The 57,671-nt window shown below is 68.7% G+C and carries 53 protein-coding genes; 34 read left to right on the top strand and 19 right to left on the bottom strand.

The window, feature by feature from the left end; translation table 11 throughout:
- Positions 1-62: 62 nt before the first annotated feature.
- On the bottom strand, positions 63-1,397 hold the full coding sequence (locus tag EX20_RS26290; RefSeq protein WP_011882522.1) for a substrate-binding domain-containing protein: 1,335 nt from the start codon (positions 1,395-1,397) through the stop codon (positions 63-65).
- Between the two features lie 653 nt (positions 1,398-2,050).
- On the opposite strand from EX20_RS26290, the gene gspF reads away from it, so the two are divergent.
- Positions 2,051-3,268 (top strand): type II secretion system inner membrane protein GspF, encoded by a 1,218-nt coding sequence (gene gspF / locus EX20_RS26285; protein ID WP_034195244.1) that lies wholly within the window; start codon positions 2,051-2,053, stop codon positions 3,266-3,268.
- Positions 3,269-3,276: 8 nt separating this feature from the next.
- On the opposite strand, the gene EX20_RS26280 is transcribed toward gspF, so the two are convergent.
- Entirely contained in the window at positions 3,277-3,720 is a 444-nt protein-coding gene (locus EX20_RS26280) for a general secretion pathway protein GspC (RefSeq protein ID WP_034195243.1), read from the bottom strand.
- Positions 3,721-3,777: 57 nt separating this feature from the next.
- Here EX20_RS26280 and EX20_RS26275 point away from each other — a divergent pair, with 57 nt between their 5' ends.
- From EX20_RS26275 to EX20_RS26245, 6 genes are all read left to right on the top strand, one after another.
- Positions 3,778-4,290 (top strand): prepilin-type N-terminal cleavage/methylation domain-containing protein, encoded by a 513-nt coding sequence (locus EX20_RS26275; RefSeq protein ID WP_045577858.1) that lies wholly within the window; start codon positions 3,778-3,780, stop codon positions 4,288-4,290.
- Positions 4,291-4,449: 159 nt separating this feature from the next.
- Positions 4,450-5,187 (top strand): secretin and TonB N-terminal domain-containing protein, encoded by a 738-nt coding sequence (locus EX20_RS26270; RefSeq protein WP_034195242.1) that lies wholly within the window; start codon positions 4,450-4,452, stop codon positions 5,185-5,187.
- 6 nt (positions 5,188-5,193) lie between these two features.
- Entirely contained in the window at positions 5,194-5,760 is a 567-nt protein-coding gene (locus tag EX20_RS26265; RefSeq protein WP_011882516.1) for an RNA polymerase sigma factor, read from the top strand.
- Positions 5,761-5,768: 8 nt separating this feature from the next.
- Positions 5,769-6,767, top strand: coding sequence for a FecR family protein (locus EX20_RS26260; RefSeq protein WP_051974504.1), 999 nt, complete (start codon positions 5,769-5,771; stop codon positions 6,765-6,767).
- A gap of 261 nt (positions 6,768-7,028) precedes the next feature.
- Positions 7,029-7,283, top strand: coding sequence for a FecR/PupR family sigma factor regulator (locus tag EX20_RS26255; RefSeq protein ID WP_014725288.1), 255 nt, complete (start codon positions 7,029-7,031; stop codon positions 7,281-7,283).
- Positions 7,284-7,838: 555 nt separating this feature from the next.
- Complete coding sequence (locus EX20_RS26245) at positions 7,839-9,479, top strand: type II toxin-antitoxin system Phd/YefM family antitoxin (protein WP_034195240.1); 1,641 nt, start codon at positions 7,839-7,841, stop codon at positions 9,477-9,479.
- A gap of 34 nt (positions 9,480-9,513) precedes the next feature.
- On the opposite strand, the gene gspK is transcribed toward EX20_RS26245, so the two are convergent.
- Positions 9,514-10,509 carry a type II secretion system minor pseudopilin GspK gene (gene gspK, locus EX20_RS26240; protein ID WP_034195239.1) on the bottom strand — a complete coding sequence of 332 codons (996 nt, stop codon included), beginning with the start codon at positions 10,507-10,509 and terminating at the stop codon, positions 9,514-9,516.
- A gap of 45 nt (positions 10,510-10,554) precedes the next feature.
- Positions 10,555-11,127 carry a hypothetical protein gene (locus EX20_RS26235; protein WP_034195238.1) on the bottom strand — a complete coding sequence of 191 codons (573 nt, stop codon included), beginning with the start codon at positions 11,125-11,127 and terminating at the stop codon, positions 10,555-10,557.
- 830 nt (positions 11,128-11,957) lie between these two features.
- Here EX20_RS26235 and EX20_RS26230 point away from each other — a divergent pair.
- From EX20_RS26230 to EX20_RS26150, 17 genes are all read left to right on the top strand, one after another.
- On the top strand, positions 11,958-13,622 hold the full coding sequence (locus tag EX20_RS26230; RefSeq protein WP_224056195.1) for a ShlB/FhaC/HecB family hemolysin secretion/activation protein: 1,665 nt from the start codon (positions 11,958-11,960) through the stop codon (positions 13,620-13,622).
- A gap of 68 nt (positions 13,623-13,690) precedes the next feature.
- Positions 13,691-15,496 (top strand): DUF2341 domain-containing protein, encoded by a 1,806-nt coding sequence (locus tag EX20_RS26225; protein WP_034195286.1) that lies wholly within the window; start codon positions 13,691-13,693, stop codon positions 15,494-15,496.
- A 19-nt stretch (positions 15,497-15,515) separates the two neighbouring features.
- Positions 15,516-15,926 (top strand): ExbD/TolR family protein, encoded by a 411-nt coding sequence (locus EX20_RS26220; RefSeq protein WP_014725280.1) that lies wholly within the window; start codon positions 15,516-15,518, stop codon positions 15,924-15,926.
- Positions 15,927-15,930: 4 nt separating this feature from the next.
- The gene (locus tag EX20_RS26215; RefSeq protein ID WP_051974503.1) at positions 15,931-16,626 is read left to right on the top strand and encodes an energy transducer TonB family protein; all 696 of its coding nucleotides are present in this window, start codon (positions 15,931-15,933) and stop codon (positions 16,624-16,626) included.
- Positions 16,627-16,718: 92 nt separating this feature from the next.
- Entirely contained in the window at positions 16,719-18,533 is a 1,815-nt protein-coding gene (locus tag EX20_RS26210) for a putative porin (protein WP_034195237.1), read from the top strand.
- A 12-nt stretch (positions 18,534-18,545) separates the two neighbouring features.
- Positions 18,546-19,250 (top strand): hypothetical protein, encoded by a 705-nt coding sequence (locus EX20_RS26205; protein WP_034195236.1) that lies wholly within the window; start codon positions 18,546-18,548, stop codon positions 19,248-19,250.
- Positions 19,251-19,306: 56 nt separating this feature from the next.
- Entirely contained in the window at positions 19,307-19,882 is a 576-nt protein-coding gene (locus tag EX20_RS26200) for a YbjN domain-containing protein (protein ID WP_011882503.1), read from the top strand.
- 17 nt (positions 19,883-19,899) lie between these two features.
- The gene (locus EX20_RS26195) at positions 19,900-20,319 is read left to right on the top strand and encodes a hypothetical protein (RefSeq protein ID WP_224056194.1); all 420 of its coding nucleotides are present in this window, start codon (positions 19,900-19,902) and stop codon (positions 20,317-20,319) included.
- A gap of 87 nt (positions 20,320-20,406) precedes the next feature.
- Positions 20,407-21,297 carry a peptidylprolyl isomerase gene (locus tag EX20_RS26190; protein ID WP_034195234.1) on the top strand — a complete coding sequence of 297 codons (891 nt, stop codon included), beginning with the start codon at positions 20,407-20,409 and terminating at the stop codon, positions 21,295-21,297.
- A 6-nt stretch (positions 21,298-21,303) separates the two neighbouring features.
- Positions 21,304-22,254, top strand: coding sequence for a hypothetical protein (locus EX20_RS26185; RefSeq protein ID WP_034195233.1), 951 nt, complete (start codon positions 21,304-21,306; stop codon positions 22,252-22,254).
- 67 nt (positions 22,255-22,321) lie between these two features.
- The gene (locus tag EX20_RS26180) at positions 22,322-22,666 is read left to right on the top strand and encodes a hypothetical protein (protein ID WP_011882499.1); all 345 of its coding nucleotides are present in this window, start codon (positions 22,322-22,324) and stop codon (positions 22,664-22,666) included.
- Between the two features lie 47 nt (positions 22,667-22,713).
- The gene (locus EX20_RS26175) at positions 22,714-24,279 is read left to right on the top strand and encodes a Do family serine endopeptidase (RefSeq protein WP_374702165.1); all 1,566 of its coding nucleotides are present in this window, start codon (positions 22,714-22,716) and stop codon (positions 24,277-24,279) included.
- Between the two features lie 107 nt (positions 24,280-24,386).
- Positions 24,387-24,815, top strand: coding sequence for a YbaB/EbfC family DNA-binding protein (locus tag EX20_RS26170; RefSeq protein ID WP_226152849.1), 429 nt, complete (start codon positions 24,387-24,389; stop codon positions 24,813-24,815).
- Between the two features lie 172 nt (positions 24,816-24,987).
- Positions 24,988-25,215: a DUF3079 domain-containing protein gene (locus tag EX20_RS26165; RefSeq protein WP_011882496.1), complete on the top strand. Its 228-nt coding sequence runs from the start codon at positions 24,988-24,990 to the stop codon at positions 25,213-25,215.
- 185 nt (positions 25,216-25,400) lie between these two features.
- The gene (hcp, locus tag EX20_RS26160; RefSeq protein ID WP_034195232.1) at positions 25,401-27,068 is read left to right on the top strand and encodes a hydroxylamine reductase; all 1,668 of its coding nucleotides are present in this window, start codon (positions 25,401-25,403) and stop codon (positions 27,066-27,068) included.
- 13 nt (positions 27,069-27,081) lie between these two features.
- Positions 27,082-28,104 carry a 2Fe-2S iron-sulfur cluster-binding protein gene (locus tag EX20_RS26155; RefSeq protein ID WP_034195231.1) on the top strand — a complete coding sequence of 341 codons (1,023 nt, stop codon included), beginning with the start codon at positions 27,082-27,084 and terminating at the stop codon, positions 28,102-28,104.
- A 95-nt stretch (positions 28,105-28,199) separates the two neighbouring features.
- Positions 28,200-28,601, top strand: coding sequence for a PPC domain-containing DNA-binding protein (locus EX20_RS26150; RefSeq protein ID WP_011882493.1), 402 nt, complete (start codon positions 28,200-28,202; stop codon positions 28,599-28,601).
- 153 nt (positions 28,602-28,754) lie between these two features.
- Here EX20_RS26150 and EX20_RS26145 read toward each other — a convergent pair whose 3' ends face one another.
- From EX20_RS26145 to EX20_RS26130, 4 genes are all read right to left on the bottom strand, one after another.
- Entirely contained in the window at positions 28,755-29,990 is a 1,236-nt protein-coding gene (locus tag EX20_RS26145) for a DUF2252 family protein (RefSeq protein ID WP_034195230.1), read from the bottom strand.
- 94 nt (positions 29,991-30,084) lie between these two features.
- Entirely contained in the window at positions 30,085-31,371 is a 1,287-nt protein-coding gene (locus tag EX20_RS26140; RefSeq protein ID WP_034195229.1) for an Nramp family divalent metal transporter, read from the bottom strand.
- A 483-nt stretch (positions 31,372-31,854) separates the two neighbouring features.
- Positions 31,855-32,103 (bottom strand): hypothetical protein, encoded by a 249-nt coding sequence (locus EX20_RS26135; protein ID WP_014725266.1) that lies wholly within the window; start codon positions 32,101-32,103, stop codon positions 31,855-31,857.
- Positions 32,104-32,739: 636 nt separating this feature from the next.
- Positions 32,740-33,174 (bottom strand): universal stress protein, encoded by a 435-nt coding sequence (locus EX20_RS26130; RefSeq protein WP_014725264.1) that lies wholly within the window; start codon positions 33,172-33,174, stop codon positions 32,740-32,742.
- A gap of 823 nt (positions 33,175-33,997) precedes the next feature.
- On the opposite strand from EX20_RS26130, the gene katG reads away from it, so the two are divergent.
- The 8 genes from katG to EX20_RS26100 all read left to right on the top strand — a co-directional run bounded on the left by katG (position 33,998) and on the right by EX20_RS26100 (position 41,731).
- Positions 33,998-36,223, top strand: a complete 2,226-nt coding sequence (gene katG, locus EX20_RS26125; RefSeq protein ID WP_014725263.1) for a catalase/peroxidase HPI — start codon at positions 33,998-34,000, stop codon at positions 36,221-36,223.
- Between the two features lie 57 nt (positions 36,224-36,280).
- Positions 36,281-36,739, top strand: coding sequence for a pseudoazurin (locus EX20_RS26120; RefSeq protein ID WP_034195228.1), 459 nt, complete (start codon positions 36,281-36,283; stop codon positions 36,737-36,739).
- 377 nt (positions 36,740-37,116) lie between these two features.
- On the top strand, positions 37,117-38,598 hold the full coding sequence (locus EX20_RS26115) for an amidase (RefSeq protein ID WP_034195227.1): 1,482 nt from the start codon (positions 37,117-37,119) through the stop codon (positions 38,596-38,598).
- A gap of 258 nt (positions 38,599-38,856) precedes the next feature.
- Positions 38,857-39,549 (top strand): hypothetical protein, encoded by a 693-nt coding sequence (locus EX20_RS26110; RefSeq protein WP_034195282.1) that lies wholly within the window; start codon positions 38,857-38,859, stop codon positions 39,547-39,549.
- 85 nt (positions 39,550-39,634) lie between these two features.
- Entirely contained in the window at positions 39,635-40,468 is an 834-nt protein-coding gene (locus tag EX20_RS26105) for an arylamine N-acetyltransferase family protein (protein WP_034195226.1), read from the top strand.
- A 102-nt stretch (positions 40,469-40,570) separates the two neighbouring features.
- Positions 40,571-40,714 (top strand): hypothetical protein, encoded by a 144-nt coding sequence (locus EX20_RS32655; protein WP_011882481.1) that lies wholly within the window; start codon positions 40,571-40,573, stop codon positions 40,712-40,714.
- Position 40,715: 1 nt separating this feature from the next.
- A complete protein-coding gene (locus EX20_RS32650) occupies positions 40,716-40,877 on the top strand; it encodes a hypothetical protein (RefSeq protein WP_165927440.1) in 162 nt (53 codons plus the stop codon).
- On the top strand, positions 40,874-41,731 hold the full coding sequence (locus tag EX20_RS26100; RefSeq protein WP_034195225.1) for a class I SAM-dependent methyltransferase: 858 nt from the start codon (positions 40,874-40,876) through the stop codon (positions 41,729-41,731). Before EX20_RS32650 ends, EX20_RS26100 begins: the two co-directional genes overlap by 4 nt.
- A 21-nt stretch (positions 41,732-41,752) precedes the next feature.
- Here the strand turns inward: EX20_RS26100 and EX20_RS26095 are convergent, their stop codons facing one another.
- The 8 genes from EX20_RS26095 to EX20_RS26065 form a co-directional block, all read right to left on the bottom strand.
- On the bottom strand, positions 41,753-46,594 hold the full coding sequence (locus EX20_RS26095; protein WP_034195224.1) for an NAD-glutamate dehydrogenase: 4,842 nt from the start codon (positions 46,592-46,594) through the stop codon (positions 41,753-41,755).
- Between the two features lie 171 nt (positions 46,595-46,765).
- Entirely contained in the window at positions 46,766-46,888 is a 123-nt protein-coding gene (locus EX20_RS33225) for a tautomerase family protein (RefSeq protein WP_257785928.1), read from the bottom strand.
- Between the two features lie 11 nt (positions 46,889-46,899).
- A complete protein-coding gene (locus tag EX20_RS26090) occupies positions 46,900-47,793 on the bottom strand; it encodes an urea transporter (RefSeq protein WP_034195223.1) in 894 nt (297 codons plus the stop codon).
- A 175-nt stretch (positions 47,794-47,968) separates the two neighbouring features.
- Positions 47,969-48,832: an alpha/beta fold hydrolase gene (locus tag EX20_RS26085; RefSeq protein ID WP_051974502.1), complete on the bottom strand. Its 864-nt coding sequence runs from the start codon at positions 48,830-48,832 to the stop codon at positions 47,969-47,971.
- Between the two features lie 4 nt (positions 48,833-48,836).
- On the bottom strand, positions 48,837-49,742 hold the full coding sequence (locus EX20_RS26080) for a metal-dependent hydrolase (RefSeq protein ID WP_034195222.1): 906 nt from the start codon (positions 49,740-49,742) through the stop codon (positions 48,837-48,839).
- A complete protein-coding gene (locus EX20_RS26075) occupies positions 49,739-50,677 on the bottom strand; it encodes an SDR family NAD(P)-dependent oxidoreductase (RefSeq protein ID WP_034195221.1) in 939 nt (312 codons plus the stop codon). Before EX20_RS26075 ends, EX20_RS26080 begins: the two co-directional genes overlap by 4 nt.
- Before the next feature lie 21 nt (positions 50,678-50,698).
- Positions 50,699-52,291 carry a flavin-containing monooxygenase gene (locus EX20_RS26070; RefSeq protein WP_034195220.1) on the bottom strand — a complete coding sequence of 531 codons (1,593 nt, stop codon included), beginning with the start codon at positions 52,289-52,291 and terminating at the stop codon, positions 50,699-50,701.
- 249 nt (positions 52,292-52,540) lie between these two features.
- Entirely contained in the window at positions 52,541-53,212 is a 672-nt protein-coding gene (locus EX20_RS26065; RefSeq protein ID WP_011882473.1) for a lysoplasmalogenase, read from the bottom strand.
- Between the two features lie 348 nt (positions 53,213-53,560).
- Here EX20_RS26065 and speB point away from each other — a divergent pair, with 348 nt between their 5' ends.
- Entirely contained in the window at positions 53,561-54,523 is a 963-nt protein-coding gene (speB, locus tag EX20_RS26060; RefSeq protein WP_011882472.1) for an agmatinase, read from the top strand.
- A 193-nt stretch (positions 54,524-54,716) separates the two neighbouring features.
- Here speB and EX20_RS26055 read toward each other — a convergent pair whose 3' ends face one another.
- The 3 genes from EX20_RS26055 to EX20_RS26045 all read right to left on the bottom strand — a co-directional run bounded on the left by EX20_RS26055 (position 54,717) and on the right by EX20_RS26045 (position 57,257).
- Positions 54,717-55,697 carry a sulfonate ABC transporter substrate-binding protein gene (locus EX20_RS26055; protein WP_034195219.1) on the bottom strand — a complete coding sequence of 327 codons (981 nt, stop codon included), beginning with the start codon at positions 55,695-55,697 and terminating at the stop codon, positions 54,717-54,719.
- Positions 55,698-55,820: 123 nt separating this feature from the next.
- Positions 55,821-56,687, bottom strand: coding sequence for a MerR family transcriptional regulator (locus EX20_RS26050; protein WP_014725248.1), 867 nt, complete (start codon positions 56,685-56,687; stop codon positions 55,821-55,823).
- A gap of 9 nt (positions 56,688-56,696) precedes the next feature.
- Complete coding sequence (locus EX20_RS26045) at positions 56,697-57,257, bottom strand: GNAT family N-acetyltransferase (protein ID WP_011882469.1); 561 nt, start codon at positions 57,255-57,257, stop codon at positions 56,697-56,699.
- 102 nt (positions 57,258-57,359) lie between these two features.
- Between EX20_RS26045 and EX20_RS33365 the strand changes: the two genes are divergently transcribed.
- Positions 57,360-57,500, top strand: coding sequence for a hypothetical protein (locus tag EX20_RS33365; protein ID WP_175464239.1), 141 nt, complete (start codon positions 57,360-57,362; stop codon positions 57,498-57,500).
- Positions 57,501-57,671: the final 171 nt, after the last annotated feature.

Below are 57,671 nucleotides of genomic sequence, written 5' to 3'. Positions count from 1 at the left end.
TTTGGGGCTCCGTCCGTCACTCGACGCGCTTCATCCGCGCGCCGATTCGGAAGCGATCCGGCTTACCGGCCCGCGTAGCCACCCGAACCGCAGATGGTCGAGTCGTTGATGTCGAGGAAGTTGCCGCTCGAGTTGCTCAGGAAGTTCGCGGAAATCGCGGTCTGGAAGCTCGACGGAACGGTGTCGAAGCCGTTGCCGTGCACGACCGACGCGTAGCTCGCGTTCGTGTAGTGGTTGTTGAGGAAGTCGTGGATCGCCGTAGCCGCGGCGCCGTTCGCATAGCACTGGCTCAGGATGATCTGGCTCGTGCCGGAGACCGGATAACCGGATGCAGGGTTCGCCAATGCGGTATACGCCGAGCCCGACACCGGCACCCAGTTGGTCGGATCGCTGGCGGCAATGCCCGAAGGCGGAGCGATCGTGCCGAGCGCCGTCTTGGCGTTCGTATACGTCGGGGCGTAGTACGCCTTGGCCGCCGTGTTGTACAGGCTCGCGATCGGCAGTTGCAGCGCGCCCGACGACGTGACGACCGAGCTTTGCGACGCGAGGAACGTGTTCGTGTAGTCCGGACTCAGATACGCGACGGCGGCCGTACCGGCAGCCGACAACGACGCGAGCGAAGCGCGCACGCCGCCGCTGCCCGACGCCGCGACGAAGTTCGCCGGCACGCCGGACGGGAATGCGACCGTGTTCGCGAACGTCAGCGAATCGACGAACGACACGCCGGTCTTGGTATTGGCCGTCGTGCAAACCGCGTGCAGATGGCGGGTCAGCAGTTCGGTCGTGCCGCTGCCGTCCGCACGGTAGACGACCGAGATCGCCTTGTTCAGCGGATAGGCCGAGCCGGTTTCCGGGTTGGTGACCTGGTTCCAGTTCGTCAGCTTGCCCGAGAAGATGCCGCACAGGTCGTCGTCGTTCAGCGCGACGCTGTGCGCCTGACCCGGCGTCGTTTGCGGCGTCGTCGTGCTCGTCACGGCAGGGCCGTTGACGACCGGCACCGTGATGGCCGTCACGATGTACGGGATCTGGATCAGCGGGCCGTTGCTGGTGCCGAGGCCCGTGTTGTTGTACGCGCTGACCTGAGCGGTCGTGAGCGCGGCATCGCTGTTGGCGAAATGCACCGTGCCGGTCACGCCCGAGCCGAAGAAGGTCGGCTGGTTGTTCAGGAACGCGTTCTGGCCGGCGCCCGAGCCGACCGAGTAGTACGTGAACGTGCCTTCGGACGTGCCGAACAGGCCGATTTCACCGGACGCCGGCGACACGGCGCCGATCGTCGGTGCGACGAGCGACGAGCCGCCGCCCTGAATCACCGGGCCGGCGGCCATCGCCACCGATGCGCCCATGCCCGCGACGACGAGAGCCAGGACCTGGCAGATCTTGCGCTTGCTGGATTTCATGAGAAATTTCCTTGGACGAAGATAAACGGGAACCCCTGCTACTGCGGTTGGAATACTTGTGGACCGCCGGGTAAATGTAGGTGTAAATCGAAAATGTCCGTGTGAATTTTTCATAACGAATGATGCGTAACATTTTGAGCGAATACGGCATTGCGTTACTGGAATTGGCGATGCCGTTATTTCGCCTGCGTTCGCTGCGGACCGGCGTCCCGGATGTTGGGCATTCGCATCGACGCATCATCGCAATGCTCGCTCGGGCACCGCGCTTGCGCTGAGTCGGCGCGCTGCAAAGCGCTAACCCAATGCCAAGTCGGTTTCATGTCGAATGGTGCGTAACATTTCACGCGTCGTCGCTTGAACGACGTTTTCGTCGGCGTATTTAAATCGGCGAAACGTATTGAATCGAGTATTCGATCTGCATTATAAGAGCGAGTGATTTAAAGATTCGGAGATTAAGGTGCGTGTTCTGAAATCGTTTTTGTGTGAGGCGAGTTGAATCGTATCGGCAGATAATCGGCCGCGATCAAAAAGGTAGCCCAACATCGGTCACAAATTTGCGCCGGTTCGCGCCTTAGTCTTGCGCGGGCGACGCGATCCGCCTTGCCGTCTCAAGTCATCGCGGGCGGTCGCGTACGTGACAGGAGAATCCCGGCATGTCGGCATTCCGCTACGAAGCGATCGATCCCACCGGCCGCACGCTGAAGGGCGTGCTCGAAGCCGACAGCGCGCGCGCCGGCCGCAGCCAGTTGCGCACGCAAGGCCTCACCCCGCTCGTCGTCGAACTGGCCGCGCAACGTCTGAACGGTGCGCGTCAGCGGCGTCTGTCGCTCGGCCGCAAGCTGTCGCAGCGCGAACAGGCGATCATCACGCGCCAGCTCGCGAGCCTGCTCGTCGCGGGGCTGCCGCTCGACGAATCGCTGTCGGTGCTGAGCGAGCAGGCGGAGCGCGAATACGTGCGCGAACTGATGGCGTCGATCCGTGCGGAAGTGGTCGGCGGGCATTCGTTCGCGAATGCGTTGACGCAGCATCCGCGCGACTTCCCCGACATCTACCGCGCGCTGGTCGCGGCCGGCGAACACACCGGCAAGCTCGGCGTCGTGCTGGCGCGGCTCGCCGACTACATCGAGCAGAGCAACGCGCTGAAACAAAAGATCCTGCTGGCCTTCACTTATCCGGGCATCGTCACGCTGATCGCGTTCGGCATCGTCACGTTCCTGCTGAGCTACGTGGTGCCGCAGGTGGCGAACGTGTTCACCAGCACGAAGCAGCAGCTGCCGACGCTGACGGTCGTGATGATGGCGCTGTCCGGTTTCGTGCGGCACTGGTGGTGGGCGTCGCTCGCGGCGACGGTCGCGATCGTCTATGCGATCCGCAAGGTGCTGTCGCGCGATGCGCCGCGCCTCAGGTTCGACACGTGGGTGCTGACCGCGCCGCTCGCCGGCAAGCTCGTGCGCGGCTACAACACGGTGCGCTTCGCGAGCACGCTCGGCATTCTGACGGCGGCCGGTGTGCCGATCCTGCGCGCGTTGCAGGCGGCCGGCGAGACGCTGTCGAACCGCGCGATGCGCGCGAACGTCGACGATGCGATCGTGCGCGTGCGCGAAGGCTCGGCGCTGTCGCGCGCGCTGGCCCATACGAAGACGTTTCCGCCGGTGCTCGTGCACCTGATCCGCTCGGGCGAAGCGACCGGCGACGTGACGACGATGCTCGATCGCGCATCCGAAGGCGAGTCGCGCGAGCTGGAGCGCCGCACGATGTTTCTGACCAGCCTGCTCGAACCGCTGCTGATCCTCGCGATGGGCGGCGTGGTGCTCGTGATCGTGCTGGCGGTGATGATGCCGATCATCGAGCTGAACAACATGGTGCAGTGATGGGCGTGTCAGCGCGCGAACGCGTCGGCGTGCCCGGCCGCGGGCAGCGTGATCTCGCGGCGCAGCCCGTTGCGCTCGACGACGATCGAACGCGCGTGCACGTCGGCGAGCGTCGCGGTTGCGCCGATCGGCGCGCCGCGCGACACGACGCGGGCCGCGTCGCCGCCGACGCCGACGATCGCGGCCGCGCGGCGTGCGTCGAATGCGATCACGCCGAGCACCCGGACCGCATCGCGGCCGTCATCGGGCGGCGCGCCGAACAGCCGTGCGCCGGCCGCGACGTCGGGCGGTGCGGGCAGCATCGGCACGGCAACCGGCGCTGCGGTCGTGCCGAGCACGCGTACCGCATACAGCGATACGGCGACAAGCGCAGCCGCGGCGGCCAGCGTCGCGACGACGGCGACGGGATCCGCGCGGGACGCGACGGTGTGGAGCAGCGTGAGCGGTTTCATGGCGATCGGGCGGTTCGGGCGACGCTTTCCATTCTTTGACGCAACGGTGAATCCACGATGACGCGGCACGAAAACCCACGAACCACGGACGCGCGGCGGCCGCGCACAGGCACGCAACGCGGCTTCACGTTGCTCGAGATGCTGGTCGTGCTCGTGATCGTCGGGCTGCTGGTCGCGGTCGTCACGCTCACGCCGTCGCGCAATCGCCGTACCGATCTCGCCGAGGAAGCGCAGCGGCTCGCGAACCTGCTCGAATCGGCGGGCGACGACGCGCAGGTGCGCTCGATACCGATCGCATGGCAAGCGGTCGGCGGCGGCTACCGGTTCGTCCAGCGCACCGACGGCGGCGGCTGGGCGCCGATGACGGACGACCTGTATCGCGCGCGCCGCTGGGGCGCCGCGGTGACCGGCGTCACCGTACGCTACACCGGCGGCGGCGACGCACCGTCGCCGGTCGTGCTCGGCAACGAGGGCATCGACGTGCCCGTGACGATCACGCTGTGGTCCGGCGACGTGCGGATGGCGGTGGTCGGCACCGGTATCGGCAACTTCGTCGTGCGCCGGCCGTGAGCGATGCGGCGCATGAGGCGGGCCGGTTTCGCGCGACCGCACGCTTCACCTGACTGTCACAGTGCCCGCTCACAATCTGACGTTCGCTCGCGACGGTACGGCTGTCGGCGGGATGCGTTCCGGCACGCGGCGTGCAACTCCACTTCCGACCAGGGATTCATGACTCGTTCACGGGCGCCCACCGGTGTCGTGGCGCTCGTCGCGTGGCTCGTGTTCGTCGTGCCGTGCCTGCGCGGCGCGCTCGCGCAGGAGGCGGGTGTCGCGGGCCGCCCGCCGGGCAGCGTCGCGCACTTCGCGCTGCGCGCGCAGCCGCTCGCGAAGGCGCTGCAGGATTTCGCGCGCTTGACCGAGCTGCTCGTGCTCGCGCCGGCGCCGCTGCTCGACGGCCGCACGAGCGCACCGGTGCAGGGGGACTTCGCACCGCGCGACGCGCTCGAGCGGATGCTGGCAGGAACGGGGTTGCGCGCGGAATTCGCGCGCCCTGACGAAGCGATCATCGTCGCGCAGCCGGCCGCCGATGCGGCGCCGTCCGCGGCCGACGCATCGGACGCCGCGCTGCCGATCGACGGGATAGGCGAATCGGGCGAGCGGCGTGCGTTCGCGGGCATGCTGCAGGCGCATCTGATCGATGCGCTGTGCGCGCAGCCCGCGGCCGTGCCGGGCAGCTATCGACTCGTCGCGCAGGTGCGCATCGACAACAGGGGGACGGTGGTGGCAGTCAACATGGTGGCATCGAGCGGTTCGGCCGCCCGCGACGCGGCGGTGCTGCACGCGTTGCGCGCGCTGAAGCTGGACGATGCGCCGCCGGCCGACCTGCCGCAGCCGGTCACGATCCTGCTGCGGCCGGAGGGCAACGGCGTGCATTTTCGTTGTCCGCCGGCGGCGTCGCGAGGCTAGGGCGACATGTCCGATACGTCAGATACGTCCGACACCACGCGCGGCGGCCTCCGGAAGCTGCTGGCGGCGCGCTACGCGTACCTGGTCAGGCGTCTGGAGCGCGTGACCGGCTCGAAGGACGGCGCGACCGACGCGCTGCACGAGACCTGGCTGCGCCTCGAGAACGCCAACGTGTCGACGCAGGTGACGAACGCGGACGCCTACATCCTCGGGATGGCGAACAATGTCGCGATCGACCAGCATCGCCGCGAGCGCCGCCATCTGCACGACGACGACGTCGAAACGCTGCTCGAGACGCCCGACGAGCTGGCCGACCCGGAGCGCATCGTTGCGGCGCGCCGCAAGGTCGACACGCTGAAGGACGTGCTGCTCGGCCTGCCGCCGCGGCGCCGTGCGATCCTGCTGGCCGCGCGCGTGGACGGGCTGCTGAACCGCGAGATCGCCGAGCAGTTCGGCATCTCGTTGCGGCTCGTCGAAAGCGAACTGAGCGCGGCGATGAAGTACTGCCTGCAACGCATGCAGGAAGACGGCGATTCGTACACGGGCTCGCGAGGCGGGCCGCGTAAATTTTGAGTACCCGGATGATGACGAAAGCCCAGGCAGAACCCGCCCACGACGCCCTCGACGAAGCGAGCGCGTGGCTGCTGCGTCTGCGCTCGGGCGAAGCGAGCCAGGCCGACGCCGACGCGTTCGAGCGCTGGTGCGCGCAGCGTCCGCAGGCGGCCGCGCTGCTGCGCGACACGTGGGGATCGTTGCGCACGGCGGCCGCCGAACTCGCGCAGGAAGAACGCACGAGCGCCGCGTGGGCCAGCGTCGCGAAGCGCGAGCGCACGATGCGCACGGGCCGCCGCGCGTTCATCGGCTTCGCGGTGGCCGCGGGCGCGTCGTGGCTCGCGGTGCGCCCGCCGCTGCAGCTGTGGCCGTCGCTCGGCGACCTGACCGCCGATTACCACACGGGCACCGGCGAGCAGCGCAGCGTCGCGCTGTCGTCGCGCGTGACGGTCGCGCTCAACACGCAGACGCGCATCGACATGCTGCCGGCGAGCGATGCCGCGCACGGTGTCGAAGTCGTCGCGGGCGAGGCTGAGATCGACGCGGCCACGCCGCCCGCCGGCCGCGCGACGCCGCTGCAGCCGGTGACCGTGGTCGCCGGCGACGGCCGCATGCAGGCTACCGTCGCGCGCTTCAATGTGCGGCGCACCGGTGCGCAGGTGTGCGTGACGTGCCTGTCCGGCACGGTCGCGCTCGCGCATCCGCGCGGCGCGCGCACGCTGAAGGCCGACGATCAGGTGGTCTACAACGATCGCGGCGTGCAGCCCGTAACGCGCGCCGATCCGGGCGCGATCAGCGCGTGGCGGCGCGGCATGCTGGTGTTCAACGACGTGCCGCTGTCGAGCGTCATCGACGAAATCAACCGCTATCGTCCCGGCCGGGTCGTGCTGCGGCGCACCGCGCTCGGCGCCAATCGGATGCAGGCGCAGTTTCCGATCGCGCGGCTCGACGACGTGATCGACATGGTCGGCCGCCTGTACGGCGCGCACATCACGCGCCTGCCCGGCAACATCGTGTTGCTGAGCTGACCGGCGCGTTCTTCGCCTTCTTTCTCCTTCTTTCTCCTTCCTCTGCCGCAACGGCCGGCGTGCTCGCGCTGCCGCGCGCGCGTTGCGGGTTACCGTCGTCCGATACGACCTGATCAATGAGGGCCGGCAAACGTCGGGCCGCCGTATGCGGCTGCCCGGTGGCGCGTGGTCGGATCCGGGGCGTGGATGGCGGGCGCCCCGGCCGTGCAGCGATGCGCGGCGCGGGGGATCGGTGTCGAGGCAGCTTCGGGCGGTGGCGTGATGATCGACGAATCGCAACGGGATGCGGATTCCGGCGACGCGCACGCGCGCGCCGACGCGATCCGCGAAGGCGCGGTGCGCTGGCTGCTGTGGCTGCGCACCGGCGAGACCACGGAACACGAACTCGACGCGTTCCGGCGCTGGCGCGCGCAGAGCGACGAGCATGCGCGCACCGTGCGCGAGCTGATCTGGATGTGGGCCGTGCTCGCGGCGATCGGCGGCCCGGAGCGGGGCGGCTCGACGCGTACGCATTGAGCGCTCGGTCCATGCGGCATGCCGGGCCGCGGCGGAATCGTTTTCGTCTGCGCGGCAGCGCGTCGTGCGCGAAATTCTGCGGGTTAGGCGCGCCCGCTTCGACCTTGTATACGAGAGAGCGAGGGGGCCGTGAAGCGGGACCGGAGGCCGATGCGGGCCTGCGGATCGCCGCCGCGTGGGGCGTGGGGTGTGGCGCAGTGAGCGGCCGGCCGCGGGCAGTCGTACGTGCCACGCCGCGCGGCGTCTAGCCGATCGTCCACGTCGCGTGGCGGTTCACACAGAAACGGGAAGCGTTCGAACAACGGGCGGATTCTTGCAGAGCAACGATATGGTCGACCATCCATTGCAGCAGCTCGCCGCCGTGCCGGACCTGCGCCGGGCGCCAGTCAGGCATCGTCGCGACGTGCGCGTAAGTAAAGTGCGCGTCACCGCGTGCGTCGATGGCGAACCGCGCGCCGCGACGGCAGGCGGCGGTGCGCGTTCGGTCGCTCGCGAGGCGGCTGCTGCGGCCCGGCAACGGCGAGCGTGCCGGGGCGAACGATACGGAGCGGCCCGATGACGCGCGCGGTGGTCGAACGCTTCGTCGAACAGAGCCCGATGGCGATCATGACGCGGCTCATGCTGCAATGCGCGCTGCACGACGACTGGCCCGATACGCGCGACGATGCAGGCGGCGAGCCCGACGACGAGCCGATCCGCGAGGCGCTGTTCGCGCGCGCGGTCGATGCGATCGCGGCGATCGCCGCACGGGCGCGCACGCGATCCGATGCGGGCGGCAGCGCATCGACCGGCGGCGCCGCGGTCGCCGCGCTGCACGACGCGATGAGCCGGCTGCGCGCCGGCTGGGGGCGTGCGCTCGTGAAGGACAGCGCGGAGCTGCTGCAGCCGATCGCGGCGGTGCGCGCGGACGAGCGCGGATTCGAGGGGATGCGGCTGCGCGTGCTCGAGGACGCGGACGACGGATGGATGGCCGCGCCGGATGCCGGCGATGGCGGTCGGCTGCGCGACGCTGCTGCGCGCGAACGCGCGCCCGACACCGGCGCGCGCGTGCTGCCCGTCTACGATCCCGATCTCGGATTGATCGTCGATCTGCTGCCGGTCGAACGCGGCCGGCAGAACGCGCGCGCGTTCGTCGCTGCGCTGCTCGAGACGGTGCGGCCCGGCGAGCTGTGGATCGTCGACGGAGGCTTCGATGCGGACGCGATCCTGTCGGGCTGGCCGCGCCGCGGCGGCGCGTTGATCTTGCGCGAACATGGGCGCGCAAGCGGATGCCGGCCGCTCGGTGCGTGGCGCGAGGCCGGCGCATGCGGCGACGGCCTCGTGTACGAGCAGCCGGTCGCGATGGCGGGCGACGACGATGCGGCCGGTGCGTTGCGCCGCATCGAATGGCGTCGCGCGCGGGCGGACGGCGATCTTGCGGGGACGACCACGCTGTTGACGGACTTGTCGCCGGCCCGGTGCGATGCGGTGCAGATCGTGCAGCTGTCGCGCCGACGCTGGCGCGACGCGCTGCCGTTGCCGCTCGCGCCGGTACGGGAAGGTGCGCCGTTCGGCGACGCGCCGGCGCGCGCGTCGCTGCTCGCGTGCGGTATCGCGGCGCTCGCGTACAACGCGTTCAGCATGATGACCCAGGTGATCGGCGCGGCGCTCGACCTCGACGCGCGCAACGCCGAACGTCTCCCGGCGCATATCGCCGACGGCGTCACCGCGGTCTACGCGGGGATGATGGTCGCGCTGCCGCCCGACTGGTGGCGCCGCTACGACCAGCTGCCCGCGACCACGCTCGGCCAGCTCGTGCGGCTGCTCGCCGTGCATGTCGATCCGCGCAGCGAGCGGCGCAAACGGCGCGACCGGCTGTCCGCGAAATCGCAGGCGCTGCTGCGCGCGGCGACGCTCGAACGGCTGCTGCACGACGACGGCGACGATGCTGCCGCGAACGTGTTCAGCCTGCGCACGATCGCGATGGGGACGCGCGACTTCAGCAGCAATCCGTCGAAGGCGCTGCGGCATGCGGGCGATGCGCTCGTGATGGTCACGAAATACAACCGGCCGATCGCGCTGCTCGTGTCGATCGACGACTGGAACCGCCTGCTCGGCGAAGTGCGGGAGACGAGCCTCACGCGCTTGACGTTCGAGTGTGCGATGGCCCCGCAAGCGGCGCGCACGGTCGGGTTGACCGAGTCGTCGCCCGTCTAGCGCGGCGGCGCCTGCGCAACCAGCGCGGCCCGCTTCAACTCGCGAGCCGCCGCACCCAGATCACCGATGTCCACGTGAAGTTGCCGCTGCCGTAGCGCGCGATCAGCGTGTCGACGCGTGCGTTGATCCGCGCCGAATGCACGCGGCAATGCACGATGAAGTAGCCGCTGGTGACGCCCACGGCCGCGCCGTCGGGCAGCGTCGCGTTGCCGCCCGGCGCGGGCAGCAGATATTCGGCGATGTCGCCGGTGCTGACGAAGTACGCGGTGGCGCGCCGGTCGACGAGCCGCTTTGCCTGGCTTGCCGACAGCGTCGGAATCGCCGCGACGAGCACCGGCTCGGCCGCCGTGTTCGCATTCACCATCGTCAGGTCGGGCAGCACCGTCACGAACGGTGCGACCGCATCGATCGCACGTGCGTCGTAGCCGGGAATGCGGGCGAGATCGTCGACGCTCACGAGTTGCAGCGGCCAGCCGTCGGGGCCGTTCGTGTCGCGCAGCGAGCGCAGCATGTAGTCGGCCGTCGCTTGCGCGAGCGCGGCGTCGAGCCCGAGTGCGCCGAGCAGGCGCCGATACGCGAGCACGCCTTCCGCGTTGGCCTGCCACGGCTTGCCCGGCGCGACGCGCGACACGAGGTTCAGCAGGTTGAAGCGCGCCTGCGCGTCCTCGACGTTGCCGGCGATCGACGCGCGCGCAAGCTCTGCATTGACCGCGATCGCATCCGGCGGCAGCAGGTCGGACAGCCGCACGTCGGCGAACGGCGTCGACCACGGCTGGCCGACGAAGGTGACGTTCGACGTCGCGTTCTGCGCGCGCAGCAGCGCACGCGCCCATTCGACCGCGGCGCGCTCGACCCACATCGTCTGCGTCGCGAGCCGCTGGTTCTCGACGTCGCGCATCGCCACCTGCTGGCGCCACAGCACGCTGGCCGCGAGTGTCGCCGCCAGCGCGACGACCAGCAGCACCGTCACGATCGCGATGCCGCGCGCGCGCGGCGCGCGTGTTGCACAGGATCTTCCGTGTCGATGCATTCGCGTGCCCCCGTTATGTGGTCGCAGCCGCGTTCAGATCCTGATTTATGCCTCGAACGCCAGCCATGCGTGAGCGATGCTCGCATGCGCAGATGACGTGACGCCGAACGTCGCCGCAAGCGCCGCGACCCAGCATGCGAGCGTCGCGGGGCGCAGGTCGCCGCCGTCGACGGCGAGCGGCCCGACCAGTGCCGGGATCGCATGCGAGCGCCACATCAGCAGCACGAACAGCGTGCAGCCGATCGCCGTCGCAACGAAGAACATGAACAGCGCGACCGTCGAGCGGCGCGTGAACGGCATGCGGTGATGGCGCTGATTCGCCGCGACGATCGCGATGCCGTTCGCGACGGGCACGATCGCGATCGCGAATGCCCAGAACAGCGGCTGGTCGCTCGACGCGTTGACCAGCAGCAGCGCGCCGATCGACCAGACCGGCGGTGCGAGCAGCGTCAATGCGCACCACGACAGCAGTTGCCACGCGAGCCACGGCGCCCGCCAGCGCAACGGGCGCGGCGACGCGACGCTGCGGGCGGCGGCCGCGCGCTGCGGGTTCGGCGGTGCGGCCGCGCCGGCGATTCGGCCGGCGAGCCAGCGCACGAGCATCGTGGCGAATGACATGAAACGGACCCTTCGTCGGCGTGTTGTTCTCATTTGATTAAGACGGATCGGGGCGCGCGATACCGCAGCCTTTCACGATGCGTGCGCGATCGCCGTCGCTCTGGTGGATATCTTCAGCTCAATGTCACAAAAACTTCCCGATAGCATCAGACGATGGTCGGGCTGCCCGCATGGCGCATCGCGCATCGCGCGATGCCCGTCGGGCGGCGTACGTTTGCCGACGCTGCAAGCAAGTGCAACGCCGTAGAGCCGTGATGGCCACGCAAACGATACGCATACGAAACCGGGGGCCACGCACATTCCTGCACGGCATCCCGCGCGAGCGCGCGGGCTTCCGCCGTGCGCGCATTGCAGGCCGCATGCCGTCGACGCCGCTGCTGGAGCGGCGCCGTCGGCCGCGCGTATTCGCGGGCCGAGCGGCGGCTGCACGTGTTAGGCGTCGCGCCGGCTGCTCGCACAAAAAAGTTTGCGGCAATGCGTACTTCGTTCCGTCTAGGTAGGTGAGAGCGGCAAGCCGGTGCATCGGGCACGCTCGCGACGCGGTCGAATGCGATGCGGCCGCGTCGATGGTTGCGGGTTGTGCGATGACGATTCGTCCTTTCCGATTGACACGGTCGAGGCCGTTCGACAGTGCGACGGCGGTGACACGAACGGCGCCATCGTTCGATGCTACGGCTGCGGGTATCGGAAATCTCGGCAACGCACCGCGCAGTCCACGATAAGGATGGCGAACCAAGCGTCATCAAAGTGAAACAGGCATTTGATAACGGAGCGGGCGGCGCATGCAGCACGGCCGGTCCGGGAATCGGAACCACATAGGGGAATGGCGCATGCCGCCGAGAGTAGACCGCAAGTCACGCGAACGATGGCGGCTGAGATGCCGATGCCTGGCCGGCGCCGTATTGGCCGGCGGCCTGTGCGGCGCACCGGGCGTGCGCGCACAGCAAGCCGCCGCGGCGCCGGCCGCGAGCGCCGCCGCGCCGCAAGCGCCGGCGCCGCAGACGTTCGACGTCAACGCATTCGTCGTGCGCGGCAACACGACGTTGCCCGCGCTCGAGATCGAGAAGGCCGTCTATCCGTTCGAAGGGCCGGGCCGCACGCTGGCCGACGTGAACGGCGCGCGCGATGCGCTGCAGAAGGTCTATCAGGATCGCGGCTATCAGTCGGTCGTCGTCGAGTTGCCGCAGCAGCAGGTGAAGAACGGCGTGATCCTGCTGCAGGTGACCGAGGCGAAGGTCGGCCGGCTGCGCGTCGAAGGTGCGCGATACGACTCGCCGCAGAACATCCGCGACGCGGTGCCCGCGCTCGCCGAAGGCAAGGTGCCCGACTTCAACCAGGCGCAGCAGCAGCTCACGGGCCTGAACCGCTCGGCGGACCGGCAGGTGATTCCGGTGCTCAAGCCGGGCACGATGCCGCAGACGGTCGACGTGGATCTCAAGGTCGACGATCACAGCCCGCTGCACGGCACGCTCGAACTGAACAACGACAACAGCCCCGGCACGTCCGCGCTGCGCACGAGTGCGAGCCTCAGCTACTCGAACCTCTGGCAGCTCGGCCACGTGATCTCCGGCACCTACGTGATCGCGCCGCAGCATCCGAACGATGCGCGCGTCTATGCGTTTTCGTATCTCGCGCCGATCAGGGACACGCGCTGGAGCTTCCTCGCGACCGTCGTGCATTCGGACAGCAACGTCGCGTCGGTCGGCGGCACCAACGTGCTCGGCAAGGGCACGACGTACGGCTTCACCGCGATTTATGCGCTGCCCGGATCCGAAACCTACGCGCACACGGTCAGCATCGAGATCGACCGCAAGCATTACGACGAGAACGTGAGCGTGGTCGGCCAGACCTCCACCGCGCCGCTGACCTATGTGCCGGTGACGTTCTCGTACAGCGGCCAGCTGAGCCTGACGAACTCGCAGACGTCGTTCTCCGCGTCGCTGACGACCAACATCCGCGGCCTCGGCAGCGACTGGGGTGCCTGGGACAACAAGCGCTACAACGCGACGCCGGATTTCGTGTACGGCAAGTTCGACGTCAACCATACGCAGCGCTTCGCGAACGACATGCAGGCCAACGCGCACGTGAGCGCGCAGCTGTCGAACTCGCCGCTCGTGTCGAGCGAGCAGTTCGCCGCGGGCGGGATGAACAGCGTGCGCGGCTACATGCAGGCCGAAGACACCGCGGACAGCGGCGTGATCGCGTCGCTCGAGCTGCGCAGCCCGTCGCTGTCGAAGTGGCTCGGCGGCGCGGTCGGCAGCCGCGTGAACGAGTGGCGCTTCCACGCATTTTTCGACGCCGCGCATCTGTGGCTGCTGAGCCCGCTGCCGGAGCAGACGTCGCGCTTCAACCTGATGAGCGTCGGCGTCGGCACGCGGCTGCAGCTGATGAAGTACGCGAGCGCGGATTTCGAGGCCGGATGGCCGCTGAAGGCCGGCGTCTATACGCGGCAGTACAGCCCGCGTTTCGATTTCTACGTACGGCTGGGGTTCTGACGGATTTTTTTTTGACCGTGCCGGGGCGCTGCGGCGAGCGCGGCGCCCGCACATTCGGGGAGTGGATCGTGAAGCGAGTCTTGTTTTTCCTGTTGGCGGCGATGCTCGGCGTGCTGCCCGGCATTGCCAACGCATGGTGGCAGAACGACTGGTCGTACCGGAAGGCGATCACCATCGACGCGAGCCCGAAAGGCGCGAACCTCGCCGAGTCGGCCGGCCGCGTGCCGCTGCCGATTCGCCTGCATTCGGGCAACTTCCAGTTCGACGGGCTGGCCGACAACGGCGCGGACATCCGCTTCGTCGCGGCCGACGACAAGACCCCGCTGAACTACCACGTCGAACAGTACGACCCGGTGCTCGGCGTCGCGCTGATCTGGGTCGACGTGCCGAAGATGCCGGCGGGCGCGGCGGAATCGATCTGGATGTACTACGGCAACAAGAAGGCGCCGGACGGCGGCAAGCCGGCCGACACGTTCGACGCCGACTACACGCTCGTGTACCACTTCAACGGCGCGCCGGGCACGCCGCCGAAGGACGCGACCGCGTACGCGAACAACGCGCAGAACGCGACGTCGCGCGCGATCGAGGACGGCATCGTCGGCAAGGGCGCGCGCTTCGACGGCAATGCATCGCTGACGCTGCCCGCGAGCCCGTCGCTGAACGTGCCGGCCGGCGGCAGCTTCACGTTCAGCGCGTGGGTCAAGCCGGCCGCGCTCGCGCCGAACACGCTGCTGTACGGCCGCCGCGACGGCGCGAACGCGTTGCTGATCGGCCTCGACAACGGCGTGCCGTTCGCGCAGGTCGACGGCGCGGCCGGCAGCGCGGCGCCGGTGCGCACGCCGACTGCGGCGCCGCTCGCCGCGAACCAGTGGGCCTATCTCGCGGTGACCGCCGACGGCAAGAACCTCACCGTCTACGTGAACGGCAAGCAGGCCGCGCAGGTCGCGGCGGTGCTGCCGGCGCTGAACGGCGCGGCGACGGTCGGTGCGGACGCGGCCGGCGCGCCGGCCGGCTTTGCCGCGTACAACGGTGCACTCGACGAGCTGCGGCTGTCGAAGATCGCGCGCACGCCGGCCGCGCTCGCGCTCGATGCGCTCGCGCAGGGCTCGGAATCGAAGCTCGTCGCCTACGGCGCGGACGAGAAGCAGTCGGGCTTCGGCTTCGGCTACTTCGGCGTGATCGTGCAGTCGGTGACGGTGGACGCCTGGGTCGTGATCACGATCCTGCTCGGCATGGCGCTCGTGTCGTGGGTCGTGATGTGGACCAAGGCGCGCTACGTCGGCACCGTCGACAAGGCGAACCAGTACTTCGTGCAGCGCTTTCGCGAAGTGGCCGGCCGTCATCTGGTGGGCCTCGCGCACGTCGACGAGGCGAGCGCCGACGGGCGCCGGCTGTACCAGTCGTCGCTGTACCGCCTCTACAAGGCCGGTGTGCACGAGATCCACAGCCGCGTGGACGGCAACGGCCGCACGGTGATCACCAGCGAATCGATCGAGGCGATTCGCGCGTCGATGGACGCGACGCTCGTGCGCGAGAACCAGCGGCTGTCGAAGTCGATGGTGCTGCTGACCATCGCGATCTCCGGCGGCCCGTTCCTCGGCCTGCTCGGCACGGTGGTCGGCGTGATGATCACGTTCGCCGCGATCGCCGCGGCCGGCGACGTGAACGTGAACGCGATCGCGCCGGGTATCGCGGCCGCGCTGCTCGCGACGGTCACCGGGCTGTTCGTCGCGATTCCCGCGCTGTTCGGCTACAACTACCTGCTGATCCGCAACAAGAACGTGACCGCCAACATGCAGGTGTTCGTCGACGAGTTCGTCACGCGCCTCGCCGAAGCGCACCGCACGCCGGATCACGCGGTGCTGGCCGACTGAACGCACGCAGGAGACCACCATGCAGGTTCAGGACGACGACAAGCCGTACGACGACATCAACATCACGCCGATGCTGGACCTCGCGTACGTGCTGCTGATCATCTTCATCATCATGACCACCGCGTCGGTGCAGGGCATCAAGGTCGATCTGCCGAAGGCGAGCTCGTCCGCGAGCCTCGCGAAGCCCAAGACGAAGGCGATCACCGTGGCCGATTCCGGGCAGATCTTTCTCGACGCGTATCCGGTGACGATGGACGAGCTAGAGAGCCGGCTGCGCACCGAGAAGGCGACCAACCCGGAATTCCCGATCGTGCTCAAGGGCGATGCCGCCGTGCAATACCAGAAGGTGATGGACGTGCTCGACCTGCTGCGCCGCCTCGACCTGTCGCAGGTCGGCCTCGTGACGGGCAAGGCGAAGCAGGGCGGCTGACGCGATGGAAATGACCTACAACGGCGGCCCGCCGCACAAGGGCCCCGGCCGCTACGTGAAGCCGGTCGCGATCGCGCTCGCGCTGGCCGCGCTCGCCGCGCTGATCTGGCATTTCGCGGGCGATACGGCCGGCGTGAAGCGCGCGAGCGCGCCGCAGGTGACGACGGTGATTCCGCTGCCGCCGCCGCCACCGCCGCCGCCGAAGAAGCCGCCGCCCGAGAAGGTGAAGGACGAGGTCAAGACGCCGGTCGAGCGGCCGACGATCGCGCCGAAACCGTCCGAAGCGCCGAAGCCGTCGGACGACCAGCCGAAGCAGATGACGATGAACGCGCCCGCGCAGGCCGGCACCGACAGCTTCAACATCGGCGCGGGCGACGGTTCGGGGATGGTCGGCAGCGGCGGCGGCAAGTTCGGCAATGCGAGCTACGCGCAGTACATGGTGTACGTGCTGCAGCGCGCGATCGAGCAGGACAAGGGCGTGCAGGAAGCCGGCGGCGCGCGCTTCGCGGGCAGCCTGAACCTGTGGATGGACGCGTCCGGGCGCATCACGAAGGTGACGATCGCGCAGTCGACCGGCGACGCGAAGATCGACGCGGCGGTGCTCGCGGCGGTCGAGTCGCTCGGCCGGGTCGACGAAGCGCCGCCGCCCGCGACCGCGTATCCGGTGCTGGTGCGGCTGCAGGGGCGCAAGCCCGCATGACGCACCGCGCGCGAATGGCGAATCAATCCAAGGGGCAGCTCCGTCGCACGGATGCTGCCGCACAAGAAACGGAAATTGTTCGGAGTGCTTCGATGAGTCACAAGATGAACGGACGGGGCGCGGCGCCCCGCAGCGGGGCGCTGCCCGCGCGCCTGTCGCGCGTCGGCGCGGCGGTGCTCACGCTCGGGCTGGCCTGCGCGTCGACCGCGCACGCGCAATCGCTGGCCACGCAAGCCGCGGCGGGCAAGGCCGCGCCGACCGAGAGCGTGGTGATCAACCTGATCAACCTGCTCGTCAAGCGCGGCGTGCTCACGCAGCAGAACGCGAACGAGTTGATCAGCGAGGCGCGCAGCGAGGCCGTGCAGGCGCGCGCCGCGCGCGGCGCCGGCGTGCCGGTCGCGGCCGCGGCGGGCGTCGTGAACCCGCCGACGCAGCCGGGCGACGTCGCGGTGCCGTACGTGCCGCAGCTCGTGCGCGACCAGATCCGCGACCAGGTGAAGCAGGAGGTGATCGCGCAGGCGAAGGCCGAGAACTGGGCGCAGCCGAACACGTTCCCCGACTGGGTGTCGCGCATCAAGCTCGACGGCGACATGCGCGTGCGCGACGAATACCACTTCTACGGCAGCCGCAACGCGAACAACGTGACGAACTTCGCGGCGATCAACCAGGGCGGCGGCTTCGACATCAACTCGAACACCAACACCACGCAGCTGCCGACGCAGAACACCACGCAAAACCGCAACAACCTGCTGCGCTACCGTGCGCGGCTCGGCGTGACCGCGACGCTGTCCGACGAGATGATCGCCGGCCTGCAGCTCGCGAGCGGCAACGACAACGGCCCGGTGTCCACGACGGGGACGGCCGGCGGCGGCTGGGGCAAGAAGAGCATCTGGCTGAACAAGGCGTTCTTCGCGTACCGGCCCGCGCCGTGGCTGAACCTGACGGCCGGCCGTTTCGACAATCCGTTCTTCAAGTCGGACCTGGTGTTCTCCGACGACCTGATGATGGACGGCTTCGCCGCGAACCTGCAGCATGCGCTGCCGTGGAATCCGGACGTCACGCTGTTCGGCACGCTCGGCGTGTTCCCGATCCAGTACACGGGCGAGAACTTCCCGTCCAACAGCACCGACAAGGCCGGCAGCGATACCAAGTGGATGTTCGGCGCGCAGTTCGGCGCGGACTGGAAGATCGACGCGCGGAACCGGCTGAGGGGCGCGGTTGCGTACTACGACTTCCAGAACATGCGCGGCACGCTGTCGTCGCCGTGCGCGCTGTATCTCGGCGCGACCAGCTGCAGCACCGACAACGAGGCGCCCGTGTTCATGCAGGGCGGCAACACGCTGATGGCGCTGCGCAACATCGTGCAGAACCCGAACCTCGCACCGGGGATGACGCCGCAGCCGCAGCTGTTCGGTCTCGCGTACAACTACCGGCTGCTCGACCTGAAGGCGCAGTGGGATACGGTCGTCGCCGATCGCATCAAGCTGCGCCTGGACGGCGAATACGTGCGCAACCTCGCGTACAACGACAACAAGGCGTTCGCGGCGGCGTCGCTGCCGGTCAACAACTACGAGTCGACGTCGGTGAACGCGACGCGCGCCGACTATCGCAGCGGCCCGAACGGCTTCCTCGCGAAGGCGACGATCGGCGAGCCGGAGCTGCGCGAGAAGGGCCAGTGGAATTTCTCGATCGCATACAAGTACCTGCAGCCGGACGCGGTGCTCGACGCATTCAACGATTCCGACTTCCATCTCGGCGGCACCAACGCACGCGGCTACGTGATCGGCGCGGCCTATGCGGTCGCGCGCGATACGTGGGTGTCGGCCCGCTACCTGAGCTCGAAGGAAGTGTACGGGCCGCCGGTGTCGATCGACGTGCTGCAGCTCGAGCTCAACGCTCGCTTCTGACCGGAGCCGCGCATGAACACGACCTATCGCACGATGCTCGCGGGCGTGCTGCTGCTGGCGGCCGGCGCAGCGCATGCGCAGAGCATCGACGACAAGCTGCGCAGCCAGCTGCGCTCGACCGTGCAGGAGTTGCGCCAGCTGCAGGACAACCAGGCGCAGTTGCAGGCCGACAAGGCGGCCGCTGAGAAGCAGCGCGACGACGCGCTCGCCCAGTTGAAGGCGGCGCAGGCCCAGCTCGCGGCCGCACGCGGCGACACGGGCGCCGAAGCGGCCGCGAAGCGCGCGCTGGCGGCCGAACGGGCGGCGCGCGAGCAGGATGCGCGCTCGCTCGCGAAGTACAAGGCGTCGTACGACGATTTGCTCGCCGTGTCGCGTACGCGCGATGCGCAGCATGTGCAGGCGCAGCAGGATCTCGCCGCGCGTGACACGCAACTGAAAACCTGCGAGGCCCACAATGCGGCGCTGTATCGCGTCGGCCACGAGATCCTCGACGCGTACGAGCATGTCGGCATCGGCACGTTCTTCGCGTCGCGCCAGCCGTTCGCGCAGTCGGTGCGCGTCAGGTACGACGAGCTCGCGCAACGCTACGGCGATGCGCTGTATGCGGGCAAGTACGACGCGGCCGCACGCGCGCCGGCTGCGGCGCCCGCGTCGGCGGCCGCCGCATCGGCCGCGTCCTCCGGCGCAAGCGCTGGTGCAAGTGCGAGCGGGCAGTGACCGCGAGCCGGCGCCGGCCCGAACCGATCGATTCGTTGAATACCGGGAACACAGACATGGAACATGAGCAAACCAACACCGCCGACGAACGCGCGGCACACGATGCGCCGATCGAAGCCGTCAGCGCCGAGCGGCTCGCCGAGATCCTGCGACGCGCGGGCTATCGCGTGACGGTGGCCGAACAGAACGGTGCGATGCAGCTGATGAGCGCGAGTCAGGGCGTCGGCTTCGCGGTGCGCTTCGGCAATCCGGCCGTAGGCGTGCCGCCGGCCATCGACGCCGCGCGGATCGTCTACCTCGACTACACGCTGTCCTGCGTGTTGCAGGTGCAAGGCGAGTTGCCGGCCGAACTGGTGGCGAACTGGAACCGGACCAAGCGCTTCGCGCGTCTCGCGAGCCACGGCGCGTTTCTCGCGCTCGAGATGGACGTGGTGGTCGCGGGCGGCGTGTCCGAGCGCCATCTGCGCTCGACGGTCGAGCTGTGGGACCGGCTGATCCAGGAATTCCTGCTGCATCTGCGCAACCGTCCGGCGCTCGCCGAGCAGGAAGCGGCGGCCCGTGCGGCCGACGCCGACCGTCCGGATGCGCTGGCTGCCGTGGCGGCGTCGTCCGGGGCCGCGGTGCCGTCATGATCGCCGCGAGCGCACGCGTGGGACGTCGAATCGGTGCCGCGCTGCGTGCGCTGCTGCCGCCGCATGCGCTGCCCGCTGCGAGCGCGGTGGCGAGCGACGCGGCGCCGGCCGTCTGGGTCGCGTATGCGGAGTGCGTGTCGCGGCGCCTGCAGGCGGTGCTCGACGGCGACGATGCCGTCGCGTGCCGGGTGCGCGCGGATGTCGGGCGCTGGGCCGATCGGCTCGCCGATACCGGCGACGACCGGCCGGTGCTGCCGATACGTGCGTGGCTCGACGGGCGCGGGCACGTGACGCGCGTCGATAGCGTGCCGGCCGGCGATCCTGCGGTCGATGCCGCGCTGCGCGACGCGCTCGTGGGCCGCGCGGTCGGCAGTGCGCCGCCGCGGGGCATGACGCAGCCGATCGTGTTGCGCATGACGCTGTCGAGCGTGCGCTAGGGCGATGCGGCGATGAACGTGAGGACGCACATGCCGTGCGACCGGCGGCGTGCGCACTTGAACAGCAACCGAGAGGGCAGTGCAACGATGATGACGAAGATGAAGACGCGGGCGCTCGTGACGGCCGGCTTGCTGCTGGCCGCACCGCTCGCCGCGCATGCGCAGGACGACGTGATCGCGAGCGTCGCGCAGGCGTCGGTCACGCAGGCCGATATCGCCGGCGTGCTGAAGGCGGTGAACGCCGAAGGCCGCGAGCGGCTCGCTGCCGACCCGGCGGCGCTCGACCAGGTCGTGCGCGCGACGCTCGCGCAGAAGGCGGTGCTCGCCGAGGCGAAGTCGAAAGGCTGGGAGAAGGACGCGCAGGTGCAGGCGGCGATCGAGCAGGCGCGGCGCGACATCGTCGCGCGCAGTTATCTCGCATCCGTCAGTGCGCCGCCTGCCGACTATCCGTCCGATGCTGAGATCCAGTCCGCATACGAGCAGAACCGCGCGGCGCTCACTACGCCGCGTGCGCTGCACGTCGCCCAGATCTACATCGCGGTGCCGTCGAATGCGGACGCCGCGACGCTGGAAGCCGCTCGCAAACGGGCGGCCGATCTCGCGAACCGCGCGCGCAGCGGCGATTTCGCTGCGCTTGCGCGGGCGAATTCGCAGGACGCCGCGAGCGCGGCGAACGGCGGCGATCTCGGTTTCGTACCGGATTCGCTGATGCTGCCGGCCGTGCGGCAGGCGGCCGACGCGCTGAAGCCCGGGCAGGTGTCCGCGCCGGTTCGCACGCCGTCGGGTTTTCATGTCGTGAAGCTGATCGACGTGCGCGCGGCTGCGCCGCGTCCGCTGGCCGACGTGAAGGAGCAGCTGCGCACGATGCTGCGCGCGCAGCGCACGCAGCAGAATGCGCGCACGTATCTCGCGAACCTTGCCGCGAACGCGCCGATCAACGAAGACGCGCTGAAGAAAGCGCTCGCCGCTGCCCGGTAGGCCGCCATGGCAACTGTCCGTCCGACGCCGCCGGTCGCGGCTCCCGATGCGCGCACGCCGGAGCGGCGGCGAGCGGCCGTCGCGTCCGATCGTCCGCGCCTGCCGAAGGCGACGCCGTGGCCGAGCCGCCGCGGCGAATGGCCGACGCATTGTCCGCTGTGCTTCGGCGCGCTCGAGCCGCTGCCCGGCGCGGGCGGCTATGCGCGGCACCGCAGCGCGCGTTGCTCCGCGCAATGCGTGCTGACGACGCGGCAATATCAACCGGATGAGCTCGCGATCCGCGGGTCGAGCGATGTGGAGGTCGCGGCGCGTCATCGCGAGCGGTTCGTCGCGCGGTGGGCGTGTCATTACGCATCGATGCGGCATGTGTGGCCCGCGCTGACGATCGAGCGCTTCATCGCGGTGATCGCGTGCGCGGACGTCGCGGATCTGTGGTCGTACCGGATGTTGCGCGACGACGATCTGGCGGCCGTGCTGCTCGTGCTGGCGGGGTTTATGCGCGTGCCGGAGGTGGTGGGTGGGGATGCGGTGCGGGCGGATACAGCGGCTGGTGATGTGGCGTGTGCTGTTGCGCGGTTTGCCGATACGTCGTCTGCCGTCGCGCCGTCTGCGGATACACCGTCTGCCGACACACCTCCGGCCGTCTCTCGCAGCGCTGCCGCGCTCGCCCCGACCGTGCGCTGGGTGCGTTTCTGGTTCGACGCGAGCGTGCGCGACGTCGGCGATTTGTGGACCGCGGGCGGCGATGCGCCGCGGCTCTTTCGCGTCGACTATCGCGAGCCCGTCGTCACGCCGTATCCGACCGGCGCGCAGGTGCTCGCGTGGCAGCCGATCGACGGGATGCGCGACGTCTGGGGGCAATGCGCGAATGCGCACGAGCCAGCGGTCGGCGCGGCCGAGCGCGCGGCGTTCGCGCGCTTTCTGGCGCAACCGGTCGCGCGCGCGGTGCGTGCATGAGCGCGCGAATGCTGACGGACCGGCCATGATCGACGGAGAACGGATGAACGGACGACTTGGGGTGATGATGACGATCGCATGCGTGCTGCAGGCCGCGGGCGCGCACGCGCAGGGCGCCGGCGCGGCGGCTGCCGAGCCCGGTTCGGCTGGGAAGCCGGTGTGCGTCGATGCGGAAGTCGACGGCAAGCGCGCGCTGTCCTATGACTGCCTGAGCCGGCAACTGAAGCCGGCGTCCGACGCGCAACCGGGCGGCGCACCGCAGACCGATGCCGAACGGCTGTCGAAGCAGCCGTCGAACCGCCTCGGCACGTTCAACCTGTCGACCGAACGCAACCGCTTCGGCTCGAACTGGGGCCGCTCGGCGACGCCGCAGCGGCCCGACGCGCCGGTCGCGGTGCCGCCGAAGCGATGATCGCGCGGGATCGTCGGCCGGCGCGCAGCGATGCCATGCGCATGCGCATGAAGGCGGGCCGCGCCACGTTGCTGCGAGCGCTGACGGGTGGGCTCGTGCTCGCGTGCGCGGGGATTGCGGCTATCACAGTTGGCAGGGCTGCCACGGTTGCCACGGCTCCGACGACTTCCGCGATTTCCGCGGCTTCCACGGCTCCCACGGCTCCCACGGCTCCCACGGCTCCCACGGCTCCCACGGCTCCCACGGCTCCCACGGCCGCCACGGCCGCCACGACGCCCGCGCCAACCGAGCGCAGCCCCATCGCCACGAACAACCGCGCATCCGCAACCGTCGCACTGCCGAACTTTGCGGCGCTCGTGCGGCGCGTAGGCCCGGCCGTCGTCAACATCAGCGTCACGCGCGAAGTCGCGCAGATGGGCATCCAGCTGCCGCCCGGCATCGCACCCGATCATCCGCTCGCGCCGTTTCTCGCGCGACGTGTGATCGGCAACCGCGAGGAGGTGAGCCTCGGCTCCGGCTTCATCGTCGACGCGGACGGCGTGATCCTCACGAACCGGCACGTAGTCGGCGACGCAACGAGCGTCGACGTGAAGCTCACCGACAAGCGCGAGTTCACGGGCCGCGTGCTCGGCAGCGATCCGCTGTCCGACGTCGCGGTGATACGTATCGACGCGCACAACCTGCCGGTCGTCGCGACCGGCGATCCGGCACGCACCGAGGTCGGCGACTGGGTGATGGCGATCGGATCGCCGTACGGGTTTGCCAATACGGTCACGCAGGGCATCGTCAGCGCGAAGTCGCGCTCGTTGCCCGGCGAGCGCGCGATTCCGTTCATCCAGACCGACGTGCCGATCAATCCCGGCAATTCGGGCGGGCCGCTGTTCGATCTCGACGGCCGCGTGATCGCGATCAATTCGATGATCTTCTCGAAGACGGGCGGCTATCAGGGGCTCGCGTTCGCGATCCCGATCGATATCGCGCTCGACGTGAAGGACCAGTTGCTGCGCACCGGCAAGGTCGTGCGCGGCCGGCTCGGCGTGGCCGTGCAGGAAGTGAGCCGCGCGCTCGCGCGCTCGTTCGGCCTCCCGGGCCCGGACGGCGCGCTGATCACGATGGTCGAGCCCGACGGCCCGGCCGCGCAGGCGGGATTGCAGGCAGGCGACGTCGTGCTCGCGGTGGACGGCAACGCGGTCGCCGAATCGGCGGATCTGCTCGGCACGATCGCCGGCATGCGGGCCGGGCGGCAGGTCGATCTGCTCCTGTGGCGCGCGGGGCGGGCGATGCATGTCGGCGCGACGGTCGGCGCGTTCGACAGCGGGGCGGCGCCGGCCGGCGTCGCGCGCGGACCGGCCCGCTTCGGGCTCGTGCTGCGCGCCGCGACCGACCGCGAACGGCGGCGGCTCGGCGTGGGCCAGGCGCTCGTCGTCGAACGGGCGAGCGGTCAGGCGGCGCGCGCGGGGTTGCAGCCGGGCGACGTCGTGCTGTCGGTCAACGGCGCGACGGTCGCGAGCATCGACACGTTGATGGCCGCGATGGACGCCGCGCACGGCAACGTCGCGCTGCTCGTGCAACGCGGCGGCACGCGGCTGTATGTGCCGATCGGGGCAGGATGAACGCGCAGGCCGACGCGGTGCGATGCGCGCCGTTCGCGCACGCGAGCGATACACATGGAACGGGAGGCGGGATGACGCGAACGCGGGTAGGGACGGTATCCGGATGGTTGCGCGCAGGCGTTTGCGCGGCGCTGCTGGCCGTGTGCACGTCGGTCGCCGCACAGACCACCGACGTGCCGCAGTCGTGGGTCACATATGCCCAGTTGGTCGGGCATCAGTTCGAGATGTGGCTCGAAGCGGGTGGAGACGCGTCGCAGCGGCTGCATCGCTATCTCGAAGCGCGCGGCCCGGATGTGAGCGCCGATGCGCCGTCGCCGATCGCGATACGCGCATGGATCGGTGCGAACGGCGTGGTCACACGAGTGGATTTCGCGACGCTCGGCTCGGTCGATGCGGACGCGGCGCTGCGTCAGTTGCTCGTCGCGCGAGCGCTCGCCGAAGCGCCGCCGCCGGACATGTTGCAGCCGCTGCGCATGCGCTTGCAGCTGATCGCGAATCCGCAAGCTGCGGCGGCGTCGGACACGCGTACGCCGTGACGAGACGTCGCGCGACATGACGCGCGCAGTCCATCCTGAGCAACACCGAAACGGCCTCCGCACGCGCCATCGATCCCGCCTCTGCGCTGCGAACGAATGTCGCATCGGCATCGTGCGGTGTGCGTACTAGAGTCGGACGGTAGCGTACCCACCGACTTCAGGACAACGCATCATGGCCAAGAAATTCGCGCTGCACCCGGCGCATCCGGAGCGGATCTGCTGGGGATGCGACAACTACTGCCCGACGGATGCGATGCGTTGCGGCAACGGCTGCAGTCGCACGCAGCATCCATGCGAATCGCTCGGCGAAGACTGGTATCGCTACGGCGACTGGGGCATCGAATTCAGCGAAGGCGAAGCCGACGACGCGCCCGCCGAACCGGCCGGCGCGCAGTCATAGCGACAAGTTGTCCCACACGTGTGCTTTTTTGATCTGCGTCAGGGTGGCAGATGCTGCGCCGAAAGATCATGAAAAAGATGCATAAAGAACGCATCTTGAAGCGGGCGTAGCGCCCGGCGGCCGAAACACGATTTGCGGCGCCGACGCACCGACCCGCGTCCCCATGATCGACAAAGGAGAGCACCGTGTTTTGCTATCAATGCGAACAGACCGACCGGACCGGCGCACGGCCCGGCTGTGCAACGGCGAAGGGCAACTGCGGCAAGGACGAGACGACTGCCGACCTGCAGGATCTGCTGATCCATGCGGTGAAGGGCATCGCGCAGTACGGCGCACTCGCGCGCACGATGGGCGTGCGCGACCGCGAAGCCGACCGGTTCGTGCTGTACGCGATGTTCACGACGCTGACCAACGTGAACTTCCACGCCGCGCGCTTCGTCACGCTGCTGCGTGAAGCGGCGCAGACGCGCGACCGCGTGAAGGCCGCATGCGACGCGCAGGCGCGCGCCACGGGCGCGGCGCTGCCGGCGCTGCAGGGTCCGGCCGCGTGGCAGCCGGCGGACGATCTGCCCGGTCTGCTGAAGCAGGCAGCGGCCGTCGGCATCGACGCGGGCCTCGATACGGTGGGCGCCGACATCGTCGGGCTGCGCGCACTGGTGCTGTACGGGCTGAAGGGCGTGTGCGCATATGCACACCATGCACGCGTGCTCGGCTACGAACGCGACGACATCTACGAAGGCATCGAAGCGGCGCTCGCGTTTCTCGCGACCGACCCGACCGACGTGAACGCATTGCTCGAGCAGGCGCTCGATCTCGGCCGGCTGAACCTGACGGTGATGGAGCTGCTCGACAGCGCGAACACCGGCCGCTTCGGCGCGCAGCAGCCGAGCGCCGTGCGCGTGTCGCCGGTGGCCGGCAAGGCGATCCTCGTGTCGGGCCACGACCTCGGCGATCTGCATGCGCTGCTCGAACAGACGGCGGGCACCGGCATCAACGTGTACACGCACGGCGAGATGCTGCCCGCGCATGCGTATCCGGCGCTCAACGCGTTTCCGCATCTGGTCGGCAACTACGGCGGCGCGTGGCAGGATCAGCAGAGCGATTTCGCGCACTTCCCCGGCCCGATCCTGATGACGTCCAACTGCATCATCGAGCCGCTGCCGCAATACCGGCAGCGGATCTTCACGACGGGGCCGGTCGGCTGGCCCGGCGTGCGGCACCTCGAACATCACGATTTCTCGACGCTGATCCGTGCCGCGCAGGCGCTGCCCGGCTTCCCGGCCACCGCGCCCGAGGAGACCATCACCGTCGGCTTCGGCCGTCATGCGGTGCTCGGCGTGGCCGACAAGGTGATCGACGCGGTGAAGGCCGGCCAGATTCGCCACTTCTTCCTGATCGGCGGCTGCGACGGCGCGGCGCCGGGACGCAACTACTACACCGAGTTCGCGGAGCAGGCGCCGGACGACACGGTCGTGATGACGCTCGGCTGCAACAAGTACCGCTTCAACCGGCACGCGTTCGGCGATATCGGCGGCATTCCACGTCTGCTCGACGTCGGGCAGTGCAACGACAGCTATTCGGCGATCCGCATCGCGACGGCGCTCGCGGACGCATTCGAATGCGGCGTGAACGACCTGCCGCTGTCGCTCGTCATCTCGTGGTTCGAGCAGAAGGCCGCGGCCGTGCTGCTGACGCTGCTCGCGCTCGGCATCCGCAACATCCGGCTCGGACCGACGCTTCCGGCGTTCATCACGCCCGGCGTGCTCAACGTGCTGGTCGATCAGTTCGGCATCCAGCCGATCGGCGACGCCAGTGCGGACCTCGCCGCTGCGCTGTCGCGCCAGGCAGCGTGAGCGGGATGATTCGATGAGCTATCGGATCGAGATCACGACGCGCGACGGCGAGCCGTTCGGCTTCGACTGCGAACCGGGCCAGGACGTGCTCGCCGCCGCTGCGCAGGCCGACATCACGCTGCCGTCGCAATGCCGGCGCGGCAGTTGCGGCGCGTGCCAGGCCACCGTCGTCGACGGCCCGTACGAGATGCAGGGGCACAGCGCCGACGCGCTTGCGGCAGGCCAATCCGGCGCGGTGCTGCTGTGCCGGACGACGCCGCTCGGCGATCTGCGCGTCGCCGCACCGTACGACCGCAGCAAAGTGCTGCTGCAGCCGGTGCCGGTGCGCACGGCGCGCATCGTGACGCTCGACACGATCGCGCGGGACACGATGCGCGTCGAGCTGCAGATCGAGCCCGACGACGTGTTCGGCGCGGCGGCGGAATTCGAGGCCGGCCAGTTCGCGGAGCTGGAGGTGCCGGGCAGCGGCCTGCGCCGCCCGTATTCGCTCGCGAATACGAGCAACTGGGACGGCCGCCTGGAATTCCTGATCCGGCTGCGGCCGGGCGGCTGGTTCTCCACCTATCTGCGCGAGCGCGCACGGCTCGGCGATGCGCTGACGGTGCGCGTGCCGATGGGCGGCTTCGGACTGTTCGCGGACAGCTTGCGGCCGCGCTGGTTCGTCGCGGGCGGCACGGGGCTCGCGCCGATCCTGTCGATGCTCAGGCGCATGGCCGAGTATCAGGAGCTCGCCGACGCGCGGCTGTTCTTCGGCGTCAATGAGGAAAGCGAGCTGTTCCTGCTCGACGAGCTGGAGCGGCTGCAGGCCGACCTGCCGCAGTTGCTGGTCGACCTGTGCGTGTGGCGGCCCGGCCCGCAATGGGCCGGACTCCACGGCACGCCGGTCGATGCATTGCGCGCGGCGCTCGCGCAGGCCGACGTGTCGCCGGACCTCTACGTGTGCGGGCCGCCGCCGCTCGTCGAGGGCGCGCGTGAAGCGGCCGCCGCGGCCGGCCTGCCGGCCGCGCAGTTCGCCAGCGAGCGCTTCACCGTGTGATGCGCGTGCGCCGTGCGGTCCGGCAGCGGCTTGCCGGATTGCGCGGGCGCACGTACGCTGCGTCGATACCGCGGCTCTCGAGCAGGTGATCGACCATGCAAGCCCTTCCTTTACGTCTGTCTCCCGGTGACGATCTGCGCGCGTCGATCGAGCACGCGTTGCGTCGGCTCGATGTTCATGCGGCGTTCGTGCTGCAGGGCATCGGCAGCCTCAGCGTCGCGCGCGTGCGTTATGCGGGCGTCGATTCGCCGGCCGAGTTGCACGGCGACCTCGAAATACTGACGCTGGCCGGCTCGGTGTCGCCGGACGGCGCGCACCTGCACATGACGGTTGCCGACGCATCCGGGCGCGTGTCGGGCGGACACGTCGCGAGCGGCTGTGTCGTGCGTACGACCGTTGAACTGCTCGTTGCATCGTTGCCCGCGCATCGATTTTCGCGCGAACGCGATGCGCGTACCGGCTTCGACGAGCTCGTGATTCGGCCGGCGAGCGGTTGATCGGGTGGGGTGGCCGGCTGGGTCGATCGTGTGCGATACGGTGGGGCCGGGCCGCGAGCGAGCTGGTGCGGTCGTGCGCGGCACGACACGACATGGCGCGGCCCGAAGCGGCACCGTGCTACACCGCGCATCGCGTGATCCCGCGGCCAAGATTCAGCGACCCGTCCTCCGCAGCACATGGCGACGGCAATGCTCCAGATACGCCTGCTCATGCGCGGCCATCAATTCGATGATGCTTCGCCACAGCCAGGATGGTGCGTCGACCGTTTTCGGACGCCTGCTCCGCAACTCGTTGCGCCATGCCCGTTGCGTCGCGTCGTCCATCTGTATCGCATGTGCGTGTCCGACCACGCGCGCAAGATATCGCGCCGCGTCGATCGCGTCCGCTTCCGACAGGCGTTCGGCGTCCAGCTTCAGATCCTGCGGCATCAATTCGCGCATGACGACCGGGCGCCCGTCGAGGCGCGCCGCGCACATGCGACTTCCGAGCATCGGCGACACGTGCCGCGCGCCTTCGAGCACGCGCTGCGCGGCGTCCTGCGGCATGCGTATGCCTCTCTGTTTCGGCGCGTCGGCCGTGGTGGCCTCCTTGATGTCGATCAGATAGGGGCGGCGCTCATCGGGACACCCGTCGTCGATCTCGAGCATCACCGCGAAGCGGCGCCGGCCGAGCGAGCTGCATCCCTTGACCCAGTAGGCGGCGTCGAGCACCGTCATGCGCGCGTTGGCGCAAGCCGCATGACTGAGCGCGGCGCTGACCGGAGACACCGGAGCCGATTCGAACAGCACGTGAATGGCGCGCTGCTCGGCTTCGGACAGCGGCCAGAAGCGCTTGCCGAGCGGAATGTGCGGCGCGCGTTTGCGCAGCGTCTGCCGCTCGAGCTTGCGCCACGATCGGTGCAGCGCCGCCTGCATCGCTATTTTCACTGCGGTCGGGCGCTTCGTTCGGGCGAGTTCGTCGCGACGCCGCGGATCGAACGCGAGCGCATAGCCGTCGATCAGCGCTTCCATCATGTGCCACGTGATGACGCCGGGCAGATCCGAGCTGCGCGCCGCGGTCGCCAGCGAGAAGCCGAGCCGCAGCAGGTCGTGCACCGGATTGCCGATCACGCTCTGGTCGAGGTCGCGTATCTGCACGGCGACTTCGCCCGTCTTCGCCGCGACCGGCCCGAGGTTGCCGAGATGGCAGTCGCCGCAGATCCACACCGCGGGGCCGTCGGGCAACGTGCCGGTTCGATGGTCGGCCAGCCACGCGTAGAAGCGTTCGGCGCTGCCGCGCGTGTACGTGTGGATCGAGCGCGCCATCTTGCGGCTGCGCAGGCGCTCGAGAATGCGCGCGCGTTCGTCGCTCGCGGGCAGCCGCGCGGATGCTGCGCTTTGTTTCGCCACGATGCTTCCTCCTTCTTCCACACGGCGCCGGCCTGTCGGCAGGCAGGTCGGCGCACGAGACGTCCGCCGAGCGCGCCGGGATCGGCCTTGCGGCTCAGCCCGGCACGAACACGCCGGTGGCGGCGATCGCCATCGCGGCCGTCGCGATCCAGCCGCCCCAGGCCAGCACGCCCCGGACCGCGAACTCGCCCATGATGCGTCGGCTGCGCGCCATCAACATCATCACGATCATGATCGGCACGGCGGTCACGCCGTTGATGACCGCGCTCCAGTAGAGCGCGCGGATCGGATCGAAATGCATGAACGTGATCGCGACGCCGCCGACGATCGCCAACGCGATCACCGCATAGAACTCGGGCGCGACGCCGACCTTCAGCGCGAGACTGTTGCGCCAGCGGAAGGTGCCCGCGGCCGCGTAAGCGGCCGATCCGGCGAGCACGGGCAGCGCCAGCAGGCCCGTGCCGATGATCCCGAGCGCGAACAGGATGTACGCGAAGTGGCCGGCGATCGGTTCGAGCGCGCGCGCGGCATCCGCCGAGGTCTTCACGTCGATGTGATGCCGGTTCAGCGTGGCCGCGGCCGTGAGCGTGATGAAGAACGCGATGACGTTCGATACGCCCATGCCGACCCAGGTGTCGAAGTTGATTCGTTGCAGTTGCGCGGGCGCCTGGTGTGGCGCCCGCCGCAACGACTTCTGGTTCGGTTTCGCGCGCAATTCCTCGACTTCCTGCGACGCCTGCCAGAAGAACAGGTAGGGGCTGATCGTCGTGCCGAGCACGGCGACGACCGTGGTCAGGTACGCCGCGGTCAACTGGAACCGCGGCCGCACGAGCGCGCGGCCGACTTCACCCCAATCGACCGGCACGATCAGCGCGACTGCGACATACGCGAGCAGCGCCAATGCGGTCCATTTGAGCAGGCGCGCATAGCGGTCGTACGGCACGAAGATCTGCAGCAGGGCCGACAACGCGCCGAGGAAGACGACATAGAGTTCCTGCGGACCGTGCAGCAGCAGATTGACGGCTGCGCCCATCGCCGCGAGGTCGGCCGCGATGTTGATCACGTTCGCGACGATCAGCAGCACCACGGTGGCGTAGAGCAGCCACGGCGGATAGTGGGCGCGCATGTTCGAGGCGAGCCCCTTGCCCGTCACGCGACCGATGCGCGCGCTGACGAGCTGGATGGCCGTCATTAGCGGATAGGTGAGCAGCAGCGACCACAGCAGTTCGAGGCCGAATTGCGCGCCGGCCTGCGAGTAGGTGCCGATGCCGGAAGGGTCGTCGTCGGCGGCGCCGGTGACGAGACCGGGGCCGAGGCGACGCAGCCACGAGCCGCGATGCGGACGAGTTTGGGCGGAATCGAGTGAGTTGTTGTCGTTCATGTAGGTTGGCGGCCCGTGGGGATATGGCGATCGGGGAGCAATCGGTGTACCTGGGGGAGGCGGTTGCTGCGAGGGGGCGCGGACAAGCGATGCGGTGGGTCGCCGGACAACAAACGATGGGGATCAGGCAGCGGCGCGGCGGAGGCGCGTGGCGGGAGCGATGTGAGCGTCGCGGGCGTGGGTTGCGGCGCGGAACGGCAGCGGCGGCCGTGTCGGCCGAGGGATGCGGCGTGCGTGTCTATCGACCGCGTCGGGCGCAGTAGGGTAGTGGGGCGAGTATCACCGCGATGTGGGTGTCGGCTCCATCAGTCGCAAGCCGCGGAAGCCGGAAGCCGGAAGCCCGAAGCCCGAAGCCCGAAGCCCGAAGCCCGAAGCCCGAAGCCCGAAGCCCGAAGCCGCAAGCCGCAAGCCGCAAGCCGACGAAAAGCGCCGATCGCTACCGAAGTCCGCGCGAGAGCCGCAGCGGACGCCGCGCACCGAACGTCAACGGGACGCGGTCGTCGCATCCATATCGGCGCGCCCGCTCACGAGGCATCCCGACATGAACGCCTCGCTTTGGCTGCCGGCAGCCGCGGCGCCGAAGCCGCGGCTGAGCGCGTCGTATTTCACCTGCTCGGCGCGCTGCGAGCATGCACTCGGCGTGGCGTCGCGGCCTTGCGCGTGCAGCAGCGCGCGATCGCCGATCAGGTATGCCAGCAGCGCAAAAAAAGCGATGTGCACGACTCGTCTCATGATTCGTCTCCTCGTTGCCCGAGCGTAACGCGGGCACGGCTCGCGCCGCACTTGGGGCTTCCCCCGGTTAACGTCTGCGGAAACGGCTGGCCGGAATCGGTCGTGTCCTTTTTTCACCGGCAGCGCAATCGGGCGCGATCGTCCCGGCAGCGGCGCGAGTGACGCGAGTTTGACCAATATCAGGATGCGCGCGCGGGCTGACGGTCGCGCGCGCGTTCAAAGCGATAGCATGAATGCATGTTTGTGGAACACGATGCGCGGGCATGTGACCGCGCAGCGGCTCCGCTCCGGGCACTGCGGTCATTCGTTGCACACCGCTATCGAAATGGTGAGGAATCCAAATGCTAAACGTCTCTTCCGTACTGATCAGCATGGCGCCGTTGTGGGTCATCCTGCTGGGCGCGTCTTCATTGGCAACCTATCTGCTGTTCGTCCGCAAGGTCATCAAGTAAGCACGCCGGCGCTGCGCGCACGCATACTCAGGCGCAGCGCAGCGGTGTAGACGGTGCGGTACGGCATCGCGTCCGTCACGGCGCATCGCCGCGCCGACTTGAATCGAAAGACCCGCCGAATCCGGTCCACGACCGATTCGTTGCGCCGCGCACCGATGCTGCCGGCACAGTTCTCTTCAGCGGCTTATCGGACGGCCGTCACCGGCACGTTCGAGATCCGGACCAGCCGGCTCATCACGCTGCGGCGAAACATCGACAGCAGGGCATGAATCGGGTCGTGCCGCGGCGCGACCACGACGATCTCGTCGCAGCCCGTCTCGGCCGCTGCGGCCGCGATCGTGTCGGCCACCGGCCCGACCTTCTTCACCACGCTATATCTGGCGCCGGCTTCGCGCAGCACGCGCTCGGCCATCGCCAGATCGTCGCACGCAAACCTGTCCTCGATCGAGCGCAACCGCGACAGCGGGTGAAACGCCTCCAGCCGTGTCGCTTCGAGCGGCGGCTGCACATTGATCAGCACGATTTCCGACGCACAACGTTCGCGATACAGAAAGGCCGCGTGGCGCACCGCGTGCAGCGAGCGGGGCGAATGACCGATCGGAACCAGCAGCTTGAGCATGGCGAGCGCCCGGAAGTGGTGACGGTTGCAGCGTAGCGCGCGCCAGGAAGGCACGCGCTAAAGAAAGCGGCCGGCCGCGTAAAAATGTCGTCAACGCCGGCCGGCTTGCCGCTCTTATTAGAGATATAAGAAATTTAAGTTTATGCGCATAAACGTTTTCACTGATCGCGGCGCGGGACGGGGATTTCAGTGACGTGGCGGGCGGTCGGTACGTCAGTCCGGCGCTTCGTCGAGGCGGGGTACTGCGTGCGCCGAGCATCGCTGCGCACCGACATTCGTCGCATGAACGGTTCGGCGCGCCTCACTCAGGGCTGCGAGTCGTCCATGCGCAATTGAAGCTGCCGTATCGGCTGGTCGGTCGCCGCGTTCGAGATCACCCGCGCGTCACCGTGCGCGGGCGCTTTGCAACGCCGATAGCAACGACGGCTTCGAGCCGCGACGTGCAACTTCGCGAATTTCCACGGCTACTCCATGCTGCCGCCTCTATCGACAGCGGGGATGACGCCTGTACGGCTCAAACGCTAATGACTCTGCCGATCCACGAAATCATCGAGCCGGTTCCTCGCATCCGATTCGTGATGACTCGCATCGTGGCCCACGCCGGCGTCCAATTCGAAACCCTTCCGAACGTTGATTGAATTGCGCGCACTACCGGCGACGCGATTTGATGGATTCGATTGACTTATTTTATTCGACCGAATTCGAATCGCTGTCATAGTCTGGATCAATTGAAGGAATAAATACTACCGATTGGCCGACGAATTCCCTACAAGATCACAATCCTCCCGCATTCCAACATTACGTTCAATTGTGGAGAGGTCATATGCAAAGAAATCGTATCGCAAAATCGGTGCTGGCTGCGGTCGCCGTTATCGCGATGAGCGCCGGTTCCATTTCTGCCCGCGCGGACGGAGCGCCGCGCGCGAATGGCTTCTGGTGGCCGGAGACGCTCGATCTTTCGCCGCTACGTCAGCACGATGTCGAGTCGAATCCGTACGGCAAGGATTTCGACTACGCGCAGGCATTCCAGAAGCTCGATATCGAGGCCGTGAAGAAGGACATCCGGACGACGCTCACGACCTCGCAAGACTGGTGGCCCGCCGACTACGGCAACTATGGTCCGTTCTTCATCCGCATGGCCTGGCACGGCGCCGGCACCTATCGCACCTACGACGGCCGCGGCGGCGCCGGCGGCGCACAGCAGCGATTCGAACCGCTGAATAGCTGGCCGGATAATGCAAATCTCGATAAAGCTCGCCGTTTGTTGTGGCCGATCAAGAAGAAATATGGCCAGAATATTTCGTGGGGCGACCTGATGGTTCTGACGGGCAATGTTGCGCTCGAATCCATGGGTTTTCAAACCTTCGGATTCGGCGGCGGCCGTGAAGACGATTGGCAATCGGATCTGGTTTATTGGGGCGCGGGGCCGAAATTCATGTCGAATAACCGCGACAAGAACGGCAAACTCGAAAAGCCGCTCGCTGCGACCCAAATGGGTTTGATTTACGTCAATCCGGAAGGTCCGAATGGCAATCCTGATCCCGTTGCGGCGGCGCAGGACATTCGCGAAGCCTTCGGCCGCATGGCGATGAACGACGAGGAAACCCTCGCCCTGATCGCCGGCGGCCACACGTTCGGCAAGGCGCATGGCGCGGCTTCCCCGGACAAATGCGTCGGCGTGGCGCCTGCCGGCGCGGGCGTCGAAGCGCAAGGTCTCGGCTGGGCCAACAAGTGCGGCACCGGCAAGGGCGCCGACACGATCACCAGCGGCCTCGAAGGCGCGTGGTCGGTCGATCCGGTGCATTTCACGATGCAGTACCTCGACAACCTGCTCGGCCACGACTGGGTGCTGACGAAGAGCCCGGCCGGTGCGCACCAGTGGATGCCGAAGGATGCGCAGAGCATCGTGCCGGACGCACACGATCCGTCGAAACTCCATCCGTTGATGATGTTCACGACCGATATCGCACTGAAGGTCGATCCCGCGTACAGCAAGATCGCGAAGCGCTTCGAGGAGCATCCCGACGAATTCAAGCTGGCCTTCGCCAAGGCATGGTTCAAGCTGACGCACCGCGATCTCGGGCCGAAGGCGCGCTATCTGGGCAAGGACGTGCCCAAGGTCGACCTGATCTGGCAGGACCCGCTGCCCGTCGCCGGCTACCAGACGATCGGCGCTGCCGACATTGCGGATCTGAAGAGCCGAATCCTGGCATCGGGGCTGCCGAAGTCCGAACTGATCAAGACCGCGTGGGCATCGGCGGCGTCGTTCCGCGGCACCGACTACCGAGGCGGCGCCAATGGCGCGCGCATCCGTCTCGCGCCCGAGAACGGCTGGGCCGTGAACGATCCGGCGAGCGTGGCGAAAGTGCTGAAGTCGCTGGAAGCCATCCAGTCCGGCTTCAACAAGGGCAGAACGGACGGCAAGCAGGTGTCGCTCGCCGACCTGATCGTGCTGGGCGGCAGCGCCGCCGTCGAGGATGCGGCCCGCAAGGCCGGTTACGACATCACCGTGCCGTTTGCGCCGGGACGCGTGGATGCGACGCAGGCGCAGACGGATGTCGCGTCGTTCGCCGTGCTCGAGCCGACCGCCGACGGGTTCCGCAACTACTACCAGAAAGGCAATGAGCGCTCGCCCGCCGAATTGCTGGTGGACCGCGCGAGCAAGCTGGATCTGACCGTGCCGGAGATGACGGTGCTGGTGGGCGGCCTGCGCGCGCTCGACGCGAACACGGGCCATTCGAAGCTGGGCGTCCTGACGAATCATCCCGGCACGCTGAGCAACGAGTTCTTCGTGAATCTGCTGGACATGTCGACCGAATGGAAGAAGTCGCCGAGCGCCGACGGGACTTACGAAGGGCGCGATCGCAAGACGGGTGCGCTCAGGTGGACGGCAAGTCCGGTCGATCTGGTGTTCGGGTCCAGTTCCGAGCTGCGCGCCGTCGCCGAAGTCTATGCATCGGACGATGCGCACGAGAAGTTCGTGCGCGACTTCGTCGCTGCATGGACCAAGGTCATGAACCTCGATCGCTTCGATCTGAAGCGCATCTAATACCGTGATCGGACCGGCCGCGGAAGCGATTCCGCGGCCGGTCCATCGGAGGACGAAATGAAGAAAATCGGATGGCTGCGCCTGATCGCAGGTGCGGGGCTACTGGTATCGATGGGCGCGCATGCGGCCGATGTCGAGGTTCGGATGTTGAACCGCGCGTCGGACGGTCAACGGGGCTTCGAGCCGGCCCTCGTCCACATCGACGTGGGCGACAGCGTGCATTTTGTTGCCGCGGACAGCGGGCATGGCGTCGAAAGCATTCCCGGCATGGCGCCGGCCGGAGCCGGGGCCTTTTCCGGAAAGATCAGCGAAGATCTGACCGTGAAGTTCGACAAACCGGGCGTCTATGGCTATCGCTGCATCCCGCATTACATGTTGGGGATGGTCGGCTTGATCGTGGTGGGACACCCGACCAACGAGGCCGCGGCGCGCAGCGTCGCGCAGCCGCGCGACGCGAAGGCGCGTTTCGATCAACTGTTCGCGACGCTGGACCACGAGCAGCCCACGCAGAAGTAGCCGATGCATCGGCCGGGGGCGGGGCGCGCCAACCCGGCCGCGCTCGAAACGGTGTGGGGTGCCGGATCGATGACGGTTCGGTCGCAGCGAGCGCGCGCAGGCGTCGGACGCGCGATGGGCAGGATCGCTTGCCCGGCGTCGGATAGCCCGGCCGGCCATGCGGTCATGGCCGAGACGCATGCCGTCTGAAACACAAGCGCCGACGGGCACCGTATCGATGCGGCACGCCATGAGCCGTAGCCACTCACGCGTCGAGCAACCCGCGACGAGTCGCGTACAGTTGAGCGTCGGCCGCAGCGCGCCTCCATTCCGGCTGTCCGGAACGGAGCGCCGCCATCGCGCGGCCCTCGGCCCATCCCGATCCCAGGAGAACCCGCATGCCGCACGGCGCCCCGTATCTCGCTCCCGCCTCCATCCCCGTCGATCCGCTCGTGCGCCTGTCGGCCGGCGAGCTCGCGTCGGCGATCCGCCGCAAGGCGGTCTCGTGCGTCGAGACGATGCGTGCATATCTCGATCACATCGAGCGGGTGAACGGTGCGGTGAATGCGCTGATTTCGCTGCGCGATCGCGCGACCTTGCTCGCCGAAGCCGCGGAAAAGGACGCGGCGCTGGCCCGTGGCGAATACCACGGCTGGCTGCACGGGATGCCGCAGGCGCCGAAGGATCTCGCGATGACGAAGGGGCTGCGCACGACCTACGGCTCGCCGATCTTCCGCGATCACGTGCCGCAGGCCGATTCGATCGGCGTCGGCCGCATGCGGGCGGCCGGCGCGATCTTCATCGGCAAGACCAACACGCCGGAGTTCGGCCTCGGCTCGCACACGTTCAACGACGTCCATGGCGCGACGCGCAATCCGTACGACCTGACGCGCAGCGCCGGCGGCAGCAGCGGCGGCTCGGCCGCGGCGCTCGCGGCGCGCATGCTGCCGGTGGCCGACGGCAGCGACTTCGGCGGCTCGCTGCGCAATCCTGCGGCATTCTGCAACGTCTACGGCATGCGCCCGTCGCAGGGCCGCGTGCCGCGCTGGCCCGCCGTCGACGTGTTCATGCAGCAGCTCGGCACCGAAGGGCCGATGGGCCGCACGGTCGGCGACGTCGCGCAACTGCTGGCGATCCAGGCCGGCTACGACGCGAACGATCCACTGTCGCTCGCGGAGCAGCCGTTGGTGTTCGCGACGCCGCTGGACACGGATCTGCGCGGCCGGCGCATCGCGTGGGTCGGCGACTGGGACGGCTATCTCGCGACCGAACCCGGCGTGCTCGCGCAGTGCGAACAGGGCCTCGCGACGCTGCGCGAGATCGGCTGCGACGTCGATGCCGCGCTGCCGGCCTTCGCGCCGGAGCGCGTCTGGCGGCTGTGGCTCGCGCATCGGCATCTGCTCGCAGGCGGCGGGCTGCTCGCGCACTATCGCGACCCGGCGCGGCGTGCGCTGCTCAAGCCCGAGGCGATCTACGAGGTCGAAGGGCTGCTTGCGATGGGCGGCGCGGCCGTGTTCGACGCGAGCGTCGAGCGCACCGCGTGGCATCAGGCCGTGCTGCGCTTCTTCGATCGCTACGACTTCATCGCGGCGCCCAGCGCGCAGGTGTTCCCGTTCGACGTCGAGCTGCGCTGGCCGCAGGCAATCGCGGGCTGCCCGATGGACACCTATCACCGCTGGATGGAAACGGTCGTGCCGTGGACGCTGGCCGGCTGTCCGGTGATCAGCGTGCCGGTCGGGTTCAACGACGACGGATTGCCGATGGGGATGCAGCTGATCGGCCGGCCGCGCGCGGATCTCGCGGTGCTGCAGCTCGCGCGCGGCTACGAGCAGGCGGCCGACTGGGTCGGCCGGCGGCTGCCCGGCTGGATGGCCGCGTAGTGGGTGCGTAGTGCGCGCGGCGCGATCGTCTCGCGAAGAGCCGCCGACCCGCGACATTGATGCGCGTGAGGAACGAATTCGGGCGGTAGCGACCCATCGCGCGGCCGCTGCCGACGAATGCGCGCGACCAACGGCACGCGCGGCGCAATTGCAAGCGATGGCCGCGTGCGATTTCGTTTCGATGTGTTTCAGTCGTTGCGGCGGCGCGCGACGCGCTTCGACAATATCGGCCTCAATCATTCGGCACGAGGGAAACTGATGAAGCACATTCGCGCGACGGGCAAGCAGCTGGCAGCGGCCGGCATCGCATTCGGCATGCTGCTCGGCATGAACGGTCACGCCGATGCGCAGCTCGACCTTCAGTCGATCGGCTCGGCGCTGCTCGGCGGCGGTCAGCAGCAGGCCGCGCCTTCGCAGGGCGGCATTGCGCAGCTGATGCAGGCCTACCTCGGCGCGAACCAGCAGGTGCTGGCCGGCCAGTCGTCGCTCGCGTCGGCGATGGGGCTCACCGGTGCGGCCGGCCAGGCGCAACAGGCCGCCGGCCTGCTGGGCGGCGGCAATGCGCTGACGCCGGCCGTGCTGTCGCAGATGGGCGGCGCGCAGCAGTCGGTGTCGCAGGCGCTCGGGCAGGCGTTCGCGAGCGGCGGCGCGACGCATGGCGCGGTCGACAAGCAGGCGTTCAGCAACGGCCTCGCGTCGCTCGGCCAAGGCCTCACGCAGTACTCGCAATTGCAGTCGGGGCTGAACGGCCTCGGTTCGACCAGCGCCGCATCGCTGCTGCAGGCCGGGCTCGATCCGCAAAACATGCAGGCCGCGTCGTATATCGCGCAGAGCGCGCCGAGCCAGTTGCAGTCGCTCGCGTCGACGCTCAGCCAGGCCGTGCAGTTCGCGACGAGCCAGGGCATTTCGGTGCCGCCGGTGGCGTCTTCCGCGCTGAAGCTGCTGCCGTAACGCGGGCGGCGCGCGATGGCCCCGTGCAACCTGGGGATTTCGCGCGATGCTATCGTGACGTGTTCTCCGCTTCCGGTGCCGCTTCATGACTGACTCGTTCGACCTTTCGCGCTACTTCGCCCGCATCGGCTACGACGGCCCGGCCGAGCCGACGCTCGACGTGCTGCGCCGCCTGCATCTGCTGCATCCGCAGGCGATCCCGTTCGAAAACCTCAATCCGCTCACCGGCGCGCGCGTCGCGCTCGACGTGCCGGCGATCGTCGAGAAGGTCGTCGCGCGCCGCCGCGGCGGCTACTGCTTCGAACTGAACAAGCTGTTCTACACGGCGCTCACGACGCTCGGCTTTCGCGTCACGCCGCTGATCGCGCGCGTGCGCTGGATGCGGCCGCCCGAGGCCGTCACCGCGCAGACGCACATGCTGCTGCGCATCGACCTGGACGGCGCGGCGTGGCTCGCCGACATCGGCTTCGGCAGCGCGACGCTCACCGCGCCGCTGCGCTTCGCGCCGGGCGAGCGGCAGTTGACGCCGCACGGCGCGTTTCGCGTCGTCGACGCACCGGTCGACGGCGAGTTCGACATGCAGTTCGAGATTCCCGACGGCTGGCAAACCACCTACCGCTTTTCGCTGAAGCCGGCCGAGTGGATCGATTACGACGCCGCGAACTGGTTCACGTCGACCTATCCCGAATCGATCTTCGTGAACGACCTGATCGCGTGCCGCGTGCTGCCGACCGGCCGCGCGGCGCTGTTCAACACCGTGCTGACGCTGCGCGACGCGGCCGGCGCCGGGCGCACCGTCACGTTCGACGACGCGGCCGCGTGGGGCGCGTGCCTGCGCGACACGATCGGCATCGACACCGCCGGCTTCGATCTCGACGCGCTGTTCGCGCGGGTCGCCGCGCGGGCCGGCAACATCTGAACGCGGATTGCGCGGCCGTGGGGCCGCGCCTCGGCGTTTGACTTTTGCTATTTTGCCAGCACGCTGGCAATCACGAGCGACGAAGAAGGGAAGCAGTTCAACGTGTACCTGCCGCTCAGCCTGATCCGGCAGGGCAAGTTCCGGGCCATCGAAGCGCAGCAGTCGTTGTCCGCGCTGGTGGCCGACGCATTGCGCGCCTATCTGGCCGCGCCGCAGTCGGGGCGGCCGCCTACCGAGGAGGAATGACGTGTCGTCCGAGCGAATCGAAGCGGCGTATCTCACCACGCACAACTGGGGCAAGTCGGCGAAGTTCTTCCAGGCGCCGGCGTTCACGCTGGAATTCGAGACCGATCACAACAACTCGCTTGCCGGCGCCGCGCCAGCCGGCCGCGTGAGGGCACGGCGATGAGCGATTGCGAAGCAGCACCCGACAGCACCGCCGCGCGCGTCGCGCTGTGGCGCGCGCTGCACGTCGAGCTCGACGCGCCGCCGCACGTGCTCGCCGACGAAATCGGCTTGCGCCTGCTCGCGCCGGCGCCCGGCTGGCAGCAGCGCGGCGACATGGACCCGAAGTTCACGCGGCCGTTTCGCGCGTCGATCGTCGCGCGGGCGCGCTTCATCGAAGACCTCGTCGTCGAGCAGGCCGCGCAGGGCGTGAGCCAGTACGTGATCCTCGGCGCGGGCCTCGACAGCTTCGTGCAGCGCCGGCCGGAGATGGCGTCGCGCGTGACCGTCTTCGAAGTCGATCCGCCCGCGCCGCAAGCGTGGAAGCGCCGCCGGCTCGTCGAGCTCGGTTTCGGCGTGCCGGACTGGCTGCGCTTCGTGCCGGTCGACTTCGAGGCGAAGCAGTCGTGGCGCGACGCGCTGGTGCGCGCCGGTTTCGACGCGGGCAAGCCGGCGGTCGTGGTGTCCACCGGCGTCAGCATGTACCTGACGCGCGAAGCGAACGCGGCGGCGTTGCGCGAAGTCGCGTCGCTCGCGCCGGACACGACGTTCGCGATGACGTTCCTGCTGCCGCTCGAGCATGCGGACCCGGACGTGCGGCCGGGGCTCGAGATGGCCGAGCAGGGCGCGCGAGCGAGCGGCACGCCGTTCATCAGCTTCTTCATGCCGGACGAAATCCGTGCGCTCGCGACGGCCGCCGGCTTCGCGCGCGCCGAGCACGTGTCGGCCGACGCGCTCGCGCGCCGCTATTTCGCCGGCCGTGCCGACGGCCTGCGGCCGCCGAACAACGCCGAAGAGCTGCTCGTCGCGACGGTCTGACGCCCGTCGCGTTGCCGCCCGTCACGCGCGTTCGAGCACCGCGATCTCGCGCACGACGACGAGCAGCACCGCGAGGCTCGCGCCGCCCGACGCCCGCAGATCGGCGAGCAGGTGGTCGTAGCGCTGCAGCGCGGCGTCGCGCCGCTCGCGCCATGCGTGGACGATCGTCTCGGGTGCCGTCGAGTCGGCCGATTCGGCGAGCGCGCTGGTCGCGAGCGTGCGCTTGAGCCGCGCGATCTCGGCCAGCGCGGCGGCGCGCGCGAGCATGTCCCAATGCGTCGGTGTGGGCAACGTGGCGGCCCGTTCGGCGATCCAGCCGTAGTTCAGCAGCGTGCCGAGCGAGAAGTACACGCCCGCGACCAGTTCGAGACTGCGCTCGCAGGTGGCCGCCACTTCGGCGATGTCGAGCAGCGCGGCCGAGATGTCGCCGCTCGCGACGCGCGCGGCGAGCGTGCCGTCGACGCCTGCGTCGACCAGCACGCGTTGCCGTTCCGACAGCGCGTCGAGGTCGCTCGCCGGCAGCAGCGACGGCAATTGCGGCGTGATGCGCTGCACCGCGTCGCGGCAGCGCGCGATCAGCCCGGCCACGCTGCCGTCGGCCACCGCGCCCGACTGCAGGTGCCGCAGGAACCACAGCGCCGCCCGTTCGAGCAGCCGCGCGACGTCGACGAACATGCGCGCCTGCACGTCGTCGGCGACGCGGTTGTCGAGCGCGTCGATGTCGCGCCACACCGCATCGAGATCGAACACGTCGCGCGCCATGATGCACGCGCGCACGATGTCGCCCGGCTTCGCGTCGGTTTCCTCCATCAGCCGGTGCACGAACGCGCAGCCGACCCGGTTGACGAGCGCGTTGGTGAGATGCGTCGCGAGAATCTCGCGGCGCAGCGGGTGGCGCTGCATCGGCTCGCTGAAGCGCTGCTGCAGCGGCTTCGGGAAATAGTCGACCAGCATCGCGGCGACGAGCGGATCCTCGGGCACGTCCGACTCGAGCAGCGCGTCGTACAGCCACATCTTGCTGTACGCGAGCAGCACCGCGCGCTCGGGCGACGTCAGCCCCTGTTTCGCCGCGTGGCGTTCGGCGATCTCGTCGTCGGTCGGCAGGAATTCGATCACGCGGTTCAGCCGGCCCGCGCGCTCCAGCCAGCGCATCAGCCGCGCCTCGGCGTCGAGCAGCTCGACGCCGTAGCGGCCCGCGATCGACAGCGCCTGCGTCTGGTAGTAGTTGTCGAGCAGCACCAGCAGCCCGACTTCGTCGGTCATTTCCGCGAGCAGCGCGTTGCGCTGCTTGTCGGTCATTTCGCCGTCGCCGACCACGAGCCCGAGCAGGATCTTGATGTTGACCTCGTGATCCGAGCAATCGACGCCGGCCGAGTTGTCGATCGCGTCGGTGTTGATGCGCCCGCCGCGCTGCGCGAACTCGATGCGGCCGAGCTGCGTGCAGCCGAGGTTGCCGCCTTCGCCGACCACCTTGCAGCGCAGCTCCGCGCCGTTCACACGCACCGCGTCGTTCGCGCGGTCGCCGACCTGCTGGTGCGTCTCGTGGGTCGCCTTCACGTAGGTGCCGATCCCGCCGTTGTACAGCAGGTCGACCGGCGCCTGCAGGATCGCGCGGATCAGCTCGGTCGGCGGCAGCGCGTGCGCGTCGATGCCGAGCGCCGCCTGCACGGCGGGCGACAGCGCGATCGTCTTCGCGGTGCGCGGGTAGATGCCGCCGCCCGCCGAGATCGTCGACGCGTCGTAGTCGGCCCAGCTCGAACGCTCGAGCGCGAACATCCGCTGGCGTTGCGCGAAGCTCGCGGCCGGATCGGGATCCGGATCGAGGAACACGTGCCGGTGGTCGAACGCGGCGACGAGCCGGATATGCGGCGACAGCAGCATGCCGTTGCCGAACACGTCGCCCGACATGTCGCCGATGCCGACCACGGTGAAGTCGGTCGTCTGCGTGTCGACGCCCATCTCGCGGAAATGCCGCTTCACCGACTCCCACGCGCCGCGCGCGGTGATCGCCATCTTCTTGTGGTCGTAACCGACCGAGCCGCCGGACGCGAACGCGTCGTCCAGCCAGAAGCCGTATTCGTGCGAGATCGCGTTCGCATAGTCGGAGAAGGTGGCCGTGCCCTTGTCGGCCGCGACGACGAGATACGGATCGTCGGGATCGTGCCGCACCACGTCGGGCGGCGGCACGATCGCGTTGCCGGCGAGATTGTCGGTCAGGTCGAGCAGCCCGCGCAGGAACGTCTGGTAGCACGCGATGCCTTCGCGCAGCCATGCTTCGCGATCCGTCGGCGGCGGCGGATTCTTGACGACGAAGCCGCCTTTCGAGCCGACCGGCACGATCACGACGTTCTTCACCATCTGCGCCTTCATCAGCCCGAGCACCTCGGTGCGGAAGTCCTCGCGCCGATCGGACCAGCGCAGGCCGCCGCGCGCGACGCGCCCGCCGCGCAGATGCACGCCCTCGACGCGCGGCGAGTACACCCAGATCTCGAACATCGGCTTCGGTTCCGGCAGGCCGGGCACCTTCGCGGGATTGAACTTGAACGACAGGTAGGGCTTCGCTTCGCCGTCGGCGTCATGCTGGAAGTAGTTGGTGCGCTCGGTCGCGTTGATCACGCCGAGGAACTGGCGCAGGATGCGGTCTTCGTCGAGGTTCGGCACCTGGTCCAGCGCCGTCTCGATTGCCTTCAGCAGGCGCTCGACCTGCACCTCGCGCGTGCCGCCGGTCGCCGGGTCGAAGCGCAGCAGGAACAGCTCGACGAGCTGGCGAGCGAGCGCCGGGTTGCCGGTCAGCGCGCGCTCGATGTACGCGTCGCTGAACGTCGAGCCGACCTGACGCAGGTATTTCGCGTACGCGCGCAGGATCGTCACTTCGCGCGCGCTCAGATGCGCGCGCAGCACGAGGCGGTTGAAGTCGTCGTTCTCGATCCGGCCGCTCCAGATGCGGTCGAATGCGTCCTCGAACAGATCCTTCACGCGCTCGATGTCGAACTCGGTCTCGTCGGCGAGCTCGAGGCCGAAGTCGTGCACCCACGCATGCGCGCCGTCCTGAGTGTGGATCCGGTACGGGCGCTCCTCGTCGACGCGCACGCCGAGATGCTCGAGCATCGGCAGGCTGCGCGACAGCGCGATCGGGTCGCCCGCGCGATACACCTTGAAGCGGAACGCGCGCGCGCCGGCCTCGATCGGCCGGTACAGGTTCATCGCCAGCCGGCCCGACGCCTTCACGCGCTCGATCAGCTCGATGTCGCGCACGGCGGTGCGCGCCGGATAGTCGTCGCGATAGCCGGCCGGGAACGAGTCCGCATAGCGCTGCAGCAGCCGGTTGCCTTGCTCTTCGCCGAACGCGTCGAGCAGCGCATCCGCAAGGTCGTCCTGCCAGCGGCGCGTGACCTGCACGAGCCGCGTTTCGAGCTCGCGCGTGTCGACGTCCGGCATCGTGCCCGGTTCGGCATGGACGACGAAGTGAATCCGCGCGATCGCCGATTCCGACAGCAGCGGCGTGAACTCGACGTTCACGCCGTTGTACGCGTTGACGAGCAGCTTCGCGATGCGGCGCCGCAGGTCCGTGTTGTACTTGTCGCGCGGCACGAACGCGAGACAGGACACGAAGCGGTCGAAGCGGTCGCGCCGCACGAACAGGCGCGTGCGCTGATGTTCCTGCAGTCGCAGGATGCCGAGCGCGATGTCGTAGAGCTCGTCTTCGTCGGCCTGGAACAGTTCGTCGCGCGGATAGGTCTCGAGCACGGTCACGAGCGACTTGCCGAGATGCCCGTTCGGCAGGAAGCCCGCGCGCTGCACGATGTTCGCGCATTTGCGCCGCACGATCGGAATGTCGGCGTACGAACCGAAATAGGCGGTCGACGTGTAGAGGCCGATGAAGCGGCGCTCGCCGCTGACCTTGCCGTCGGCGCCGACCAGCTTCACGCCGACGTAGTCGAGATAGCCGGGGCGGTGGACCGTCGCGCGCGAATTCGCCTTGGTCACGAAGATCGGCCACGCGCCGGTGATGATCTCGGCGGCGGCCGGCGGCAACGGTGTCACGTCGGTTGCGCCGGGCGGGCGCAGTGATTCGCGCAGCAGGCCGAAGCCCGAGCCTTCGACGCCGCGCAGCGCGAAGCCGTTGCCGTCGGCCACGAGCGCGTAGTCGCGCTGGCCGAGGAAGGTGAAGTGATCGGCGACCATCCACTCGACGAACGCGCGCGCCTCGAGGTCTTCCGCGCTCGATTCGCGCGCCTTCATGTCCGTGATCGTCGTGCGGGCGATGTCGACGATCTTCGGCCAGTCCTCGACCGACGCGCGCACGTCGCCGAGCACGCGCGCGATGTCGTTGCGCAGCGTATCGAGCAGCGTCGCGTCGCCGCAGCGATCCACCTCGAAATGGATGAACGACGCGAGCTGCGAGCTGCCGTCGCCGGGCGTCGCGCCGCCGGCGTCCACGCGCTCGATCGCGCCGTTGCCGCCGCGCCAGATGCGGAACACCGGGTGCAGCGCCGAGTGCAGGGCGAGGCCGAGGCGGTTCACTGCCATCGTCACCGAGTCGACCAGAAACGGCATGTCGTCGTTGACGATCTCGATCACCGTGTGATCGGAATGCCAGCCGTGCTGTTCGAGGATCGGGTTGTAGACGCGTAACCGCTCGCTGCCAGGGACGAATTTCTGCGCGGTCTGCCAGTGCGCCATCGCGGCGCCGTAGAGATCGGCGATGCTGCGGTTCTGCAGATCGTCGGCGTCGACGAAATCGTAGTAGTGGCGCAGGAACGGCTCGACGATCCGGAACGTGGCTTCGGGCAGGCGGGCGCGCGCGAATTCGACGACATCGGAGAGCAGATGTGCGACCACTTCCTCGTTCTTCGCTTCCATGGCGGTCTCCTGGACGGGTGGCCATCGGCTGCTGCGGGTGTGTTCGGCATTATGCGCCGATTGGTGTGCCGATCGCGTCACCGCGCAATGTGCGGACGCACAACGGCGGCCTGCGCAGAGCGCCGCATGCTGCGTGCCGGCCGATAGGGTCACGCGGCCGCGCGGCGACTGTCAGCGCGCGTCGCTCGACAGCTTGCCGGCCGTCGCGCGGTTGTCCTTTTTCATGTCGGTGAGCGCGATGTACAGCGAGCGCGGCTCGCAGCCGGAACCCGGCAGCCGAGATCGGGCCGCCACGCTTCATGGCGTCAGGACGGTGTGCGAACGACGACATCGGTTTCACCGAAGGGGAAGCGTCGCGCGACGGCCACCGTGATCCACGATGCGAGCGCGAACGGCGCGGTGAGCGCGACGAGGCCCGCACGCATCGCGAGCCACTGGAGCAACGCGGCGAGCGCGGCTGCGGCGAGCGCCATGCGGGTGCCGCGCGACATCAGCGCGAGCGCCGCGAGTGCGCCGTTGACGCCGAGCTGGCCAGCGCCGAACGCCGCGCCGCTGGCGCCGAACGCGACCAGCAGCACGCTCGACACGATCGCGCCGCCGAGCGCGAACGCCGCTGCGCGGCGCGATGCGGCCGCGATGCCGGCGACGATCAGCGCGGCGGGCCATGCGCCTTGCGCGAAGGTGGTCTGCGCGATACCGGACGACAGTGCGCACGCGATCGACGCAGGCGTCAGCGTCGCGCTCGTCGCGGCGTCGATCGGGTGTTGCACCGCGACAAGCGGCATCCACAGCGCGGTGACCGCGATGTACGGGCCTGAATACGGGCACTGCCGCCATTTGGCGAGCGGCGTGCGCAGCGCACGCTGCACGAGCGCTGCGCCGATCGCGCCCGACGGCGCGAGCGCGAGCGCCGCGAGCGGAGCAGCCGCAAACGAAACGGCCGCCAGCGCGGCCAGCGCGCCGTTGAAGCCGTGCCGGCCCTGTTCGACGTCGCAATGCGCGGCGCCGCTCAGCGCCGCCGTCAAATTCGCGACGGCCGCGCCGACGAGTGCCGCGCCCGCGAGCCGCAAGTCGGTCAGCGCGAGCGCGGCGATCAGCATGACTCCGGTGAACGCGTTGGCCTGCAGCACGATCTGCCCGATGCTGCGCAGCAGAATGCGCAGGGCGGTCGACGGGCTGGCTGGATGGGCGGTAGGCATGGCAGCGGACGAACAGGGCGAGCCGCGAGCATAGGCCACCAACTGCCGCTTCGGAACGGGGTATTCCGGATACCGGGAATTTGTCGTCGAGCGCAGACGTGGCCGATTACGACACGCCTGGCGACGCTGAATTACCGCTACCGCTCATCGTCCGCCCGTGCGCCCGTGTGCCCGCTTATGCGACCGTGACCGCGCGCCTTTCATGCATGGTCGCGAATCGATCGATCCGCGCCGCGATCAGATCCGGATTGCGCAGCACGACCCAGTGCGCGCCGTCGATCTCCTCGCGCACGTACTCTGCGAGCCAGCGATCGAGACCGACCGACATCTCGGGCGTCACGTAGCGATCGCGCACCGGCACGAGAATCTGCACGGGCGCCTGCGCATATCGCTCGCGCGGCCGTCGCGCCGTGGCGATGAAGTTCGCGCGGTACAGCTGCAAGCCGTTCAGCGCATTCTTCAACTGCTCGGGATCGCGCGCGGGCCGCACGCGCTCGGTCAACTGCAGCCAGCGCGGCCACAGTGCGGCGCCGCCGAGCCGCCACACCAGCGACGGCACGACCGGCAGATGAAAGAACGCGATGTACCACGATTTCAGGCTTTGCTCGAGCCGCATCTTCGCGCGGAACACGTGATCGAGGCATGGCCCGGAGATCGACGTATACGACGCGATGCGGCCGCGCCACGCCGGATCGGTGACGGCTTCCCAGCACTGGATCGAGCCCCAGTCGTGTCCGACCAGATGGAACGGCCGGTCGCCGCAGGTCGCGGCGGCGACGGCTTGCAGATCGTCGGCGAGTCGCGCGAGCGCGTAGTCCGCGCGCCGGCGCGGCGCATCGGACGCGCCTGCGCCGCGCACGTCGTAGGCGATCACGCGGTAGCGCGTCGCGAGCCGCGCACGCACCGGCGCCCATACGGCCGCGGAATCGGGATAGCCGTGCACGAGTATCAGCGGCGGCGCGCGTCGCGGGCCGCTGACGTAGACGGCCAGTCTCACGTCGCCGGAGCGAACGGTCAGCATCTCGCTTGCGCGCGCCATCGCGTCACGCCTGCGCGACCGGGTGCAACGGCACGCGGCGCGGCGCGGCCTGCGCCGCATAGCGCGCATTGGTCGCATCGATGTTCGCGAGCAGCGTGTCGAGCCCCTGCAGATACTGATGGTTGTCGTGGTCCCACGGATGGAAGCCCGGCCGGAAGTAGTCGAGCCATTCGCGCGCGATGCTCGGGAACACGCCCGTTCTCGGGCCGTACAGATACTTGACGAGGCGGCCCATCCCGCCGAACCGCCCGTGCTTGCGACGGTGCGCGAGCATCAGCCGCACGTGGAAGTCGAACACGATGGTCCAGAACATCGCGGTGGTCAGCAGCATCGTGCCGGTGCGCAGCAGGTAGCTGCCGATTCCCGGCTTCATCACCGCGTTCCATACGTCGTACGACACCGCCTTGTGCTCCGTTTCCTCCATCGCGTGCCACATCCACATCTGCTGATAGCCTTCGACCGAGCCGTCGATCCGATGCTCGTGGCCGGACAGCAGCTGGTTCGCGAGGATCGCCGTGTAGTGCTCGAGCGCGATGGTGATCGCGAGCTGCATCGAATGCGGCAGCACCTTCTTGAAGAAGCCGAGGATCGCCCACAGCCGCTTGTCCAGCTTGTGCGCGGGCAGGCCGGCCGACTGCAGCAGGTCGTTGTACTCGATGTGCTCGCGCGTGTGCATCGCTTCCTGGCCGATGAAGCCGAGCACCTGCTTCTTCAGCTGCGGATCCTCGATGCGATCGCGGTAGTTGCGCACCGAATCCATGAAGAAGCGCTCGCCGGCCGGAAACAGCAGCGACAGCGCGTTCATGAAGTGCGTGACCGGCACGCCCTGCACGTGCCAGTCCTTCGCGCGTTCGGGCGGCAGCGCGAAACGGATGTCGCGCCGCACCGGCATCATGTTCGGGGTCGTCATGATTGTTCTCCTCCCTGATTGCCTGCGTTGTTGTAAGTCGCGTTCAGCGGCGCGCCGGCCGCGGCGCCGTAGCGGGCCGCCGCGCGGCGCGCCTTCGCGGCCTCGCGGCGCGTCGCGAGCACGACGAGTGCCTGGTATGCGGCCGGCAATACGCGCGCCATCCAGTCGGCGGCCTTCGCGTCGCGGCCGATCAGCACGCGGCGCTTGTTGCCGCGCACGCCCGCGAGGATCGTGCGCGCGGCGTCGTCCGCGGTCGTGATGAAGAACTTCTCGAAGCTGTCCTTGCCTTGCTGCTCGCTTTCGACGATGAAGCCGACCATGTTCTTCGCGACGCGGCTCGACTGCGCGATGTTGGTGCGGATGCCGCCCGGATGCACGCAGGTGGCCGACACGCCGCACTTCATCATGTCGAGCTCCTGGCGCAGCGATTCGGTGAAGCCGCGCACCGCGTACTTCGTCGCGTTGTAGCCGCTCATCCCCGGCTGCGCGAAGATGCCGAAGATGCTCGACGTGTTGATCACGTGGCCTTCGCCCGACGCCTTCAGATACGGCAGGAACGCCTTCGTGCCGTGCACGACGCCCCAGAAGTTGATGTTGACGATCCACTCGAGGTCGGCGTAATCCATTCCGTCGATCGTGCTCGACAGCGCGACGCCCGCGTTGTTGAAGATCAGGTTGACCTTGCCGTGTTCCTGCGCGGTGTCGGCGGCCCACGCGTACATCGCGTCGCGGTCGCCGACGTCGAGCACGCGCGTCGACACGCGCAGCTTCGGCGCGATCGCGCGCACGATCCGCTCGGTTTCGGCGAGGCCGACGGCGTTCTTGTCGGCGAGCGACAGATGGCAGCCGGCCTGCGCGAGCTGCACCGCGAGCGAGCGGCCCATCCCCGAGCCCGCGCCGGTGATCGCGGCGACCTTGTTGGAGAAATCTCTCATGTCGGTTGCTCCTTGTCTGTCTCAGGCCGCTTCGGCGGAAGTGGATGCGGAAGCGGCCGGCGCTGCCGCGGGCCGCGCGCTCGCAGCATGCTGCGGTGCGCGGTACGCGTGGTAATCGGCGATCGAGAAGTGCGCGGTGGCCTGCCGGAAGCGCCACGTGAAGCCCGGCCACAGCGTCGTGTTCTTGCCGGTGCGTGGATCGAGGTACCAGCTCTTGCAGCCGCCCGTCGACCAGATCGCCTTCTTCAGCTTGCCCTGCAGCGCGCTGTTGTACTGCGCCTCGACGAGGGGGCGCACCTCGATCGCGTCGGCGCGTTCGCGCTGCATCGCGCGCAGCGCGCCGAGGATGTACTCGATCTGCGATTCGATCATGAACACCATCGAGTTGTGGCCGAGCCCCGTGTTCGGGCCGACGATCATGAAGAAGTTCGGGTAGCCGGGCAGCGTCGTGCCGAGATACGCATGCGCGCCGTCGCGCCACGCATCGACGATGTCGAGGCCGCCGCGGCCGATGATCGCGCCGCGCGGATACGGGTCGGCGACCTGGAAGCCGGTGCCGTAGATCAGGCAGTCGACCTCGTGCCGCTTGCCGTCGGTCGTCACGACCGCATCGGCTTCGATGTGGTCGATGCCGGCCGTGATCACGTCGACGTTCTTGCGCGACAGCGCCGGGTAGTAGTCGTTCGAGATCAGCACGCGCTTGCAGCCGAGCGTGTAGTTCGGCGTGACGGTCCTGCGCAGTTCCGGATCGGGGATCTGCTTGCGGATGTGCCGCAGCGCGAGCTTCTGCACGTTCTTCATCAGCGACGGATGGATCGCGAAGCCGAGCACGCGCGATTCGAGCATCCAGTAGATGCCGCTGCGCACGAGCTTCTGCGTGAACGGCAGCGTGCGGAACAGCCACTTCTCGACGCGCGTCAGGTTGCGGTCGGGCTTCGGCATGATCCACGGCGGCGTGCGCTGGAACAGCGCGAGGCTTTTCACGCGCGGCGCGATCTGCGGCACGAACTGGATCGCGCTCGCGCCCGTGCCGATCACCGCGACGCGCTTGCCTTCGAGCGGGTAAGCGTGGTCCCACTGCTGCGAGTGGAACGCGCGGCCCTCGAAGGTTTCGATGCCGGCGATCGCGGGCAGCGCGGCGCGCGACAGGCCGCCCATCCCCGACACCAGCACGCGCGCCGACAGGCGCTTGCCGTTCGCGAAGGTCAGGCGCCAGCGCTGCGCGGCTTCGTCATATTCGGCGCGCTGCAGCTCGTGGTTCATTCGCAGATGCGGACCGATGCCGAAACGCTGGACGCAGTCTTCGAGATACGCGCGGATTTCCGGCTGCGGCGCGAACATGCGCGTCCAGCGCGGGTTCGGCGCGAACGAGAACGAGTAGACGTGCGATTGCACGTCGCAGGCACACCCGGGGTAATGGTTGTCGCGCCACGTGCCGCCGACCGACGCGGCCTTCTCGAGGACGACGAAGTCGGTCGCGCCCGTCTGCCGCAGGCGAATGGCCATCCCAAGACCGGCGAAGCCGGTACCGACGATGGCGATGTCGGTGGTCTCGTCCGGGCCGTCATGACCGTCATGGCCGGGCGGGCCGAAAGGCAACGTGCGAGCATTCATCCGGGTGTCTCCGATCTGGCTCATTTTTGAATGTTACATTGGGTGATGTAACGATAGAGCGTGAACCGGGAAACCGCAAGCGCCTAGAACGCTCGCTCTAATGGCCGGAAGCCGCGTGGCAGAAGGGGTTGCGGCGTTTGGAACGGTATGGTGTTGCGGCGGTGCGGGAGGGCCGCAAGCACCCGCCGACGGGTGGTCGGCCGCGGGGCGAGCTGACCGCCGGCCGGCGGCCGACCGTTTGAAACACGCTCAGGGTCGGATCGTTGCGCCCGTCGTCTCATGGAAAACCCCGGCCACGATCGTGAGCTGCGCGAGCGCATAGAGGCCCCAGATCAGCAGCTCGATACCCGGAAACACGCCGATGAAGCGGCCGACGCCGATCAGCGTGTCCGAGCCGACGAAGATCAGGCTACCGAGCGCGACCAACGGCCCGCGCGTGCGGGCCGCGAGCGCGAGGCTCGCCATCGTGCACAGCGCCAGCATGTAGACGGCCACCGGTACGAGCAGATCGCCGAGGTGTGCGAAGAACGCTGCGTAGCAGGCGGCCGCCGCGATCCACAGCGCGATCGAAGCGCCGACGCGCCAGCCGCGCGGCCGCGCGCGCCAGCGCAAGAACAGCGCGCAATAACACAGGTGCGTGAGCAGGAACGCGCCGAGGCCCAGCACGAACGACGGCGGCCACGCGGGCAGCGCGAGCAGCACGTCGCCGAGCACGGCGGTGGCGAGCGCCGCGCACAGCCACGCGCGCTCGCGCGGCGCGGGGCACGCACTGCCCGCGGCGAGCAGCAGGATGCCCATCGCCGCTTTGGCGACGGGTTGGCCGGGATAGGGCGCGGTGACCAGCGACAGTCCGTACAGCAGCGCGGCGACGGCGGCGAGCGGCCAGAGCCGGCGATAGGGGGCGGGAAGCGTGGCGATCAACGCGGTGTCTCCGGATCGTGGTGGTCTGCGATGGTTTGCGATGGACGGCGCGCGGGCGAGCGCGCGGCTGCACGCATTATCGGGAACAAACGGCGCGCGAAAACCGGCGAATCCTTCTAGGAAACGACGGCGCGCGAGCGGCGTGACCAAGCGGTTTTTTTGCACGTTGCCCCGGTCGCGCCGGGGCAAGGGTTGCGGTCCGCCTTGCTATGCTCGCTTCCGGTATTGACGTTGTCCCGCCCGGCCGTGCGTAGCGATGCGCGCCGGTGCGAGCCCGATGAACCCGTGCCCGGCCCGCGCCATTGCGCAGGACGGCCTCCACGCATTCCACGCATGACAGGTTCCACCATGACCGAACTTCTGCATGGCGACGGCGCGATCCGTCGCACGACGCCGTACGGCTCGTCGATCGAGAACACCTACGCGGGCGTGCTGTCGTTCATGCGCCGCAACTATTCGCGTGTGCTCGACGGCGTCGACGTCGCGATTTCCGGCGTGCCGCTCGATCTCGCGACGACCTATCGCTCCGGCGCGCGGCTCGGGCCGGCCGCGATCCGCGCGGCGAGCGTGCAGCTCGCGGAGCTGCATCCGTATCCGTGGGGCTTCGACCCGTTCGACGATCTCGCGGCCGTCGACTACGGCGACTGCTGGTTCGACGCGCACAATCCGCTGTCGATCAAGCCGGCGATCGTCGAGCATGCGCGCACGATCCTGCGCTCGGGCGCGAAGATGCTCACGCTCGGCGGCGATCACTACATCACGTATCCGCTGCTGGTCGCGCATGCGGAGCGCTACGGCCGTCCGCTGTCGCTGATTCATTTCGACGCGCATTGCGATACCTGGGCCGACGACGAACCGGACAGCCTCAATCACGGCACGATGTTCTACAAGGCGGTGAAGGAAGGGCTGATCGATCCGGCGACGTCGGTGCAGGTCGGCATCCGCACGTGGAACGACGACTTCCTCGGCATCGAGCGGCTCGATGCCGCGTGGGTGCATGACCATGGCGCGCGCGCGGCGGTCGAGCGCATCGTCGGGATCGTCGGCGCGCGGCCTGCCTATCTGACCTTCGATATCGACTGTCTCGATCCGGCGTTCGCGCCCGGCACGGGCACGCCGGTTGCCGGCGGGCTGTCGTCCGCGCAGGCGCTGGCGATCGTGCGCGGGCTCGGCGCGGTGGATCTGATCGGCGCGGATGTGGTCGAGGTCGCGCCGGCCTACGACCATGCGGACATCACGGCGATCGCGGCCGCGCACGTCGCATGCGATCTGCTGTGTCTGTGGCGGCAGAAGAAGGTGGCTGGACGCTGAGGTGGCGCGTCGTGCGCGCGTCGCGCAGCCGGCAAGGTCGGTGGCCGCGAGCGTTCGCCGATGGCGGCTTGCGTGCGACGCTCGCCCAGCAGACGCCGAATGATGTGCATCGCTGCGCGCGGCACCGATGAAGCACGAAGGCCGACGGGCAGCGCGCCCGTCGGCCTGTTTCGAGCGGACGCCGCCGCGTGTATTACTTCGCCGCCAGCGCGCCTGCCACCCGCTTGTCGGTCCACGCATTCTCCGCCACGCTCAGCTTCTGCGGAATCAGCTTCGCTGCATAAAACGCGTCGGCCACGCGCTGCTGCACGGCCACGATGTTCTCGTCGATCGGCACCGCGCCGAACGGTACGCGCTGGATCCACGTCTGCACGAGCGGCAGCGGCAGGCCGACCTTCGGGGCGATCAGCGCGGCCGTCTCGGCCGGATGGCCGTTGACCCACAGGCCCGTCTCGCGCACCTGCTTCAGGATCGTGCCGACCACGTCCGCGTGTTGTTCGGCGAACGTGCGCGTAGCTTCGTAGAAGTTGTTCGCGGGCGTGAGGCCCGTATAGTCTGACAGCGTGCGCACCTTCAGCGAATTCTGGGCGGCCGCGTAATACGGGTCCCACACGGCCCATGCATCGACGTTGCCGCTTTCGAATGCGGCGCGCGCGTCGGCAGGCGGCAGGTAGACGGGGCGAATCTCGTCGTAACGCACGCCGGCCTTCTTCAGCGCTTCGAGCAACAGATAGTTCGCGCTCGAACCCTTCTGCAGCGCGACCTTCTTGCCGCGCAATTCGGACAGCGAGCGAACCGGCGAATCGGCCTTCACGAACACCGCTTCGTTGTGCGGCGACGGCGGTTCGGCGGCGACGTACACGAAGCGCACGCCCGCGGCCTGCGCGAACACCGGCGGCGGTGCGCCCGTATAGCCGAAGTCGATGCTGTTCGCGTTCAGCGCCTCGAGCAGTTGCGGGCCGGCCGGGAATTCGAACCACTGGACGTCGTAGCCGAGCGGCTTCAGCCGCGCCTCCAGCGCGCCCTGGCTTTTGAGCACCGACAGCAGGCCGGCCTTCTGATAGCCGATGCGTACGACCTTGTCGGCGCTGCCTTGCGCGAGCGCCGATGTCGCGGCGGCGACGGCGAGCGCCGTCACGGCGATGCGGGCGATCCAGCGGGTGAAACGAATCATCGAACGGACTCCATGCGAGACGTCTTCGGAAAGCGGCGTGTGCCGCTCGGTTGGAAGAATCGTCGCACGGGCGACCGGGCCCGCAAACCAAGCATTGCCGATATGAATATGACCGCGGCGGTCCTATGCTTTGTCGCCGTTGCCTTTCTTGGGCGAGTGGCCGGCGTGCTCGGAGCGGGCGGATGCGCCGGCCTGTCGCGCGGCTTCGTCGCTGAGCTTCTTGTCGAGGATCGTCGCGACGCGGCCGCCCAGATAGGCGCTGGCCGCGTTCTCGAGCGCGCGGTTGGTCTCGGCTTCGACGAACACGGCCGCGAGCGGACGCAGCCGCCAGATGGCGTCGACGAGCGCCGGCACGTCGGTGACCGGCGGCAGCGTGCCTTCGTCGTAGCGGTCGAGCCGCTTCACGACGAGATCGACGAGCAGCCGCGCGATCGCATCGAAGTGCGGTCGCGCGACGCTGATCACGTCGAGTAATTCACGCGGCGGGATGCCTTCCTTCGTCATCGCGGCCGCTGCCTCGAGCAGCGCGGGGCTTTTGGCGACGAACGACAGGCCGTGCCGTTCGAGCAGCCCGAACTCGGTTACGCGCGACAGCTGGGACGCCGTCTGCGGGCCGAACATCTGGGCGAGCGCGGCCAGCGAGTAGGTCTTGGGCCGTTCGTGCGACCACCGTCCGCCGATCGCGGTTTCCAGCCCGAGGATCGAGCGCAGGTCGTGGCCTTCGTCGATCGCCATGATCAGATCCTGGATGTTCGACAGCGTGTAGCCACGCGCGAGCAGGTGGTTGATCAGCTTCAGGCGGGCGACGTGGGTGTCGTCGTAGATGCCGACGCGCCCGCGCTTCTCGGGCGGCGCGAGCAGCCCGCGATCCTGGTATGCGCGGACGTTGCGCACGGTCGTGTCGGATACGCGCGCGAGTTCGTCGACCGTGTACTCGTTGCGGGAATCCGCTGCGGCCTCGTCAGGCGTGTTGGGAGTCTGTTTTGGCATGCGGCCATTCTAGCGCGACGCGCCGGCGTCGGGCGTCGCGGGGAGCGTGCGCGCGCCGTCGCCGAGCGCGCGTTGCAGCAGCGCGGTATCGATCCAGCGGCCATGCTTGTAGCCGACCGCCTTCAGCACGCCGGCCGGCTCGAAACCGAATGCGCGATGCAGCGACGTCGAGCCGCCGGTGCCGCCGTCGGCGATCACGGCGATCATCTGCCGCCACGGGCCGGCCTCGCAACGCGCGATCAGCGCGGCGAGCAGCGCACGGCCGATGCCGCGGCCGCGCTGCGCGTCGTCGATGTAGATCGAATCCTCGATCGTGTGGCGGTACGCGCTGCGCGTGCGATACGGCGTCGCATACGCGTAGCCGGCCACGCGGCCGTCGCATTCGGCGACGAGATAGGGCAGGCCGTGGCGCAGCACCGCGTCGCGGCGTGCGCGCAATTCGGCGACGTCGGGCGGGGCTTCCTCGAACGACGCGACGCTGTGGCGTACGTGGTGCGCATAGATCGCGTGAATGGCGTCGAGATCGGCATCGGTCGCGTCGCGGACGGTGCAGGCGGGAGCGTCGGGCATGGCGGCAAGGCGGGCGGATGAAAACGCTACTATGCCGGCCGTCGGGCGGCGCGGTAAAGGCGGTGGTCAGCGGGCGCGCTGCGTGCGGCGCCGGCTCTACAGATGGCCATCCGCGTCGCGGACCGCTTCAGCGATCGCATCGGCGACGCGTTGCACGCGTGGCGAACGGCGCACGTCCGGGTGGACGACCAGCCAGATCTCGCGCTCGATTTCGCAGCGCGGGGCGGATGTCAGTTCGATTAGGGCGGGTGCGGTGGGGCGGTCGGTTGAAGTGGTTTTGGTGATCGAAGCGTCTGTCGAGATCGAAGGGGGTGAAGTGGTCGAAGTAGGCGAGGCGCTCGATGCGCTCGACGCGGCCGAAGCACCCGAAGCACCCGAAGCACCCGAAGCACCCGAAGCACCCGAAGCACCCGA

Source organism: Burkholderia sp. WP42, assembly GCF_000745665.1.
GTDB classification, from domain to species: Bacteria; Pseudomonadota; Gammaproteobacteria; order Burkholderiales; family Burkholderiaceae; genus Burkholderia; species Burkholderia vietnamiensis.
This window is presented reverse-complemented; position numbering and strand designations above follow the sequence as displayed.

Coding starts and splice junctions, on each gene's coding strand:
- EX20_RS26175 (WP_374702165.1), top strand. CDS start 22,714: ATGAAGGCGGGCCGCGCCACGTTGCTGCGAGCGCTGACGGGTGGGCTC.
- EX20_RS26255 (WP_014725288.1), top strand. CDS start 7,029: ATGATCGACGAATCGCAACGGGATGCGGATTCCGGCGACGCGCACGCG.
- EX20_RS26210 (WP_034195237.1), top strand. CDS start 16,719: ATGAGTCACAAGATGAACGGACGGGGCGCGGCGCCCCGCAGCGGGGCG.
- EX20_RS26190 (WP_034195234.1), top strand. CDS start 20,407: ATGATGACGAAGATGAAGACGCGGGCGCTCGTGACGGCCGGCTTGCTG.
- EX20_RS26290 (WP_011882522.1), bottom strand. CDS start 1,397: ATGAAATCCAGCAAGCGCAAGATCTGCCAGGTCCTGGCTCTCGTCGTC.
- EX20_RS26180 (WP_011882499.1), top strand. CDS start 22,322: ATGACGATCGCATGCGTGCTGCAGGCCGCGGGCGCGCACGCGCAGGGC.
- EX20_RS26275 (WP_045577858.1), top strand. CDS start 3,778: ATGACGCGGCACGAAAACCCACGAACCACGGACGCGCGGCGGCCGCGC.
- EX20_RS26105 (WP_034195226.1), top strand. CDS start 39,635: ATGACTGACTCGTTCGACCTTTCGCGCTACTTCGCCCGCATCGGCTAC.
- katG (WP_014725263.1), top strand. CDS start 33,998: ATGCAAAGAAATCGTATCGCAAAATCGGTGCTGGCTGCGGTCGCCGTT.
- EX20_RS26070 (WP_034195220.1), bottom strand. CDS start 52,291: ATGAATGCTCGCACGTTGCCTTTCGGCCCGCCCGGCCATGACGGTCAT.
- EX20_RS26075 (WP_034195221.1), bottom strand. CDS start 50,677: ATGAGAGATTTCTCCAACAAGGTCGCCGCGATCACCGGCGCGGGCTCG.
- EX20_RS26100 (WP_034195225.1), top strand. CDS start 40,874: ATGAGCGATTGCGAAGCAGCACCCGACAGCACCGCCGCGCGCGTCGCG.
- EX20_RS26185 (WP_034195233.1), top strand. CDS start 21,304: ATGGCAACTGTCCGTCCGACGCCGCCGGTCGCGGCTCCCGATGCGCGC.
- EX20_RS26045 (WP_011882469.1), bottom strand. CDS start 57,257: ATGCCCGACGCTCCCGCCTGCACCGTCCGCGACGCGACCGATGCCGAT.
- EX20_RS26165 (WP_011882496.1), top strand. CDS start 24,988: ATGGCCAAGAAATTCGCGCTGCACCCGGCGCATCCGGAGCGGATCTGC.
- EX20_RS26220 (WP_014725280.1), top strand. CDS start 15,516: ATGCAGGTTCAGGACGACGACAAGCCGTACGACGACATCAACATCACG.
- EX20_RS26110 (WP_034195282.1), top strand. CDS start 38,857: ATGAAGCACATTCGCGCGACGGGCAAGCAGCTGGCAGCGGCCGGCATC.
- gspK (WP_034195239.1), bottom strand. CDS start 10,509: ATGCATCGACACGGAAGATCCTGTGCAACACGCGCGCCGCGCGCGCGC.
- EX20_RS26155 (WP_034195231.1), top strand. CDS start 27,082: ATGAGCTATCGGATCGAGATCACGACGCGCGACGGCGAGCCGTTCGGC.
- EX20_RS26050 (WP_014725248.1), bottom strand. CDS start 56,687: ATGCCAAAACAGACTCCCAACACGCCTGACGAGGCCGCAGCGGATTCC.
- EX20_RS26280 (WP_034195243.1), bottom strand. CDS start 3,720: ATGAAACCGCTCACGCTGCTCCACACCGTCGCGTCCCGCGCGGATCCC.
- EX20_RS26135 (WP_014725266.1), bottom strand. CDS start 32,103: ATGAGACGAGTCGTGCACATCGCTTTTTTTGCGCTGCTGGCATACCTG.
- EX20_RS26115 (WP_034195227.1), top strand. CDS start 37,117: ATGCCGCACGGCGCCCCGTATCTCGCTCCCGCCTCCATCCCCGTCGAT.
- EX20_RS26265 (WP_011882516.1), top strand. CDS start 5,194: ATGTCCGATACGTCAGATACGTCCGACACCACGCGCGGCGGCCTCCGG.
- EX20_RS26260 (WP_051974504.1), top strand. CDS start 5,769: ATGATGACGAAAGCCCAGGCAGAACCCGCCCACGACGCCCTCGACGAA.
- EX20_RS26205 (WP_034195236.1), top strand. CDS start 18,546: ATGAACACGACCTATCGCACGATGCTCGCGGGCGTGCTGCTGCTGGCG.
- EX20_RS26230 (WP_224056195.1), top strand. CDS start 11,958: ATGCCGCCGAGAGTAGACCGCAAGTCACGCGAACGATGGCGGCTGAGA.
- EX20_RS26090 (WP_034195223.1), bottom strand. CDS start 47,793: ATGCCTACCGCCCATCCAGCCAGCCCGTCGACCGCCCTGCGCATTCTG.
- EX20_RS26130 (WP_014725264.1), bottom strand. CDS start 33,174: ATGCTCAAGCTGCTGGTTCCGATCGGTCATTCGCCCCGCTCGCTGCAC.
- speB (WP_011882472.1), top strand. CDS start 53,561: ATGACCGAACTTCTGCATGGCGACGGCGCGATCCGTCGCACGACGCCG.
- EX20_RS33365 (WP_175464239.1), top strand. CDS start 57,360: ATGGCCATCCGCGTCGCGGACCGCTTCAGCGATCGCATCGGCGACGCG.
- gspF (WP_034195244.1), top strand. CDS start 2,051: ATGTCGGCATTCCGCTACGAAGCGATCGATCCCACCGGCCGCACGCTG.
- EX20_RS26215 (WP_051974503.1), top strand. CDS start 15,931: ATGGAAATGACCTACAACGGCGGCCCGCCGCACAAGGGCCCCGGCCGC.
- EX20_RS26080 (WP_034195222.1), bottom strand. CDS start 49,742: ATGACGACCCCGAACATGATGCCGGTGCGGCGCGACATCCGTTTCGCG.
- EX20_RS26085 (WP_051974502.1), bottom strand. CDS start 48,832: ATGGCGCGCGCAAGCGAGATGCTGACCGTTCGCTCCGGCGACGTGAGA.
- EX20_RS26095 (WP_034195224.1), bottom strand. CDS start 46,594: ATGGAAGCGAAGAACGAGGAAGTGGTCGCACATCTGCTCTCCGATGTC.
- EX20_RS26120 (WP_034195228.1), top strand. CDS start 36,281: ATGAAGAAAATCGGATGGCTGCGCCTGATCGCAGGTGCGGGGCTACTG.
- EX20_RS26140 (WP_034195229.1), bottom strand. CDS start 31,371: ATGAACGACAACAACTCACTCGATTCCGCCCAAACTCGTCCGCATCGC.
- EX20_RS26245 (WP_034195240.1), top strand. CDS start 7,839: ATGACGCGCGCGGTGGTCGAACGCTTCGTCGAACAGAGCCCGATGGCG.
- EX20_RS26200 (WP_011882503.1), top strand. CDS start 19,307: ATGGAACATGAGCAAACCAACACCGCCGACGAACGCGCGGCACACGAT.
- EX20_RS26055 (WP_034195219.1), bottom strand. CDS start 55,697: ATGATTCGTTTCACCCGCTGGATCGCCCGCATCGCCGTGACGGCGCTC.
- EX20_RS26270 (WP_034195242.1), top strand. CDS start 4,450: ATGACTCGTTCACGGGCGCCCACCGGTGTCGTGGCGCTCGTCGCGTGG.
- EX20_RS26150 (WP_011882493.1), top strand. CDS start 28,200: ATGCAAGCCCTTCCTTTACGTCTGTCTCCCGGTGACGATCTGCGCGCG.
- EX20_RS26235 (WP_034195238.1), bottom strand. CDS start 11,127: ATGTCATTCGCCACGATGCTCGTGCGCTGGCTCGCCGGCCGAATCGCC.